The organism is Azohydromonas sediminis, assembly GCF_003574675.1.
Taxonomy (GTDB): domain Bacteria; phylum Pseudomonadota; class Gammaproteobacteria; order Burkholderiales; family Burkholderiaceae_C; genus Calidifontimicrobium; species Calidifontimicrobium sediminis.
In genome coordinates, this window is sequence record NZ_QOAZ01000010.1 from 55,118 (window position 1) to 108,322 (window position 53,205).

Below are 53,205 nucleotides of genomic sequence, written 5' to 3' on the forward strand. Positions count from 1 at the left end.
GTCAGCGTGACGGCGCCGGTGCCGTCGGGCAGGCCGGCGCGGCGCATCGCCTGCCGCGCCGGCGCCTGGCCCTGGCCGGCGATCAGGCAGCAGCCCATCAGCACTTCGTCGACGCTGTCGGGCGGCACGCCGGCACGCTCGACGGCGGCCTTGATCGCGACGGCGCCGAGTTCCCACGCCTGCAGCGACGCGAAGTCGCCGAGCAGACCGCCGATCGGCGTGCGGGCGGCAGAGACGATGACGACGGGATCGTTCATGAGGGGCTCCTTGGCTGTGGGTCGGTGAAAGGCGGATCCGTGGCCGGGGTCATCCCGGCTCGAGGCCGGCGGCGCGGCGCAGGTTCTGGAAGCGCCGGGACGGATCGTAGGGGAAGACGTCGTGCACGTGGCCAGCGGCGATGCGCTCCTTGTGCCCCTGCCAGAACGCGGGGTCCAGCAGGTCGGCGTGGTGCCTCATGAACACGTCGCGCACCGCCGGGTTGCCGAGCAGGAACGGGCCGAAGGTCTCGGGGAACACGTCGTGCGGCCCGACGCTGTACCAGACGTCGCCCGACATCTCGTCCTCCTCGCAGCGCGGCGGCGGCACGCGGCGGAAGTTGCAGTCGGTGACGTATTCGATCTCGTCATAGTCGTAGAACACGACCTTGCCGTGGCGCGTGACGCCGAAGTTCTTCCACAGCATGTCGCCGGGGAAGATGTTGGCCGCCACCAGGTCCTTGATCGCGTTGCCGTACTCGATCACGGCGTGCTCGATCTGCTGCGGGCTCGCGTCTTGCAGGTAGATGTTCAGCGGGATCATGCGCCGCTCGATGTACAGGTGCTTGATCACGAGCACGTCGCCGTCGTCCTCGAGCAGGCTCGGGCAGAAGTGGCGCAGCTCCTGGATCAGCTCGGGCTCGAAGCGCGCGCGCGGGAACGCGACGTTGCTGTACTCGAGGGTGTCGGCCATGCGGCCGACGCGGTCGTGGCTCTTGACGAGCAGGTACTTGGCCTTGATCTGCTCGCGCGTCGTGTCCTTCTGCGGCGGGTAGAAGTCCTTGATGACCTTGAACACGTACGGGAAGCTGGGCAGGTCGAACACCAGCATCACCATGCCCTTGATGCCCGGCGCGATGCGGAAGCGGTCGCTGCTGTGGCGCAGGTGGTGCAGGAAGTCGCGGTAGAACATGTTCTTGCCCTGCTTCTGCAGGCCCAGCGCCGAGTAGATCTCGCTGCGCGGCTTGCGCGGCATCAGGCTGCGCAGGAACTGCACGTAGGCGCTGGGGATCTCCATGTCGACCATGAAGTACGCGCGCGCGAAGCTGAAGACGAGCAGCAGGTCGTCCTCACCGAACAGCACGGTGTCGATCACGAGGCCCTTGCCGTCGGGGGCGTGCAGGATCGGCAGCGCGAACGGCACCTCGTTGAAGCCGTTGACGATCTTGCCGACGACGTAGGCACCCTTGTTGCGGAAGAACAGGCTGGAGAGCACCTGGATCTGGAAGTTCGCGCGCAGCCGCACGTTGCCGAACTCGGCCTGCATCGCCGCAAGCACGTGGTCGACGTCGCGCTCGAGGTTCTCGAACGGCACCGCGAGCTGGAAGTTGTGGATGATGCGCAGCAGCGTCTCGCGCATCGTCGCCAGCGTCGGGTAGTAGGCGCGGTAGGTCGGCGTGGCGGCCGGCTCGTCGTTCTCGATGTACTCGGTGCTGATCGCCGGACGCACGAAGATGAAGTCGTTGCGGAAGTAGCTGCGGTGCAGGATCTTCGTCGTGACCGAGTTGAAGAAGGTCTCGGCGAGCTCGGGCTGGTGGTGGTTCGTCAGCAGACCGATGTAGTGCAGCTTGACCTGCTGCCACACGTCCATCGGCAGGCTGCTGGCGGCGAACTCGCGCTGCAGCCGCTCGGCGGCCTCGTCGACGCGCTTGTCGTAGAACTCGATGCGCTCGCGCTGCGCGCGCTGCTGGCCGTGCCAGTCGGCGCGCTCGAAGCGCTGCTTGGCGGCGGCGCTGGCCTCGCGGAACAGGCGGTAGTGGCGGTTGAAGCCGTCGAGCAGGGCCTGCGCGATCTCGACGGCGCGCGGATCGGACAGGCGGGGGAACATCGGCATCGCGGGCTCGGGGGTGGTCGGGGCGGGGTCGCGGCGGGCAGGGTCGCGGGGCGACGGGTCAGGCGCCGCCGTCGGGCGTGTCGAAACGCTCCTCGGCGGGATCACCGCCGGCGTCGTCGGCCACGCGCGGATAGCGCTTGAACGCGTTGGCGAACACCTGCACGACGGTGGCGGAGTCGTCCATCGTGACGTCGAGGTCCTTCAGCAGGCCGTCGCGCAGGCCGTAGACCCAGCCGTGCACCGCCACCTTCTGGCCGCGCGCCCACGCGTCCTGCAGCACGGTCGACAGCGCGACGTTGCCGACCTGCTCGATGACGTTCATCTCGCACAGGGTGTCCTCCTGCTGCTCGGGCGGCAGGTGGTCGAGGCGCTTGCGGTGGCGCAGCCGCACGTCGTGGACGTGGCGCAGCCAGTTGTCGGCCAGACCCACGCGCACGCCGCGCATCGCCGCGCGCACGCCGGCGCAGCCGTAGTGGCCGACGACGAAGATGTGCTCGACCTTGAGGTGCTCGACCGCGAACTGGATCGTCGACAGCGCGTTGAGGTCGGAGTGCACGACGACGTTGGCGACGTTGCGGTGCACGAAGACCTCCCCCGGGTCGAGCCCGGTGATCTCGTTGGCCGGCACCCGGCTGTCGGCGCAGCCGATCCACATGTAGCGCGGGCTCTGCTGCTGCGCCAGACGGGTGAAGAAGCCGGGGTCGGCGGCCTTCTTGGCGGCGGCCCAGTCGCGGTTGTTGCCCAGAAGACGGTGCGGCATGGTGGCGGCGGGCGTTGATCAGGACGTGCGGGCGTGCTTCACGCGGGCCACAGCGACGACAGCGAAAAGCCCACCGCGTCGAACGGCGGCTGGCGCACCTGCTCGTCGTCCTTCAGCGTCGCCAGCAGCACCCAGCGCCCGCCCTCGTTGGCGTAGGCCTCGAGCGTGCGCAGGTCGGGGTCGACGAGCCACACGTGCGCCACGCCCCAGCGCGCATAGAGCGGCAGCTTCTCGGCGCGGTCGAAGCGCGCGGTGGAAGGCGACAGGATCTCGGCCAGCCAGTCGGGCGGCAGTTCGAACCAGGCGGTGTCGGGCAGCGTCGGCATGCGCTCGCGGCGCCAGCCGGCGAGGTCGGGCACGACGACGTCGGCGCCGACGTGGATCTCGGGCTCGTCGAGGATCCACCAGCCGCCGGGGCCGCCGCGGCCCTTGTCGAACGGGCCGACGAGCTCGCCGCCCAGCCCGGCGTACGCCACCGCGTGCCGCGGCGCCGGCCGCGGCTGCGTGACGAGCCGCCCGCCGACGATCTGGCCGACGACGTGCGGCGGCAGCGCGAGCAGGTCGTCGTAGGTGGCGGGCTTCTCGGCGGCGAGGGCCATGGCGTGCGCGGGGCGGATGAGGCGCTGCCCCGTATTGTGGGCCCGGCGTGCACCGTCTTCGGCACCCACCGCCGCGCCAGTCGACGCCGAACCGGCGCGCCGGGGCCAACGGGGCCCTGCTCGGCGAGCCACGCCACCGCGCGCCCGTCGGCCAGCCGCGCCCCCAGTCGACGGGCCAGCTGCCCGAGCGGAAAGCCCGCCACCGCGCCGCGCGCCGTCGGCCGCAGCCGCCGCAGCCCCGGCACCTCGACGTGCCCGCCGCCGCGCCGCCGCAGGTGCCGCGGCGGCCACTGCAGCCGCTCGACGAAGGCGCCCACCTGCACCCACACCTCGTCGCCCGTGAACTCGCGCTGCAGGTGCGCCACCTGGGCGAGCACGCCACGCGCGTCGCGTGGCAGCCGGTCACGCCGGCGCAGCGTGTAGCGCCGCGCATCGAGCTCGACGAACTGCGCCAGCCACGCGTGCTCCTGCCACAGCCGCGCCAGCAGTCGCCGGCTCGCCGCCCAGCGCAGGTGCCCCAGGTACGACGCCAGCGTGGCCTGCAGCGCGTCGAGCGTGGCCTCGTCGTAGCGGTACGTGTCGAGCGTCTGGCTACGCGCCACCAGCGCGCGCTCGAAACGCGCCAGCCGCTCGCGCAGGTGGCCCACCACGCGCCGGCGCACCAGCAGGTGGAACGGCCGCACGATGTAGCCGAGGAAGTCCACGCCGTCGGCCACCGGCCGCAGGCGCTCGCGCCGGTCGTTCAGTTCGAGCAGCAGCTGCTCGGCCAGGAAGGCGCGGATGCGGCTGCGCCACGCGAGCAGTTCGTCGCGCGAGCGCGCCAGCGGCACGAAGTCGTCGCAGTAGCGCAGGTACCAGCGGCACTTGAGCGTGTGCTTGACGAACTGGTCGAGCGCGTTCAGGTACACGTTGGCGAAGAACTGGCTGTTCAGGTTGCCGATCGGCAGCCCCTTGCCCGGCGGCGCGCGAAAGAGCGTCTTGTGCGGCGGCAGCCGGTCCACCAGCCGCGGGTCACCCTTGACGAGCGGAGCGTGCGTGCAGTCGTGGAACACGAGCTTCGCGGTCAGCCAGCGCGCGTCGTCGTCGCGCAGCTTCGCGTCGAGCATCGCGAACAGGCGCTGCTTGTCGATGCTCATGAAGTAGTTGCGGATGTCCAGGTGCAGCGCGAAGGCCTCGCGCGTGCCGTTGGCGGTGGCCTGCCGCATGAACTGCTGCAGCCGCGCCACCGACTTGTGCACGCCCTTGCCGGGGCGGCAGGCGTACGAATCGTGGATGAACACCGGCTCCCAGGTGCGCTCGAGGTGGCTGACCAGCACGTGGTGGACGACGCGATCGCGGAAGTCGGCCGCGAACACCTCGCGCAGCTTCGGGCGCGTGACGAAGAAACAGACAGAACGGGCGGGCTCGTACGTGCGCGCGACGAGTTCGTCGCGCAGCGCCAGCAGCTCCAGTTCCTGCCGCGCCTCGAAGCGCAGCGCGTTGGCGGTGCTGCGCTTGTGGCGCCGGCACGCCAGGTACTGCCGGGCGAGGTTCTCGAGCGAGAACAGGGACACGGGGTTTCATCCTCCGGGGCGAACGGCAACGGCGTAGTTCTGGTTGCTCTGGTCGTCGTTGTTCTGGTTGCCGTCGTTGGTATCGAAGTTCCACGCGTCGACCGACGGCGACGGCGCGTACGCCGTACCGGACCAGTAGTCGCTGGACTGCACTGAAGTCCACCCACTTCCCCCGCCGCCGGCGCGAAGCCGCCGGCGGGGCCACCGGGCGCGGATCCCGTCGCCGGGTACCGCGCCCTGCATCGCCATGCCTGCCGCGTGCGGCAGGCGGGATGGACGCACGATAAAACTCGGCACGCTGGCCGCGCTCGGCCGGAACACGGCACGGCGCGGCGCGGCCATTCAGGCCCCCGTGGGGTGGCACGCCAGCCTCAGGCTTTCGCCTGCGTCTGCCTGAGCCAGCCTTCGTTCTGTCGGGCCACCGAACCCACCTGCTCCACCGCGTGCAGGTAGGCGGCGAAACTCTTGAAGGCCTTCCTCTCCTTGCCCACGCGCATCGTGAGCAGCAGTGCGTCGATCTCTTCGCGCAGCTGCAGCAGTTCGGCAGCGCGCGCTGCGACCGTGCGCGCGTTGTTGGCGCGCACCACGCGCTGCAGCACCGCGCGACTGCCCTGCCGCAGCTCGGTGCCCAGCGTGTACTTGTGATAACGCGGGAAACCGGCCACGACGCGCTCGATGTGCACCGCGACGTCGAACGCGGCCTTGTAGATCGGCAGGTGCTCGTGCCGCGCCATCGGGGTCGGTCATGCACGTGGTCGGGGGCTGCGCCTTGCAGGCCGCGCCGGGCCATGGGCCCGGCCCCTCGCCAGGCACGGACCCTCCACCGGAGGCTCCGTGTCCAGGCTCGGCCCCCGAACCCCCGAAAGTGTCAAAGCGTCCGACGCGCCGAAGCCTCAAGCTGCGCGACGCCGGCGAAGGGCCGCGCCGAGCCCTGCCAGGGCCGTCAGCGCCAGCACCAGCGACGGCGGGGCGGGGACCGTGCCGACGTCACGCAGCACATCGCCGGGGCGAACGGCAACGGCGTAGTACTGGCCGCTCTGGCCGCCGTAGCCCTGGACGCCGTCGCTGGTAACGAAGAGCCACGCGACGACCGACGGCGACGGCGCGTACGCCGTACCGGACCAGTAGACGCTGGACTGCATGTTGCTGAACGGCCCGGTGTTGGTCAGCCCCCAGCCCGGTTGCGGCCCGCCAGCGCACGTTGTATCGTTGGGGGGGGCAGTAAGCCAGATTGCCCAGCGTGTCGTAGAACATGTGCGCCAGCGGCGAGCCGCGGCGCTCCAGCTCGCCCGAGTAGACGTTGAAGCCGCAGTCGGTGCCGCCGGCGTAGCCCACGTCGCAGCCAGGACTCGCGGTGTCCAGCACGCCGGGCAGCGACCAGCCGGTGAAGCCGCCGACGTTCAGCGCGGCCGCCCAGGCGTTGGCCGCGGCCCAGTTCATCAGCCCGTTGGCGTTCCAGTCGGCGAGCCAGGTGAGATTCAGCACGGTGTCGTAGAAAAACACTGCCGCGGGGTTCGGAGCTCCCGAAACGAGCAGCGGCACCGGATTGCCGCTCGCATCGCGGCCACGCAAGGTTCCATTCGTTCCGTCGGTGCCGTACCACGTGCCTCGCGTCGTGACGATCGCCGCCTGCGCGCCGACCACCGCCACCAGCAGCGCCGCCCCCAGCGCCGCCCGAACCTTGCCCATCGCGTTCATCCGCACCTCCATCGCTTGCGCACCCCAACGCCGGAGCGCACGCCCGGCCGTCTCGCGCGCGGCACGCACGAACCGTGCCCGGCGCGCGGCGAAGGAACTTTTCTCGTTGACCATCAAAGACTTGCGCGGCGCGGCGCGGCGCGGCGTCAAGCTGTCAAGTTTTCCGACAGGCCCGGCCGGCTCCGTGCGGCGGGGCGGGAAGCACGTCAGGGCGGCCTGCGACCCGGCCGGCGCGCCGCGCGTTCAGGCCGGCGCCGGGCACAGCGTCGCGAGCGCGTCGCGCCAGTTCGCCACCACCACGCCCTCGGCGTCGAACACCCCGGGCACGCCAGTGACGAGCATCGGCGCGCCCTGGCGCACGCCAGCGGCGTGGTGCGCCCACGTGTGCAGCGGACGCAGCCACTCGCGCTGGAACGTCGCGCCGGACTTCGCCTCCACCGGCCACAGCACGCCGCTGCGCTCGATCAGCAGGTCGACCTCGTGGCCGACGTTGTCGCGCCAGAAGTGCGGCGCGTACGGCAGCCCGAGGTGGCGCAGGTACTTCAGGTACTCGGCCACCACCATGCTCTCGAACAGCGCGCCGCGCATCGGGCGCACGGCCAGTGCTTCGGCGTCGGTGATGCCGAGCAGCCACGCCGCGAGCCCGGTGTCGTGGAAGTACAGCTTGGGCGTCTTGACGAGGCGCTTGCCGAAGTTGCCGTGGTAAGGCGGCAGGCGGAACGCCACGTAGCTGGCCTCGAGCACGCCGAGCCATTCGCGCGCGGTCGTCTGCGCGACGCCGAGGTCGTTGGCCACCGCGTTGAGATTGAGCAGCTGCCCCGTGCGCGCGGCCATCGCTCGCAAGAAGCGCTGGAACAGCATCAGGTCGGCGACGCGGCTGATCTGCCGCACGTCGCGCTCGACGTAGGTGGCGACGTCGCCCGCGTGCCAGTCGGCGTGGGCCACGTCGCGGTCGTACAGCGCCGGGTAGCCGCCGGTGACGATCCACTCGCCGAGCGTCAGGCGCGCCGCGCGCTCGCCCGCCTCGGCGTAGGACAGCGGCAGCAGCTCGGCGTAGCCGGCGCGGCCCGCCACGCTCTGGCTCACCACAGCCGACAGCAGCAGGTTCTGCGAGCCCGTGAGCACGACGCCGCCCATGCGCGGCGCCGCGTCGACCCGCGTCTGCAGTTACGACAGCAGCGCCGGCACGCGCTGCACCTCGTCGATCAGCAGGCCGCCGCGCCGCCCGGCCAGGAACCCGCGCGGATCGGCCGCGGCGCGCTCGCGCACGTCGCGGTCCTCGAGGCTGAGGTAGGCGTGGTCAGGGAACGCGGCACGCGCCAGCGTCGTCTTGCCCGACTGGCGGGGGCCGGTCAGCACGACGACCGGGAACCCGCGCGCGAGACGCAGCAGGCGATGGTGCAGGTGGCGGTCGAACAAGTCTTACAGTTTCAGCTTCTGAAGCAGAAACTGTAAGGCCAGCGCGCCTTACCCGGCAGGAGCCGCGCGCAGGGCGCGCGGCGCGACGACGCTCGACGGCGGCGTTCGACGCCGCATGCACCGCACGTCTGCACGGCGGCGTCGCAGCCGATCGCCCGCCGCCGCAGCGACCCGAAACGCCCAAGGTCCGGGCGGTTCACCCGAGGCGCAAGATCTGGTTGAGCACCGCGCAGGCCTCGGCCACCAGCGCATCGGGCAGCCGCCCGACCGGATGCGGCCGGGCACCCCGCGCGCGCCAGTCGAACGACTTGGGCTGGTGGCACAGCACGTAGCTCGTCGCGCGGCGCCGGCGCCCGGACGCTTCACCCACGGGCAGCGCGAAGGGGTTGTCGGCGTTGTAGGCTGCCGTCGTCATCGGCAGGCCGAGCACCAGCGACGTGCGCGCGTTGAAAGCCCGGTCCGACAGGACGAGGAAGGGGTGGGGCTCGCGCATCTCGCGTCCGGCCTGCGGGTTGCAGTCGATCCAGATCACGTCCTGCCGGTCGGGCACCCATCCCGCCGGGGCGCGGCGCACCGGGGGCCGGCGGGGCTCAGGGCTGCTCGGCGCCGACACGGCCGGTGGTCGCCATCGCCTCGCCGCCGTGGCGCGCGGGGTCGTAACGCGCCAGCCGGTCCTCGAGGGTCGGCCGCGCTTCGGGCGCCGGCACGATGACGACACGGCCGTCTTCCACCGTCACCCGCACGCGCTGATCGGCGTGCAGATGGGCCGCGCGCGCCACCGCCGCGGGCAGCCGCACACCCAGGCTGTTGCCCCAGCGTTTGATGTCGAGCACGGCCTCACTCATGGCACCCTCCGGCACGAGACGTATCAACGAAGTATAGACGGCACCACCCGCGCGCTACATCGTCTCGGCGAACAGCTCGCGGCCGATCAGCATCCGCCGGATCTCGCTCGTGCCGGCGCCGATGTGGCTCCGGCCGGCGCTTCGCGCCTTCACGTCCGCTGCGCGGACATGAGCCTGCGCCGAATCGGGGCCTCGGTCGTGGTCCATCACATCGTCTCCGCAAAGAGCTCTCGTCCGATCAGCATCCGCCGGATCTCGCTCGTGCCGGCGCCGATTTCGTACAGCTTGGCGTCGCGCCACAGGCGGCCGAGCGGGTACTCGTTGATGTAGCCGTTGCCGCCGAAGATCTGGATGCCTTCGCCCGCCATCCACGTGGCCTTCTCGGCGCACCACAGGATCACGCTCGCGCAGTCCTTGCGCACCTGGCGCACGTGCTCGGCGCCGAGCGCGTCGAGGTTCTTGCCGACCGTGTAGCAGAACGCGCGCGCGGCCTGCAGCACGGTGTACATGTCGGCGACCTTGCCCTGGATCAGCTGGAACTCGCCGATGCTCTGGCCGAACTGCTTGCGCTCGTGGATGTAGGGCACAACGTTGTCCATCACCGCCTGCATGATGCCGATCGGCCCGGCGGCGAGCACGGCGCGCTCGTAGTCGAGCCCGCTCATCAGCACCTTCGCACCGCCGTTGACAGCGCCGAGCACGTTCTCGGCCGGCACCTCGACGTCCTGGAACACGAGCTCGCCGGTGTGGCTGCCGCGCATGCCGAGCTTGTCGAGCTTCTGCGCGACCGAAAAGCCCTTCATGCCCTTCTCGACGATGAACGCGGTGACGCCGCGCGCGCCGAGTTCGGGCTCGGTCTTCGCGTAGACCACCAGGGTGTCGGCGTCGGGGCCGTTCGTGATCCACATCTTGCTGCCGTTGAGCACGTAGTAGCCGCCCTTGTCGACCGCGCGCAGCTTCATCGAGATGACGTCGCTGCCGGCGCCGGGCTCGCTCATCGCGAGCGCGCCGACGTGCTCGCCGCTGATCAGCTTGGGCAGGTACTTGCGCTTCTGCGCCTCGGTGCCGTTGCGCCGGATCTGGTTGACGCACAAGTTGCTGTGCGCGCCGTAGCTCAGGCCCACGCTCGCGCTCGCGCGGCTGATCTCCTCCATCGCGACCATGTGCGCGAGGTAGCCCATGTTCGCGCCGCCGTAGGCCTCGGGCACCGTGATGCCGAGCACGCCGAGCTCGCCCATCTTGCGCCACAGGTCCATCGGGAACTGGTCGCTGCGGTCGATTTCGGCGGCGCGCGGCGCGATCTCGGCCTGCGCGAACGCGCGCACGGCGTCGCGCAGCGCGTCGATGTCGTCGCCGAGCTGGAAGTTCAGGCCGGGCAGGTTCATCGCGGGGTCTCCTGGAGTCGGTGGGGGTGGCGGATCAGCCGTCGAGGCCGCGGCCGAGCACGGTCATCACGGTGGCGGTCATCGTCGCGACCAGCGTCTGCGCGTCGCTGCCGGGCGCGTGCTGCCACGCGCGGCCGTCGACGACACTGATCGTGCGCCCGGCCTTCGTCACCTGGCCCTCGAAGCGGAACCAGGGCCCTCGCGCCGGCGCGAGCAGGTTGGCCTTGAACTCGATCGTCAGCACCGCGGCGTCGGCCGGCATCAGCGAGAACGCCGCGTAGCCGCACGCCGAGTCGAGCGCCGTCGAGACGATGCCGGCGTGCAGGAAGCCGTGCTGCTGCGTCAGCTCGGGGCGGTGGTGCATCGTGATCACGACACGCCCCGGCTCGACGGTGTCGAGCGCGGCGCCGAGCGTGTGCATCACCTGCTGGCGCGCGAACGAGTCGCGCAGCCGCTGCACGTAGCCGGCGTCGGCGGGGATCGGGTGGGCCATCGGGGCGGGCAGCGCGGTGGCGGCGTTGATGCTGGACTTTGACGTTTACGTAAACGTCAATTGTAGGGCGGCGCGTCGTGCACGCTCACGCCGGCGCGCGTTCGCGCCCGCGCGGCCGTGCGCCCAGCTGCGCGAGCAGCCGCTGGCAGCGCGACTCGTGCTGCGCGATCTCGTCGAGCGTGACCTGGATGTCCTCGCGCTGGCGCTCGAGCTGCACGCGGTGCGCGCGCAGCACCTCGAGGAAGGCCTGCAGCTGCGGCGCCGTGTCGGCCGGCGAGTCGTACATCTCGACGAGCTCCTTGATCTCCGCCAGGCTCAGCCCGAGCCGCTTGCCGCGCAGCGTCAGCTTCAGCCGCGTGCGGTCGCGGTGGCTGTAGACGCGATGGCGTCCGCTGCGCGCCGGCTGCAGCAGCCCGACGTCCTCGTAGAAGCGGATCGCGCGCGGCGTGACGTCGAACTCCTGCGCCAGCTCGGTGATCGTGTACGTCCGCGCCGGGGCGTCGGACTTGGCGGTGGCGGTCATGGCTACACTCGGTTGACGTTGACGTCAACGTAAATCTAACAGGGTCGCCGCGGCGGCCGACACGCTGCGATGGCCCACCCCACCTCGACCGAACTGCACCACCCCTTCGGCCACGCGCTGCCGCCGCCCGGCGGCACGCTCGAGGTCGCGCCCGGCGTGCGCTGGGTGCGCATGGGGCTGCCGTTCGCGCTCGACCACGTCAACCTGTGGCTGCTGCGCGACCGCGACGACGACGGCCGCGACGGCTGGACCGTCGTCGACTGCGGCATCGCCAACGACGCGACACGCGCGGCGTGGGAGCAGGTCTTCGCCGCCGGGCTCGACGCACTGCCGGTGCTGCGCGTGATCGCCACCCACATGCACCCCGACCACCTCGGGCTCGCGCACTGGCTGACCGAGCGCTGGCGGTGCCGGCTGTGGATCAGCGCGACCGACTACCACGTCGCGCGCGTCGCGAGCCAGGCCACCACGGGCGGTGGCGGCGGCGACGAGGTGGCGGCCTTCTTCGCCGAACACGGGCTCACCGACGCCGAGTCGGTCGCCAAGGTGCGTGCGCGCGCGGGCTACTACCGCAGCCTCGTGCCGCAGGTGCCGCGCCAGTTCCGCCGGCTGATGGACGGCCAGGTGCTGCGCATCGGCGCGCACGCGTGGCGCTGCATCGCCGGCTACGGCCACGCGCCCGAGCACGTCGCGCTGCACTGCGAGGCGCTGGGTGTGCTGATCTCGGGCGACATGGTGCTGCCGCGCATCAGCACCAACGTCAGCGTCTACGACACCGAGCCCGAGGCCGACCCACTGCCGCTGTACCTCGCGTCGCTCGACCGCCTGCGCGCGCTGCCCCCGTCGACGCTGGTGCTGCCGTCGCACGGGCGGCCGTTTGTCGGGCTGCACGCGCGCATCGCGCAGCTGCACGCGCACCACGACGCGCGGCTGGCCGAGACGCTCGCCGCGTGCCGCGCGCAGCCCACCAGCGCGCAGGCGCTGGTGCCGGTGCTGTTCCGGCGCGAGCTGGACCTGCACCAGACGACGTTCGCGATGGGCGAGGCGATCGCGCACCTGCACGCGCTGTGGCACACCGGCCGGCTCGAGCGCCGGCGCGGCGACGACGGCGTGTGGCGGTTCACCGCCACCTGAGCCTGCCGCCCGAGCCCGCCGGCCACCGGGCGCCGCCGCCGCGGCGGCTCGCGCGTCAGTCGTCCGGCGGCAGCGGGTGCTCGCGCAGTGCGCGCCGCACGCGCTCGACGTCGGGGATCACCGAGCGCACGACGTCCCAGAACGCCGGGCTGTGGTTCATCTCGCGCAGGTGCGCGAGCTCGTGCGCGACGACGTAGTCGATGCTCGCCAGCGGCAGGTGCACGAGCCGCCAGTGCAGGCGGATCGAGCCGTCGGCGCTCGCGCTGCCCCAGCGCGTGGCCGCCGAACTGAGCGCCAGCCGCGTCATGCGCACGCCCAGCCGCGCCTCGAAGTGGCGGCAGCGCTCCTCGAAGATGCGCCGCGCCTGCCGCTGCAGCCAGCCGTGCACCGCGTCGCGGATCTGCTGCGGCGTCGCGTGCTCGGGCAGCCCGACGCGCAGCACCAGCCGCGCGATGCCCGGCAGCGCCTCGGCGCCGGCGTCGAGCACGGTGCCGCTGACGCGCGCGTCGAGCACGACGATCACCGGCTCGCCGAGGAAGGGCACCGTCGCGCCGTCGCGCCACTCGATGCGCAGCGCCTGCTGCCGGCGCTGGCGCTCGGCCTGCTCGTGCAGCTTGCGCAGCACCCACGCGGCCTTGGACTGCAGCGCGGCCTCGATCTCGGCGATGCCGACCCAGCGCGGCGCGCTGACCGCGAGCCCCTCGGGGCCGACGACGAAGCCGATGCTGCGCCGGCGCGCACGCCGCAGCGCGTAGCCGACGCGGTGGCCGCCGAGCAGCACCTCGCGCTGCGCCTGCGGGTGGCGCAGCGCGGGCGGGGGCGGCGGCGGTGCGGCAGCGGGCGGCGCCGACGGTGCGGCGTCCCCGCGGGGCACGGCGGGCACGGGATCCGCGGGCGGCGCCACGTCGAACAGCGACAGCTGGGTCGGTTCGGTGGCGCGCGCCATGGACCCCGATTGTCTAGGAAGCCGCCGGCTTCGCGCCGGTGACGTATGCCTCGGGGTCGAGGCGGCGCATCTCGGCCTCGATCCAGTGCTCGACCTCGCGCATCAGTTCGTCGGGCTCGCGCCCCTGCACCGCGATCGGGCGCCCGATCGACACGTCGATCACCCCCGGGCGCAGCAGGAAGCTCTTGCGCGGCCAGCATTTGGCCGAGGTGACGGCGATCGGCACGATCGGCGTGCCGGTGGCGATCGCCAGCCGCGCCGCGCCGGTCTTGTAGGTGCCCTGGCCGCCGCGCGGCGTGCGCGTGCCCTCGGGGAACATGATGACCCACACGCCTTCGGCCATCAGCCGGCGTCCCTGCTCGGCGACCCTGTGCCAGGCCTCGGTGCGCTTGCTGCGGTCGATGTGGATCATGTCGAGCCGCCCCATCGCCCAGCCGAAGAACGGGATCATCAGCAGCTCGCGCTTGAACACGTACGCCAGCGGGTGCGGCATGATCGTCGGCAGCGCGAAGGTCTCCCACGTCGACTGGTGCTTGGGCGCCAGCAGCACGGCCTCGCGGCCCTGCGCGGCGGTGGGCAGGTGCTCGAGCCCGTGCACGCGGTGGCGCACGCCGCAGATCCAGCGCGCGCCCCAGATCACGACACGCAGCCAGCCAACGCACATCCAGTACAGCGGCGCGCCGCGCACGAAGACCGACGCCGCCAGCACCGCCAGCGCCCACGGGATCACCGTGACGGTCATGAACAGCACGAATACGGCGGAGCGCAGCGCCGCCAGCAGCCCCGACATCAGCGCAGCTCTCCGGGCACCGAGTCGGCGGCGCGCGGGTGCTCGCGCCGCAGCAGGTCGTCGGCGAAGGCCGCGAGATCGGCGTGCACGCGCGCGGTGGGCACCTGCGCGACGATCTGCGCGAGCTCGGCATCGCCGAGCGCGGCGGCGCGGCCGCTGAGCACGAGGTGCGGCTCGCAGCCGGCGGCCTGCGCCGTGAGCAGGTCGCGCAGCGTGTCGCCCACCAACGGCACGTGCCGCAGGTCGACGCCGTAGCGGCGCGCGATGTCGTGCAGCATGCCCGGCAGCGGCTTGCGGCAGTCGCACGACTCCTCGGGCGCGTGCGGGCAGAAGAACACGGCGTCAATGCGCCCGCCCTGCGCGGCGAGCAGCTTCATCATGTGCGCGTGCACGGCGTTGAGCGACGCCATGTCGAACAGCCCGCGGCCGATGCCCGACTGGTTCGTCGCCACGACGACGTGCCAGCCGTGCTGGTTGAGCCTGGCCACCGCCTCGAGCGCGCCGGGGATCGGCTGCCACTCGTGCGGCTCCTTGACGTGGTCCTCGCGGTAGACGTTGAGGATGCCGTCGCGGCCGAGGACGATCAGACGCGGCGCGTGGCTCATCGGGCGACGGTGCTCAGGCGGCCAGACGCGACAGGTCGGCGACGCGGTTCATCGCCGCGTGCAGCGACGCCAGCAGCGCGAGCCGGTTCGCGCGCAGCGCCGCGTCGTCGGCGTTGACCATCACGTGGTCGAAGAAGTCGTCGACCGGCGCACGCAGCGCGGCCAGCCGCTGCAGCGACTCGGTGTAGGCGCCGGCGTCGTAGAGGCGGTCGGCCTCGGGGCGCACGGCGTCGATCGCCGCGGCCAGAGCGCGCTCGGCCGGCTCGCGCAGCAGCGCGGCGTCGACGGCGACCGGCGGCGCGCCTTCGGACTTCTTCAGGATGTTGCCCACGCGCTTGTTCGCCGCGGCGAGCGCGGCCGCCTCGGGCAGCGCGGCGAACGCGCGCACCGCCGCGAGCCGCTGCGGGATCTCGGCCCAGCGCGCCGGGTGTGCGCCGAGCACGGCGTCGACCTCGGGCGCGCTCCAGCCCTGCTCGCGCAGCCAGCCGGCGAGCCGCTCGCGCAAGAAGAAGCCGACCTCGGCCTGCGCCTGGCCGTGGCCGGGCGGAAACGCCGCGAACGCGTGCGCGATCGCCGCGTGCACGTCCAGCGGCAGCGCGCGCTCGATCAGCATGCGGATCACGCCCAGCGCGTGGCGGCGCAGCGCGAAGGGGTCCTTGTCGCCGGTGGGCAGCTGGCCGATGCCGAACAGCCCGGCCAGCGTCTCGAGCTTGTCGGCCAGCGCGACGACGAGGCCGACGTCGTTGCGCGGCAGCGCGTCGCCGGCGAAGCGCGGCTTGTAGTGGTCCTCGATCGCGACGGCGACGGCCTCGCTCTCGCCGTCGTGGCGCGCGTAGTAGCCGCCCATCACGCCCTGCAGCTCGGGGAACTCGCCGACCATGTCGGTCAGCAGGTCGGCCTTGGCCAGCCGTGCGGCGCGGTCGGCGTCGGCCGCCAGCGGCACGCCGCCGAGCTCGCCGGCGAGCGCGCGCGCGATCGCGCGCACGCGCTCGACGCGCTCGCCCTGCGTGCCGAGCTTGCCGTGATAGACGACCTTGGCCAGCTGCGGCACGCGGCTGTCGAGCGTGCGCTTGCGGTCCTGGTCGAAGAAGAACTTCGCGTCGGCCAGCCGCGGGCGCACGACGCGCTCGTTGCCGCCGATCACCGCGGAAGCGTCCGCCGGCCGCACGTTGGCGACGATCAGGAAGCGGTTCGTCAGCCGGCCCTGCCCGTCGAGCAGCGGGAAGTACTTCTGGTTGGCCTTCATCGTCAGGATCAGGCACTCGGGCGGCACCTCGAGGAAGGCCTCGTCGAATCGCCCGACCAGCACGTTGGGCCGCTCGACGAGCGCCGTCACCTCGTCGAGCAGCGCGTCGTCGTCGACGGGCCGCAGCCCCTCGGCGGCGGCCGCGGCGGCGAGCTGGCGTGCAATCTCGGCACGGCGCGCGTCGAAGCCCGCGATCACGGCGCCTTCGCGGGCCAGCTGCTCGGCGTAGCTGTCGGCGTCGACGAGTTCGATCGGGTCCTTGGCCGCCTCGAAGCGGTGGCCACGCGTCGTGCGTCCGGCGCGCAGGCCGAGCGCGCGCACCGGCACGACATCGGCGCCGTGCAGCGCGACGAGGCCGTGCGCCGGGCGCACGAAGTGCACCGTCGTCCAGCCGGGCTCGACGCTGTCGCCGCGCTCGAGCTGGTAGCTCATCACCTTGGGGATCGGCAGCTTCGCGATCGCCTCGTCGAGCGCGTGCTGCAGCCCCTGCGCGAGCGTCACACCCGCAGCGACGCTGTCGAGGAACAGCACCTCGGCCTTGCCGTCGACGCGCCGCGCGAGCGTGGGCACCGCCTGCGCGTCGGCGCCGAGCGCGGCGAGCTTCTTCAGCAGCGCCGGCGTCGGCCGGCCCTCGGCGTCGAACGCGACGGCCACCGGCATCAGTTTGTGCTGCACTGCCTTGTCGGCCGCCTTCGCGGCGACGCCGCGCACGTGCACCGCGAGCCGGCGCGGCGACGCGAACGGCGTCACCGCGGCGTCGGCGCTGGCGAGCCCCTGCGCCTTCAGCGCCGCGGCGAGCGCGGTCGCGAACGCCTCGCCGAGCGCCTTCAGCGCCTTCGGCGGCAGCTCCTCGACGAACAGCTCGACGAGCAGGTTCTTCACGGTCGCCGTCATGCCGCCGCCTTGCGCTGCTGCTCGAGTTGCGCCAGCGTGGCCTGCGCCCACGCCTTCGGCGCCATCGGGAAGCCCAGCCGCGCGCGGCTGTCGACGTAGCTGTGCGCGACGCTGCGCGCCAGGTGCCGGATGCGGCCGATGTACGCCGCGCGCTCGGTGACGCTGATCGCGCCGCGTGCATCGAGCAGGTTGAACGTGTGCGCGGCCTTGAGCACCTGCTCGTACGCCGGCAGCGCGAGCCGGGCGTCCATCAGCTCCTTGGCCTTGCGCTCGTGCGCGGCGAACGCGCCGAGCAGGAACTCGACGTCGCTGTGCTCGAAGTTGTAGGCGCTTTGCTCGACCTCGTTCTGGTGGTAGACGTCGCGGTACGTTAGCCCGTCGGTCCACTGCAGGTCGAACACGTTCTCGACGCCCTGCAGGTACATCCCCAGCCGCTCGAGACCGTAGGTGATCTCGCCGGTGATCGGCTTGCAGTCGATGCCGCCGACCTGCTGGAAATACGTGAACTGCGTAACTTCCATGCCGTTGAGCCAGACCTCCCAGCCCAGGCCCCACGCGCCCAGCGTGGGGTTCTCCCAGTCGTCCTCGACGAAGCGCACGTCGTTGTGCTTGAGGTCGAAGCCCAGCGCCTCGAGCGAGCCGAGGTACAGCTCGAGGATGTTCGCCGGTGCGGGCTTGAGCACGACCTGGTACTGGTAGTAGTGCTGCAGCCGGTTCGGGTTCTCGCCGTAGCGCCCGTCCTTCGGGCGGCGGCTGGGCTGCACGTAGGCCGCCTTCCACGGCTCGGGGCCGAGCGCGCGCAAAAAGGTCGCAGTGTGGCTGGTGCCGGCGCCGACCTCCATGTCGTACGGCTGCAGCAGTGCGCAGCCCTGGTCGGCCCAGTAGGACTGCAGCTGGAGGATGAGTTGCTGGAAGCTGAGCATCGGTGCGGCGCCGTTCGCGACGGCGAAAACCCGCAATTCTAGGAGCCTGCCCCCGGTGCGCGGCGCCGCCGCGCGCCGGCGGCGAACGCGGCCGCGACCGCGGCAGCCAGCCCCGCCAGCGGCCACAGCCCGAAGCGCGACGCCCAGCGCGCGTACGGCGTGAGGCCGTCGCGGCCCTCGACGCGCGCGTCGAGCACGCCGCGCGTGAACGGCTCGAGCCAGTGCGTGACGCGGCCGCGGTGGTCGATCACCGCGGTGGCGCCGGTGTTGGTCGCGCGCAGCATCGGGCGCTGGAACTCGAGCGCGCGCAGCCGCGAGATGTGCAGGTGCTGCGGCACCGCGATCGTGTCGCCGAACCACGCGATGTTGCTGACGTTGGCGAAGACCGTCGGCGCCGCCGCCGGGTCGGCGAAGCGCCGGGCGAGCTCCTCGCCGAACAGGTCCTCGTAGCAGATGTTCGGCGCGATGCGCTGGCCGGCGAACGCGAACGACGGCGCGTCGAGCGGCCCGCGCGCGAAGTCGCCCAGCGGGATGTGCATCAGGTCGATGAACCAGCGAAACCCCGGCGGGACGAACTCGCCGAAGGGCACGAGGTGCACTTTGTCGTAGCGGTACTCGCCGCCACCCGACAGCCCGACGACGGAATTGGTGTAGCCGCGCTCGAAGTCGCCCAGCGGTGCGCCCACCAGCAGCGCCCGCCCGGGGTCCCCGAACGCGGCGCGCAGCGCAGGCCAGTAGCCGGGGTCGAGCTGCTCGAGCTGCGACGGCAGCAGCGGCACCGCCGTCTCGGGCGCGACGACGAGCTCGCCGCGCGCGCCGACCAGCGCGTGCAGCAGCCACGCCAGCGACGCCGGCAGGTGCTCGGCGGCGAACTTCTCGTCCTGCGCGACGTTGGTCTGCACCAGCGTGACGCTGAGCGCGCCGGTGCTGCGGCTGAAGTCGCGCGCGGCGACGAACAACGGCAGTGCCACGAGCGCCACCGCGGCGGCCGCCGCCGGCCACGCAGCACGCCCCCGCCGTGCCGCGGCCGCGAGCGCCGCCAGCCACGCCGCGACGAAGCCGATGCCGTAGACACCGACCCAAGGCGCGAGCACCGCCAGCGGACCGTCGACGTGCGCATACCCCGAGGCGATCCAGGGGAAACCGGTGAACAGCACGCCGCGCGCGAGCTCGGCGGCCAGCCACAGCGCGGCGAACAGCAGCGCATCGGCCGCCGGCCGGCCGTTGCGCCAGCGCGCGTGCAGCCCCATTGCCAGCGCGAGGTACAGCGCCAGCAGCGCGCTCAGCGCCGCCACCGCGAGGGCGGCCAGCGGCGCGCTCAGCCCGCCGTAGCGGTGCATGCTGACGAACAGCCACCACACGCCGCTGCCCAGCCACGCGGCGCCGAACAGCCAGCCCAGCGCCGCCGCGCGCGCCGGCGTCACCGCCTGCACGCGCCACGCGAGCCCGCCGACGCAGGCCAGCTGCAGCCACCACGCCTCGGTGTGGACGAACGGCAGGCTGTGCAGCGCGCCCAGCGCCGACGCGACGAGCGCGTCCCATCCGGGCGCGCGGCGCGCAGTGGGCTCGGCGTTCAACCGCCGGCGGCCGCCGCCGCGGGAGCGCGCGACACCTTGAACCAGCGCACCGCGCCGCCGCGCGTGAGCATCACCGTGAAGCGCAGTCCCGCGATGTCGACCGATTCGCCGCGGCGCGGCACGCGACCGAACTCGTGTGCGACGAGCCCGCCGATCGTGTCGAACTCGTCGGTGGGCAGCGTGACACCGAAGGTCTGCGCGACGTGCTCGACGTCGACGTCGCCGGCGACGCGGTGCGTGCCGTCGGCCAGCGTGTAGATGCCGCCGTCGGCGTCGTGTTCGTCGAACTCGTCCTCGATCTCGCCGACGATCTCCTCGAGCACGTCCTCGATCGTGATCAGCCCGGCGACGTTGCCGAACTCGTCGATCACGATCGCCAGGTGGTTGCGGTTGCTGCGGAAGTCGCGCAGCAGCTCGTTGAGCCGCTTGCTCTCGGGCACGAACACCGCCGGACGCAGCAGCGTGCGCAGGTTCAGCTCGGGCGCGCGCTGCAGCTTGAGCAGGTCCTTCGCGAGCAGGATGCCGATGATGTTGTCGCGCGAGCCCTCGAACACCGGAAAGCGCGAGTGCGCCGTCGAGATGACGACGTCGAGCAGCTGGTCGTACGGCGCGTCGATGTCGAGCATGTCCATGCGCGGCGCGGCGACCATCACGTCGCCGGCGCTCAGGTCGGACATGCGCAGCACGCCCTCGACCATCGCGCGCGATTCCGGTTCGATCAGCTCGCGCTGCTCGGCGTCGGCGAGCGTCTTCATCAGCTCGGCGCGCGAGTCGGGGCCCGGGCTGAGCATCTCGACCAGACGTTCGAACAGGTTGCGCTTGTCGCGCGGCGGCGGGGGATCGGCGGCGGCGCGGCGCGCGGGCCGCGATGGCTGCGGGTCGGACACGTCGGGGTGTCGAAGTGGGGAGGCGTCGAGAATACCCGATCGGCTTGACAGCCCGGGGGCCTTGCACCACAGTCTGCCGCCCCCATCTTTCGGGCTTTTCCCCGACGTCCGCACCCCCATGACCACCGGCCTCATTCCCGCCACCATCCTGACGGGCTTCCTCGGCAGCGGCAAGACGACGCTGCTCAAGCGCGTGCTCGGCGAGGCGCACGGGCACAAGATCGCCGTCATCGAGAACGAGTTCGGCGAGGAGAACATCGACAACGACATCCTCGTCGCCGACACGCAGGAGCAGATCGTCCAGATGAGCAACGGCTGCGTGTGCTGCACGATCCGCGAGGACCTGCGCACGACGCTGTCGGACCTCGCGGCGCGCCGGCGCAAGGGCGAGCTCGACTTCGAGCGCGTCGTCATCGAGACCACCGGGCTGGCCGACCCCGGGCCGGTCGCGCAGACCTTCTTCATGGACGACGAGATCGCCGAGAGCTACCTGCTCGACTCGATCCTGACACTGGTCGACGCCAAGCACGCCGAGCAGCAGCTCGACACGCGACAGGAAGCGCGCCGGCAGGTGGGCTTCGCCGACCAGATCTTCATCAGCAAGACCGACCTCGTCGCGCCCGAGCAGGTCGACGCGCTGGTGCACCGCCTCAAGCACATGAACCCGCGCGCGCCGATGCGCAAGGTGCACTTCGGCGAGGTGCCGATCTCGGAGGTGTTCGACCTGCGCGGCTTCAACCTCAACGCCAAGCTCGACGTCGACCCCGAGTTCCTCACCGGCGACGGCCACGGCCACGCGCATGACCACGATCACGAACACGGCGAGCACTGCGACCACCCGCACCACCATCACCACGACGACGACGTCAAGTCGTTCGTGTTCCGTGCCGATAAGCCCTTCCATGCGGCCAAGCTCGAGGACTTCCTCGGTGCGATCGTGCAGGTCTACGGGCCGAAGATGCTGCGCTACAAGGGCGTGCTGCACATGAAGGGCAGCGACCGCAAGGTCATCTTCCAGGGCGTGCACCAGCTGATGGGCAGCGACCTGGGGCCGAAGTGGGCGCCGGGCGAGAAGAAGGAGAGCAAGATGGTGTTCATCGGCATCGACCTGCCGCGTGACATCCTGCAGCAGGGGCTCGAGCAGTGCCTCGTCTGATGAGCCGCGCGGACGCCGCCGCGGCGTCGCTATACTCCGCGCGCCCGAAAAGGCCCCGCCTGGAGGGGGCCCGCCGTGCGCGGCGGGTCGGTGCGCCGCTGTGAGGAGAGCGAATTGAGCAAGACCCCCGTCAGCAGCCCGTCGTCGAAGGCCACCAGCACCAAGCCGGCCAGCGCCAAAACGACCGCGCGGGGCGCCAAGGCGGCGGCACCGGCCGCCGCGACCGACTCATCCCGCCCGGCGCCGGCCAAGCCGGCGGCGCACAAGCCCGACGACGTGACGATGGATGCCGTGAAGCCCGCCGCCAAGGTGGACCCCAAGCTGGCCAACGCCTGGAAGATCAAGGCCGGCCGCGACCTGACCGAGGAAGAACTGCTGGCGATGCCCGAGTCGGAGTACATGAACGAGAAGCAGCTCGACTTCTTCCGCGCCCGCCTGACGGCGCTGAAGGACGACCTGCTGTCCAACGCGGGCGAGACGACCGAGCACCTGCGCGAGGACACCTCGATCGTGCCCGACCCGGCCGACCGCGCGACGATCGAGGAAGAGCACGCGCTCGAACTGCGCACGCGCGACCGCGAGCGCAAGCTGCTGAAGAAGATCGCGCAGTCGCTCGCGCGCATCGAGTCCGGCGAGTACGGCTACTGCGACGAGACCGGCGAGCCGATCGGGCTGCGGCGCCTGCTCGCGCGGCCGACGGCGACGCTGTCGCTCGAAGCCCAGCAGCGCCGCGAGCTGAAACAGAAAATGTTCGGGGACTGACCCCGGCAGGCGGCCACGGCGATGTCCGATCCGAAGAGCGGCGAAGGCTTCCTGCGCAAGGTCGTTCGCTTCGTCGCCAATCCGACGACGGACTGGGCCCAGCTGAACTCGCGGCAGGACGCGCCGTCGACGCTCGAGCTCGAGCAGTCCGAGCTCAAGGAAATGGTCGAGCGCAAACGGCGTAACGATTTCGTGCGCAAGCGCGAGTTCGACATGCTGCGCCGCGTGCGGCGCGAGGGGCTGACGCCCGAGCAGCTGGCGGCGCTGGGCAGCTCGTCGCAGATCGACGACTCCGACGCCAAGCTGTCCGATGCGGCGGCGCGCCCCGACAGCGGCGTCAAGGCCAAGATCGACGCCATCGAGAAACAGATGGTCGGCCCGACCGCCGCGCCGAGCGCGATTGCCCGCCACTCGACCGGCTTCTTCGAGGCGCCAACCGAACCGGCGGCGTTTCGCGCGGCACCGGGCGCCGGGCTCGCGGCACCGACCGCGGCGCGGGCCGTGCCGCCGGCCCCGGCGCCGGCAGCACCCGTCGTGATGGGCGCCGGTCTGTCGCCGCTATCGGGCTTCGGCGCCCTGACGCCCGCGGCACCGGCGCCCGCGCCGATCGCGGCCGCGCCGGCCACCCCCCCGGCGCCTGCGGCGCCGCCGCCGCCATCGGTCGAGTTCAGCGAGGTGCAGCACGACCCCGAGCTCGACGAGGCGGTCATCGCCTTCGCGAACGCCGACTTCGACCAGTGCGAGCGCTCGATCGAGGCGCTGACCGCCGTCGGCGGTCCGCGCGCGCAGCACGTCGAGACCTGGCTCGCGCGCTTCGACCTGTACCGCGCGACGGGCCAGCAGGACAAGTTCGAGGCGCTGGCGGTGGAGTACGCACAGCGCTTCGGCTGGTCGGCGCCGCAGTGGTTCTCGCTGCCGCGCATGGTGGCCGACGCGGTGGCGGCGCAGAAGCCGGCGAAGCGCCGCGGCGCCGACGCCGGCAGTGCGGGCGCGGCGGGCTGGTCGTGCCCCGAGGTGCTCGACGTCGACGCGGTGGCGCGGCTGCGCTCGCAGACGCTGCAGATGCCGCTGCCTTGGGTGTTCGACTGGTCGCACCTGCGGCGCGTCGAGCCCGACGCCGCGACCCAGCTCACCGAGCTGATGCGGCACTGGGCGACGCAGCCGCTCGAGATGCACTGGCGTGCCGGCGACCAGCTCGTCGCGGTGCTGGCCGAGCAGTCGCCCACCGGCGAGCGCGACGCCGACCCGGCGTTCTGGGTCGCGCGGCTGGAGGCGCTGCGGCTGGCGAACCGCCCGGACCAGTTCGACGAGACGGCGATCGACTACTGCGTCACCTACGAGGTGTCGCCCCCGTCGTGGGAACGCGCCAAGTGCAAGCTGCGCATCACCGGGCGCGGCCCCGACACCGGATCGCCGCCACTGTCGCAGCTCAGCGAGGTGACGACGACGTTCGCCGACTCGTCGGTGCTCGACGACGACGACGGCACGCCGCCGGGCGTCAAGGTCGCGCGCGTCGAGCTGTCGGGCCAGCTGGTCGGCGGCATCGATGCGACGCTCAAGCGCCTGGACGAGCAGCTCGGCGACGCGAGCGTCGTGCAGGTGTCGTGCGCGCGGCTGATCCGCGTCGACTTCCTCGCCGCCGGCGACCTGCTGAACTGGGTGCTCGCCAAGCGCGGCGAGGGGCGGCAGGTCAGCTTCATCGACGCGCACCGTCTGGTGGGGCTGTTCTTCGGCGCGATGGGCATCAACGAGCACGCCCGCGTGCGGGTGCGCCACGTCTGAACGTCCGCGCCGCGCCCGCCACCCGCGGCGGCCGCTCGACCGGCCACAGCAGAATCGACCCGATGGACACGTTTCACGGCACCACCATCGTCAGCGTGCGCCGCGGCGCACGCGTCGCGCTCGGCGGCGACGGCCAGGTCACGCTCGGCAACATCGTCGTCAAGGCCAGCGCGCGCAAGGTGCGCAAGCTGTACCGCGACCACGTGCTCGCGGGCTTCGCCGGCGCCACCGCCGATGCGTTCACGCTGTTCGAGCGCTTCGAGGCCAAGCTCGAGAAGCACCAGGGACACCTGGTGCGCGCGGCGATCGAACTGACGCGCGACTGGCGCACCGACCGCGTGCTGCGCCGCCTCGAGGCGATGCTCGCGGTGGCCGACCGCGAGGCCTCGCTGATCATCACCGGCGCCGGTGACGTGCTCGAGCCCGAGCACGGCATCATCGCGATCGGCTCGGGCGGCGCCTACGCGCAGGCGGCCGCGCGCGCGCTGCTCGGCCACACCGAGCTGCCGCCGGCCGAGATCGTCAAGAAGTCGCTCGAGATCGCCGGCGACCTGTGCATCTACACCAACCAGCACCACACGGTGGAAGTGCTGGAGTGACGCCATGTCGATGACCCCGCAGGAAATCGTCTCCGAGCTCGACCGCCACATCGTCGGCCAGGCGCAGGCCAAGCGCGCGGTGGCGATCGCGCTGCGCAACCGCTGGCGCCGCCAGCAGGTCGACGAGAAGCTGCGCGCCGAGATCACGCCGAAGAACATCCTGATGATCGGCCCGACCGGCGTCGGCAAGACCGAGATCGCGCGCCGGCTCGCCAAGCTGGCCGACGCGCCGTTCGTGAAGGTCGAGGCGACCAAGTTCACCGAGGTCGGCTACGTCGGCAAGGACGTCGACACGATCGTGCGCGACCTCGTCGAGGTGGCGGTCAAGCAGGAGCGCGAGCGCCAGATGAAGGCCAAGCGCGCGCTCGCCGAGGATGCGGCCGAGGACCGCATCCTCGACATCCTGGTGCCGCCGCCGCGCTCGGGCATGGGCTTCGGCGCCGACACGCCGCCGGCCGACAACACGGCGCGGCAGGTCATGCGCAAGCGCCTGCGCGAAGGCGCGCTCGACGACAAGGAGATCGAAGTCGACGTCGCCGAGCCGCGGCCCGCGCTCGAGATCCTCGGCCCGCAGGGCATGGAGGAGATGGCCGAGCAGCTCAAGGGCCTGTTCTCGCAGCTCGGCGCGGCGCGCAGGAAGACGCGCAAGCTCAGGATCCGCGAGGCGCTGAAGCTGCTCGTCGAGGAAGAAGCGGCCAAGCTCGTCAACGAAGACGAGATCCGCAGTGCCGCGCTGGCCCATGCCGAGAGCAACGGCATCGTGTTCATCGACGAGATCGACAAGGTCGCCTCGCGCGCCGAGCACGCCGGTGCCGACGTCTCGCGCCAGGGCGTGCAGCGCGACCTGCTGCCGCTCGTCGAAGGCACGACGGTGAGCACGAAATACGGCATGGTCAAGACCGACCACATCCTGTTCATCGCGTCGGGCGCCTTCCACCTCGCCAAGCCGAGCGACCTGATCCCGGAGCTGCAGGGGCGCTTTCCGATCCGCGTCGAGCTGACGTCGCTGTCGGTCGACGACTTCGAGGCGATCCTGTCGAGCACGCATGCGAGCCTGGTCAAGCAGTACCAGGCGCTGCTGGCCACCGAAGGCGTGACGCTGGAGATCACGCCCGACGGCATCCGGCGGCTCGCGCAGATCGCGTTCGACGTCAACGAACGCACCGAGAACATCGGCGCGCGGCGGCTGGCCACCGTGCTCGAGCGCCTGCTCGACGAGATCAGCTTCGACGCGCCGATGCTCGCCGGCCGCACCGTGACGCTCGACGCCGCGGCGGTCGACGCCAAGCTGGCGGCGCTGGCGAACAACGAGGACCTGTCGCGCTACATCCTGTAGCGGCGCGCAGGCACGGCAGCTACAGCGCGAGGCGGTGCGCCTGCAGCGCGAGCAGCCCGTCGAAGATCAGCGACTCGACCAGCTCGTGCTCGAGGTCGAGGAACGGCGCGACTTTCCAGCCCGCACCACCGGTGATCAGCGTCACCGGGCGCTGCCCGCACCGCGCCGCCAGATGGCGGTGCATGCGCTCGATCGCTCCGGTGATCGCATAGGTGCCGCCGCTGGTCAGCGCATCGGATGTGTTCGACGGGAACGGACGCACTTCGCCGGTGGGCACGCGCAGCCCCGCGGTGCCGCTCTCGAGTGCGCGCAGCATGATGCCGTGGCCCGGCAGGATGATGCCGCCGAGGAAGTGGCCGTGCATGTCGAGCGCGTCGACGGTCACCGCGGTGCCGATCATCACGACGAGCACCGGCCGCGCGGCAGCGTGCGGCGCGCGCGCGCGCAGGTGCGCGCGCGCGCCGATCAGCGCGACCCAGCGGTCGGCGCCCAGCCGCGCGGGGTGGTCGTAGCCGTTGATGACGCCGGCGTCGTGGCTGCTCGGCACGACCCAGCGCGGCGCAACGTCCCACAGCTCGAGCTGCTCCTCGACGCGGCGGCGGATCGCGTCGCCGGCGACGTTGCAGCCGAGCATGCTCGTCGGCGGGGTCAGCTGGCGCCACTCGCCCTCGGCCAGTTCGTCGATCGTCTCGAGAAAGACGGCGCCGTGGGCCAGCACCGCGGCGCCCGGCTGCGGCGAGGCGTACTGCGCCCACTTCAGCCGCGTGTTGCCGATGTCGATGGCAAGAAAACTCAAGGTCGCATCCCGGGTCGAGCGCGCCGCCGGCGTCGGGGCCGGTGACGTGCACGGAGGGTATCAGGCGCGGGCACCGGCGAACACCCGGGCGAGCCGCGGTGGACGCCGGGGCCTCGGCTACACTGGCGTTGACGTTGACGTAAACGTCAACTGCAGTCCGGATCGACGCTGGAGACACCGATGACCGACCTGTCCGCGGAGTTCAAGGCCCTCGCGCAGTACCGCCCGACGCACAAGGTGCGCTTCGTCACCGCCGCGAGCCTGTTCGACGGCCACGATGCCGCGATCAACATCATGCGACGCATCCTGCAGAGCATGGGCGCCGAGGTGATCCATCTCGGCCACAACCGCTCGGTCGACGAGGTCGTCACCGCTGCGCTGCAGGAGGACGTGCAGGGCATCGCGGTCAGCAGCTACCAGGGCGGGCACGTCGAGTACTTCAAGTACATGATCGACCTGCTGCGCGAACGCGGCGGCGCGCACATCCAGGTCTTCGGCGGTGGCGGCGGCGTGATCGTGCCGCCCGAGATCCGCGAGCTGCAGGACTACGGTGTGGCGCGCATCTACAGCCCCGAAGACGGCCAGCGCATGGGCCTGCAGGGGATGATCGGCGAGATGCTGATGCGCTGCGACCACGACCTGTCGGGGTATGCGCCCAAGCGCGTCGACGACATCGTCGGTCACACGGAAGCGGCGTGGCGCGCGCTGGCGCAGCTGATCACGGCGCTGGAAAACGGCCGCGCCGACGCGGCGCTGGTGGAGGCGCTGCGCACCCGCGCCGCGCAGGCGACCGTGCCGGTGCTCGGGATCACCGGCACCGGGGGGGCCGGCAAGTCGAGCCTGACCGACGAGCTGATCCGGCGCTTCCGCCTCGACCTCGACGACCGGCTGCGCATCGCCGTCGTCTCGATCGACCCGAGCCGGCGCAAGAGCGGCGGCGCACTGCTCGGCGACCGCATCCGCATGAACGCGATCGGGCCGTGGCGCGCCGGCGCGCGCGTCTACATGCGCAGCCTCGCGACGCGCGACACCGGCAGCGAGATCAGCGCCGCGCTGCCCGACGTGCTGGCCGCCTGCAAGGTCGCGGGCTTCGACCTCGTCATCGTCGAGACCTCGGGGATCGGCCAGGGCGACGCGGCGATCGTGCCGCATGTCGACGTGCCGCTGTACGTGATGACGCCCGAGTTCGGCGCCGCCAGCCAGCTCGAGAAGATCGACATGCTCGACTTCGCGGAGTTCGTTGCGATCAACAAGTTCGATCGCAAGGGTGCGGCCGACGCGCTGCGTGACGTGGCCAAGCAGGTGCAGCGCAACCGCGAAGCCTTTGATGTGCCGGTGGACCAGATGCCGGTGTTCGGCACGATGGCCAGCCGATTCAACGACGACGGGGTCACGGCGCTCTATCAGGCGCTCAAGGCGCGGCTGGTCGAGCTCGGGCTCGACGCCGGCGGCGTCGGCAGGTTGCCGGTGGTGAACACGCGCTTCAGCACCCACCGCACGCCGATCGTGCCGCCGTCGCGCGTGCGCTATCTGGCCGAGATCGCCGAGACGGTGCGCGCGTACAAGCGGCGTGCGCACGAGCAGGCCCGCCTCGCGCGCGAGATCCAGCAGCTGCGCGCCAGCGCGGCGATGCTGCTCGAGGCGATTCCGCACAAGTCGAAGGCGCGCGAAGCGCTCGAGGAGCAGGCCCAGCTGCGCGAGGCCCGGCTGGATCCGCACGCGCGCAAGCTGCTCGCGATGTGGCCCGACATGCAGCGGGCCTACGCGGGTGACGAGTATGTCGTCAAGATCCGCGACAAGGAGATCCGCACGCGGCTGACGTACACGACGCTGTCGGGCAACAAGGTGCGCAAGGTCGTGCTGCCACGCTACGAGGACCACGGCGAACTGCTGAAGTGGCTGCTGCTCGAGAACGTCCCTGGCAGCTTCCCGTACACCGCGGGCGTGTTCGCGTTCAAGCGCGAGAACGAGGACCCGACGCGCATGTTCGCCGGCGAGGGCGACGCCTTCCGCACCAACCGGCGCTTCAAGCTGCTGTCGGAGGGCATGCCGGCCAAGCGGCTGTCGACGGCGTTCGACAGCGTCACGCTCTACGGGCACGACCCCGACCCGCGGCCCGACATCTATGGCAAGGTCGGCAACTCGGGCGTCAGCATCGCGACGCTCGACGACATGAAGGTGCTGTACTCGGGCTTCGACCTGTGCAGCCCGAACACGTCGGTCAGCATGACGATCAATGGCCCGGCACCGACGATCCTCGCGATGTTCATGAACACCGCGATCGACCAGCAGCTCGACAAGTTCAAGGTGGACAACGGGCGCGAGCCGACTGACGACGAAGCCGCGAAGATCAAGGCGTGGGTGCTGTCGAACGTGCGGGGCACCGTGCAGGCGGACATCCTGAAGGAGGATCAGGGCCAGAACACCTGCATCTTCTCGACGGAGTTCAGCCTGAAGGTGATGGGCGACATCGCCGAGTACTTCGTGCACCACGACGTGCGCAATTTCTACTCGGTGTCGATCTCCGGCTACCACATCGCCGAAGCCGGTGCGAACCCGATCAGCCAGCTCGCGTTCACGCTGGCCAATGGCTTCACGTTCGTCGAGGCCTACCTGGCGCGGGGGATGCACATCGACGACTTTGCGCCGAACCTGAGCTTCTTCTTCAGCAACGGGATGGACCCGGAATACACGGTACTCGGCCGTGTCGCCCGCCGAATCTGGGCCACCGCGATGCGCGATCGATATGGTGCGAACGAGCGCAGCCAGAAGCTCAAGTACCACATCCAGACTTCGGGGCGCTCGCTGCATGCGCAGGAAATCGCGTTCAACGACATCCGCACCACGCTGCAGGCGCTGATCGCGGTCTACGACAACTGCAACTCACTGCACACCAACGCGTACGACGAGGCGATCACCACGCCGACCGAGGAGAGCGTGCGGCGCGCGATGGCGATCCAGCTGATCATCAATCGCGAGTGGGGGTTGGCGAAGAACGAGAACCCGAACCAGGGCGCGTTCATCATCGAGGAACTCACCGAACTCGTCGAGGAGGCTGTGCTCGCCGAGTTCGAACGGCTGGCCGAACGAGGCGGCGTGCTGGGCGCGATGGAGACGGGGTACCAGCGCGGCAAGATCCAGGAGGAGAGTCTTCACTACGAGATGCTCAAGCACACCGGCGAATATCCGATCATTGGCGTGAACACGTTCCGCAATCCGCACGGCGACCCGATGCCACAGTCGCTGGAGCTGGCGCGTTCGACCGACGAGGAAAAAGCGAGCCAACTGCGGCGCCTGCAGGACTTCCACGCCCGCCACGCCCACGTCGCCCCTGCCATGCTGGCACGACTGAAGCAGGTCGTTCTCGATGGAGGCAACGTTTTCGAGGTGCTGATGGATGCCGTGCGCTACTGCAGTCTCGGCCAAATCACCGAGGCACTGTTTGAAGTCGGTGGACAGTACCGGCGCAGCATGTAGCGCGCTCGAGAATCCATCAGCAGCACGCGAAAGGCCAGACACGAAGGTCGACCGCGCGCTGCCAGCGCGCCCGCCAAAGCGCGAAAAAGGAAAAGGGCCTCGCTGCAGAAAGCGAGGCCCTTTTAAATATTAGCCTGACGATGTCCTACTTTCACACGGGAATCCGCACTATCATCGGCGCTGAGGCGTTTCACTGTCCTGTTCGGGATGGGAAGGAGTGGGACCACCTCGCTATGGTCATCAGGCTTAACTTGTCACGTGGAAGCGCGTGCTTCGCACGTCAAATCGATAGAGTCGAATACAGCAGACTGCGTCACCACACGACATAACCTTCGACGACAGCGCGTCAAAGTTATAGGGTCAAGCCTCACGAGCAATTAGTACCGGTTAGCTCAACGCATTACTGCGCTTCCACATCCGGCCTATCAACGTCCTGGTCTCGAACGACTCTTCAGGGGGCTCGAGGCCCCGGCAAGACTCATCTTGAGACGAGTTTCCCGCTTAGATGCTTTCAGCGGTTATCTCTTCCGCACATAGCTACTCGGCAATGCCACTGGCGTGACAACCGATACACCAGAGGTGCGTCCACTCCGGTCCTCTCGTACTAGGAGCAGGCTCTCTCAATCTTGCAGCGCCCACGGAAGATAGGGACCAAACTGTCTCACGACGTTTTAAACCCAGCTCACGTACCTCTTTAAATGGCGAACAGCCATACCCTTGGGACCGACTACAGCCCCAGGATGAGATGAGCCGACATCGAGGTGCCAAACACCGCCGTCGATATGAACTCTTGGGCGGTATCAGCCTGTTATCCCCAGAGTACCTTTTATCCGTTGAGCGATGGCCCTTCCATACAGAACCACCGGATCACTTAGTCCTACTTTCGTACCTGCTCGACTTGTCAGTCTCGCAGTCAAGCACGCTTATGCCTATGCACTAACAGCACGATTTCCGACCGTGCCTAGCGTACCTTCGAACTCCTCCGTTACGCTTTGGGAGGAGACCGCCCCAGTCAAACTGCCCACCATACACTGTCCCCAACCCGGATCACGGGCCTAGGTTAGAACCTCAAACACACCAGGGTGGTATTTCAACGTCGGCTCCACCGGAACTGGCGTCCCGGCTTCAAAGCCTCCCACCTATCCTACACAGATCTGTTCAAAGTCCAATGTAAAGCTACAGTAAAGGTTCATGGGGTCTTTCCGTCTTTCCGCGGGGAGATTGCATCATCACAAACATTTCAACTTCGCTGAGTCTCTGGAGGAGACAGTGTGGCCATCGTTACGCCATTCGTGCAGGTCGGAACTTACCCGACAAGGAATTTCGCTACCTTAGGACCGTTATAGTTACGGCCGCCGTTTACTGGGACTTCGATCAAGAGCTTTCACCCCATCACTTAATCTTCCAGCACCGGGCAGGCGTCACACCCTATACGTCGACTTTCGTCTTTGCAGAGTGCTGTGTTTTTAATAAACAGTCGCAGCCACCGATTCTCTGCGACCTCTTTGGGCTCCGTCTGTTCAACTTCACCTACTCGAGGCACACCTTCTTCCGAAGTTACGGTGTCAATTTGCCGAGTTCCTTCTCCAGAGTTCTCTCAAGCGCCTGAGAATACTCATCACGCGCACCAGTGTCGGTTTGCGGTACGGTCGTGTGCAGCTGAAGCTTAGTGGCTTTTCCTGGGAGCAGGGTATCACTCGCTTCGGAAGCAAGCTTCCTCGTTATCACCCCTCATCTAAGGCCCCCGGATTTGCCTAAGGGCCACGACTACAGGCTTGAACCGGGACGTCCAACACCCGGCCGAGCTAACCTTCTCCGTCCCCACATCGCACTGCACATCGGTACAGGAATATTGACCTGTTTCCCATCAGCTACGCATCTCTGCCTCGCCTTAGGGGCCGACTCACCCTACGCCGATGAACGTTGCGTAGGAAACCTTGCGCTTACGGCGAGGGGGCTTTTCACCCCCTTTAACGCTACTCATGTCAGCATTCGCACTTCTGATACCTCCAGCGGACCTCACGATCCACCTTCACAGGCGTACAGAACGCTCTCCTACCACTTGCACCTGCGTGCAAATCCGCAGCTTCGGTAACTGGCTTAGCCCCGTTACATCTTCCGCGCAGGACGACTCGATCAGTGAGCTATTACGCTTTCTTTAAATGATGGCTGCTTCTAAGCCAACATCCTGACTGTTTTAGCCTTCCCACTTCGTTTCCCACTTAGCCAATTTTGGGGACCTTAGCTGGCGGTCTGGGTTGTTTCCCTCTTGAGTCCGGACGTTAGCACCCGGTGCTCTGTCTCCCAGGCTGTACTCATCGGTATTCGGAGTTTGCAATGGTTTGGTAAGTCGCCATGACCCCCTAGCCATAACAGTGCTCTACCCCCGACGGTAATACCTGAGGCGCTACCTAAATAGCTTTCGGAGAGAACCAGCTATCTCCAGGTTTGTTTAGCCTTTCACCCCTATCCACAGCTCATCCGCTACTTTTGCAACAGTAGTCGGTTCGGACCTCCAGTGCGTGTTACCGCACCTTCATCCTGGCCATGGATAGATCACCTGGTTTCGGGTCTACACCCAGCGACTAGACGCCCTGTTCGGACTCGGTTTCCCTTCGCCTTCCCTACTCGGTTAAGCTCGCCACTGAATGTAAGTCGCTGACCCATTATACAAAAGGTACGCCGTCACCCTTGCGGGCTCCGACTTTTTGTATGCATGCGGTTTCAGGATCTATTTCACTCCCCTCCCGGGGTTCTTTTCGCCTTTCCCTCACGGTACTTGTGCACTATCGGTCGATTACGAGTATTTAGCCTTGGAGGATGGTCCCCCCATCTTCAGACAGGATTTCACGTGTCCCGCCCTACTTTTCGCACACCTAGTTCTACGCGCAACCTTTCCCGTACGGGGCTATCACCCGCTATGGCCGACCTTTCCATGTCGTTCCGATAGATCGCGCGCTAAAGAGTGCAGGCTGGTCCGATTTCGCTCGCCACTACTCTCGGAATCTCGGTTGATGTCTGTTCCTCGAGCTACTGAGATGTTTCAGTTCGCCCGGTTCGCCTCAACATCCTATGGATTCAGATGTTGATGCCCTTGCGGGCGGGTTTCCCCATTCGGAAATCTCCGGATCAAAGCTTATTTGCCAGCTCCCCGAAGCTTATCGCAGGCTATCACGTCCTTCATCGCCTGTAATCGCCAAGGCATCCACCACATGCACTTAGTCACTTGACCCTATAACTCTGACGCTTGCGCGTCGCCAAGGACTATCGAAGTATTTGCGTTATGCCGTATTCGTGACCGTCAGGTCACGATTTGGTGACGCAATCATGATCGATCTGTTCCGGGGTTAAGCCCCCGACACAGACCGACGCTGATTCGACTCTACGATTTGTTAAAGAACGACAGCCGATCAAATCGGACACGCAAACGTCGACCAAAGGACGCTTGAGTGTCAGATTTTAGTGGTGGAGGTGAACGGGATCGAACCGATGACCCCCTGCTTGCAAAGCAGGTGCTCTCCCAGCTGAGCTACACCCCCGAACGAGAGTTGGTGGGTCTGGTTGGATTCGAACCAACGACCCCCGCCTTATCAAGACGGTGCTCTAACCGACTGAGCTACAGACCCTTCTCGTGTCTACCGTGAATCGCGAAGGGCCTTTGGCCGAGATGCGCGCCACACTTGGCGCCGCATCGCAGTTCACGCCTCACTCACTGTCGAAAACAACAGCCGATAAGTGTGGGCGCGAGACTTTGAATGCATCTTCCAGAAAGGAGGTGATCCAGCCGCACCTTCCGATACGGCTACCTTGTTACGACTTCACCCCAGTCACGAACCCTGCCGTGGTAATCGCCCTCCTTGCGGTTAGGCTAACTACTTCTGGCAGAACCCGCTCCCATGGTGTGACGGGCGGTGTGTACAAGACCCGGGAACGTATTCACCGCGGCAAGCTGATCCGCGATTACTAGCGATTCCGACTTCACGCAGTCGAGTTGCAGACTGCGATCCGGACTACGACCGGTTTTCTGGGATTGGCTCCCCCTCGCGGGTTGGCAGCCCTCTGTACCGGCCATTGTATGACGTGTGTAGCCCTACCCATAAGGGCCATGAGGACCTGACGTCATCCCCACCTTCCTCCGGTTTGTCACCGGCAGTCTCATTAGAGTGCCCTTTCGTAGCAACTAATGACAAGGGTTGCGCTCGTTGCGGGACTTAACCCAACATCTCACGACACGAGCTGACGACGGCCATGCAGCACCTGTGTCCCGGTTCTCTTTCGAGCACTCCCACATCTCTACAGGATTCCGGGCATGTCAAGGGTAGGTAAGGTTTTTCGCGTTGCATCGAATTAAACCACATCATCCACCGCTTGTGCGGGTCCCCGTCAATTCCTTTGAGTTTCAACCTTGCGGCCGTACTCCCCAGGCGGTCAACTTCACGCGTTAGCTTCGTTACTGAACAGCAAGCCGTCCAACAACCAGTTGACATCGTTTAGGGCGTGGACTACCAGGGTATCTAATCCTGTTTGCTCCCCACGCTTTCGTGCATGAGCGTCAGTACAGGCCCAGGGGACTGCCTTCGCCATCGGTGTTCCTCCGCATATCTACGCATTTCACTGCTACACGCGGAATTCCATCCCCCTCTGCCGTACTCTAGCCGTGCAGTCACAAATGCAGTTCCCAGGTTAAGCCCGGGGATTTCACATCTGTCTTGCACAACCGCCTGCGCACGCTTTACGCCCAGTAATTCCGATTAACGCTCGCACCCTACGTATTACCGCGGCTGCTGGCACGTAGTTAGCCGGTGCTTATTCTTCAGGTACCGTCATTACGCCGAGGTATTAGCCCAGCGCGTTTCTTCCCTGACAAAAGCGGTTTACAACCCGAAGGCCTTCTTCCCGCACGCGGCATGGCTGGATCAGGGTTGCCCCCATTGTCCAAAATTCCCCACTGCTGCCTCCCGTAGGAGTCTGGGCCGTGTCTCAGTCCCAGTGTGGCTGGTCGTCCTCTCAGACCAGCTACGGATCGTCGCCTTGGTAGGCCTTTACCCCACCAACTAGCTAATCCGACATCGGCCGCTCCAATAGCGCGAGGCCTTGCGGTCCCCCGCTTTCACCCGTAGGTCGTATGCGGTATTAATCCGGCTTTCGCCGGGCTATCCCCCACTACTGGGTACGTTCCGATGCATTACTCACCCGTTCGCCACTCGTCGCCAGGTTGCCCCGCGTTACCGTTCGACTTGCATGTGTAAGGCATGCCGCCAGCGTTCAATCTGAGCCAGGATCAAACTCTTCAGTTCGATCTTGAAGTTGCTCAAAACGGAATTGAAGTGAACTTCACTTCTGCTTCCGTGAGCGTTTGTGGACCTTGCGATCCTTGGCATTCGCCGTCAAACGCCCACGCTTATCGGCTGTATGTTGTTAAAGAGCTTGCCTTTCGGCGCGTCGCTGTTGTCATCAGCGAAGACTGCTATTCTGATTCGATCTGCATACCCGTGTCAAGCGCTGGGTTTTTGCGTTTCGACCGAAGCGGCGCGGGCTGCACTTCAGCGAGGGGCGGACTATAGCAGGCTCGCCGGCCCGGCCCGCTCCAGACCTCTCTGTGTGCGCACGTAAGCCACCCGGATGCTCCCGGCGTCACCGGCTTCGCAGCAAGCGCGCCCAGGCCTGCGCCGGGTCATCGGCCGCAAGCGCCTCGTCGACGAGGGTGGCAAGCCGGCGTGCGTCTGCGCGCAGGATGCGCTGCTTGATGGCGGCGATTTGCGCCGGGTGCATCGAGAAGCTGCGCAGGCCCATCGCCAGCAGCAGTTCGGTGAACGCCGGGTCTCCGGCCATCTCGCCGCACACGCTCACGGGCTTGCCCGCCCTGCGGCTGGCGGCGATCACGTCGGCAACCAGGCGCAGCACGGCGGGGTGCCACGGCTCGTACAGGCTCGCGACGGCCTCGTCGGCACGGTCGATTGCGAGCGTGTACTGGATCAGGTCGTTGGTGCCGATCGACACGAAGTCCACCAGCGGCAGCAGCGACGGCAGCGTCAGCGCAGCGGCTGGCACTTCGATCATCGCGCCGATCTCGATGTCGGTGTACGGCCGCCCTGCGTCCTCGAGCTGGCGCTTCGCGCGTGCGACCACCTCCCGCGTCTGATGCAGTTCGCGCGGGTGCATCACCATCGGCACGAGCATGCGGACCTTGCCGTGCGCGCTCGCGCGCAGGATCGCACGCACCTGCTGGCGAAACATCGCGGGCTCGGCGAGGCTCCAGCGGATCGCCCGCCGCCCGAGCGCCGGATTCAGCGAATGGTCGTGCCGCAGTTCCTGCGCGGACATGCGATCCAGCGGCTTGTCGGCACCGATGTCGACGGTGCGGATCGTCACCGGCAGACCGCCCATCGCCTCGACGGCCGCCCGGTAAGCCTCGTATTGCTCGTCCTCGTCCGGCAGCGCGCCGCCGCGGTTGAGGAACAGAAACTCGCTACGGAACAGGCCCACGCCGACAGCGCCGGCCTCGAGTGCCGCCGGGGCGTCGCTCGGCAGCTCGATGTTGGCCAGCAGTTCGACGGCTTCGCCGTCGAGCGTGACGGCCGGCGTGAAGCGAAGCCGGTGCAGTCTCGCCCGCTCGAGCTCGATCTGGCGCTGGCGGAAGCGGTACTCCTCGAGGACGATCGGCGACGGGTTGACGATCACGGCGCCGGCGTCGCCATCGATCACGAGCCAGTCGTCCTGCCGGATCACGCGGCTGGCCTCGCGCGCGCCGACCACCGCCGGGATGTCCATGCTGCGCGCGACGATCGCGGTGTGCGACGTTCGGCCGCCGACGTCGGTGACGAAGCCGGTGAACACGCTGCGCTTGAAGTGCAGCAGGTCGGCCGGTGCGATATCGCTCGACACCAGCACCAGCGGATCCTCCCCGCCGAAGTCGCGGGTCAGCGCGCCGGGACCCGCCGGCGGCTGTCCGGCCGCGTCGCGCGCCAGCGCGCGCAGCAGCCGCTCGATCACCTGCTCGAGGTCGGCCTTGCGCTCGCGCAGGTACTCGTCCTCCATCTCGTCGAACTGCCGCGCGACGACTTCGAACTGCGCCGACAGCGCCCACTCGGCGTTGTAATGACGCTCGCTGATCCACTGCTTGGTCGGCTGCGTCAGCGCCTCGTCGTGCAGCAACATCAGGTGCACGTCGAGCAGCGCCGACAACTCGGGCGGCGCGTCGTGCGGCAGCTCGTCTTTCAGGTGCGACAGCTCCTCGGCCACGGCGTCGCGCGCACGACGCAGGCGCTCGACCTCGCGGGGGATGTCGGCGGCATCGATGAAATAGTGCGCCACGTCGACCCGACTCGACGCCACGAGCACCGCACGCCCGATCGCGACGCCGCGCGACACCGGCAGCCCGAAGATCTGGATGCTCATGCGGTCACTGTAGCAGCGGCGCCGGCCGCCGCAGCACGCAGACGCAGCCTGGCCGCTCGAGCCCGTCAATGGCGCCATCCAGCGGCGCCGTCACGCGGCTGTCACCGCCACTTCATCGCGCGTTCACGCCAGGCCCCGACGATCGTCGCCGTAGACGGAGGATGTCGATGCGGGACCTGCCCCTGCCCACCCGGCCGCTGGCCGCCCTGCTGCACCGGCCGCCGGCCGACGACGCAACGGCGCGCGACGCCGGCGCCACGCGCGCCGCGGTGCGCATCGACGTGGCCTGGGCTTGCGACGAGGAAGACGTGCGCGCCGCACAGCGATTGCGTCACCGCGTCTTCGTCGACGAGATGGGGGCCCAGCCGCGCGTGCCGCCGGGAACGCCTGCCGGCCACGACGCCGACGTCTTCGACCCGTTTTGCGAGCACCTGCTCGTGCGGGTGCACCGTGGCGCCGACGACGCCCCCGAGGTCGTCGGCACCTATCGCGTTCTGACGCCCGAGGCGGCGCGCCGCGCCGGCGGCTACTACACCGACACCGAGTTCGACCTCACGCGGCTGCGCGCGCTGCGCCCGCGCATGGTCGAGCTCGGCCGCGCCTGCGTCGCGCCCCAGTGGCGCGACGGCGCCGTGATCCTCGCGCTGTGGAACGCGCTGGCCGACTTCCTCGGCCGCAACCGCTTCGACACGGCGATCGGCTGCGCCAGCGTCTCGATGCGCGACGGCGGCCACCTGGCCGCCAGCCTGTGGGCGCGACTGGACCGCAGCCACCGCGCGCCGATCCAGTGGCAAGTGCGTCCGCGTCTGCCGCTGCCGATCGAGTCGCTGCGGCGCGACCTCGACGCGCCGCTGCCCTCGCTGATCAAGGGCTACCTGCGCTGCGGCGCTCGACTGCTCGGCACACCGGCTTGGGATCCCGACTTCGCGACGGCCGACCTGCCGCTGCTGCTGCGCACCGCCGACCTGCCGGCGCGCTTCCGGCGCCCAGCCGCAGTGGCCTGAGGGCCGCCGGCCCGCCGCCGCGTCACTCGCCTTCGCCGAAACGGTCGGCGACGAGCGCAACGATCGCCGCGGCCGCGGCCTCGGCGTCGGGGCCGTCGACCTCGAGCTCGACCTCGCTGCCGGGACCGGCCGCCAGCATCATCACGCCCATGATGCTCTTGGCGTTGACGCGCCGGCCGTTGCGGCTGAGGTGCACGTCGCTGGCGAAGCCGCTGGCCAGCTTGGTCAGCTTGGCCGACGCGCGCGCGTGCAGGCCGAGCCTATTGCTGATGCTGAGCGTGGTTCTGATCATGGGCGGCGGCACGGCGGGGTTGAACCTGCGGGGCGGGCGTCGACAACTGCATCACGCCCTGCTGGCCGGCCGCGACAGCGGCGGCCACGAGTTGATCGAGCGGGTCGCGCACGTGGTCGACGACCTTCCACAGCATCGGCACGTTGACGCCACTGACGACGCGCACGCTCACGCCGTCGGCGCACTGCAGTGCGGCGTTGCACGGCGAGGCGGCGAAGACGTCGGTCAGCACCAGCACCTGCGGCTGGTTCATGCGCACCAGCACGTCGCGCACCCGCTCGCTGATCTCGTCGAGGCCGCGCAGCCCCGGCGGCACGTCGAACGCCTCGATCACGGCGTCGGGATTGAGGCCGGTGTGCCGCGCCACCGACGCCAGGGCCGAGGCCAACGGCGCGTGGGCGACGATCAGGAGGGCAGCCATGGCGACGGCGGATTATGCGAGGTCACGACGGGCGCGCCGCCGTCCCCGCCGGTGCCACGCGCCCGCCGAGCGCCAGAAACCACAGGTACGACGCGACACAGAGCACGGCGAAGACGGCGAACGCGGCCTGGAATGACGCCAGCGGCGCCCAGCCGAGCGCGCGCAGCAGGTCGATCAGCAGCCCGATGCCCCATTGAACGCAGAACACGCCGCCGAAGATGACGAGGTTGTAGGCCGACAGCGCACGACCGGCGCGCGCGGTGTCGAAAGCCTGTCCGATGGCCGGCTGCGCGAGCGACACCACCGTGCACGAGACGCACCACAGCGCCCAGGCCGTGGCGCCGCTGCGCTCGCCGAGCGCGACCACCACGACCAGCAGTGCCAGGCTCACCGGCACGCCGGCGGTGATCAGGCGCTGCGCGTGCCAGCCGGCGCGCAGCAGTCGCGGCATCACGAGGCCCCAGGCGAGGAACGCGACCAGCATCGACAGGTTGATCGCGAACAGCCCGCGCGCCGCGGCCTGCGGCGTGTGGCCGGCGACCTGCGTCAGCCACGGCCCCGCCCACAGCGACTGCACCGCCACCAGACCGCCGTAGTGCACGAAGCCCATCGGCAGCAGACGCACGAACATCGGGTGACGGAAGATGTCGCGATAGCCGCCCCGCGAGCCCGGCCCTTCGTTCTCGGCCGCCGCGCGCTCGTCGCGCGGCACGCCCCACGCGATGACCGCCATCGACACCGCGAGCAGCGCCGCCAGCACCCAGAACAGGCCGCGCCAGCCCAGCAGCGGCAGCAACGCCTGCACCGGCACCGTCGACGCCAGCATCCCGAGTGATCCCGTCATCAGCATCCACGAGTTGGCGCGCAACTGCAGCGCCGGCGTGAAGCGATGACGGAAGGATGTCAGCGGCGCCATCAGGCACGCCGCGACGCCCACACCGATCAGCGTGCGAGCGACCAGCAGCCCGGCGAAGCTGCGCGCCAGCGCGAACGCCGCGCACGCGAGCACGGCCACCGCGAGGAACGCGAGCAGCACGCGCTTGGGGCCGTGACGGTCGAGCGCACTGCCCAGCGGCAGCTGCAGCGCCGCGAAGCCGAGGAAGTACGCGCCCGCAAGGAGCCCGAGGTCGCCTGCGCCCAGGCCGAGCTCGGCGCTGAACGCCGGTGCGAGCGTCGCCATCACCGCGCGCAGCAACGCGGAGAAGAAGTAGGCGAACGCGAACCCGACGAAGATCGTCGCCGCGGTGCGCGTCGCCACCGCGGGCGTGGCCGCCGCAGTGCCGCTCACGGCGTCAGCTTCACGCTCTCGAAGAACACGCGCACCGACTCCGGCTCCGGCGCCGGGCCGATCACGGTGGCCTGAAACACGCGCGTGCCCTTGGCGAACGTCAGCACGTCTTCACGGACCTCGGAGCCGTCGGGCAGCCGCCCGTGCAGCGCCCAGCGCCGCGCGTACGGGTTGGGCGTCATCCCGGGCACCGCGATCGGCTGGCCGCTCACCGGCTCGGCGCCGATGTTGGCAGCCGCCGACGCCGCCAGCGCCTGCAGGGCCGGCGTCACCCGCGCGGGGTCGACGACGTCCCCATGCGTCAGCGCGTAGGTGGTGGACCCGGCGGCGCAGGCCAGCAGCGTCAGCTCGACCGCAGCGCCGGCCAGCGCAACCGAGCGTGACACGGCAGTGGGTTTGCACGGGAACAGCAGCAGCGCACCGCTGCCGGCCGGGCGCACTTCGCGCCAGTCTTCGACCGGGCTGCACGCCGCCACGGCCAGCACGACGGCGAGCGTCCACGGGGTCGTCTTCATCGCGGCGCATTATGGGCGGCGCCCGCACGCGGCCCGCCCGCCCCGCGAACGCGGGGCACGGGCGTGCGGTTTTGGCACGACCGCGGGCGCCCCCCGATCGCCCGGGCGCCGGCGCGGAGATACTGTCGACGGTTCACGAGAGCCCGGCACGGCGCTGCCGGTGGCACCGGCGACCCCACGAAGAAGCCCACGACGGCCAGGAGGTATGGACTCGACCCACGACGCCCCGCGGGCGGGTGATCCCGCGCGCACCGCCATCGACGGCGGCGATGCGCACGACGTCGCCGACGCGCACTGGTCGGCCCTGTTCGCCCAGTTCGGCGCCGAAGTCGCGCAGCCGCTGACCGCCGCGCTCGAACGCCTGCGTGCGCTGACCGACGTCCCGGGCCGCGACCCGGTGGCGCTGCAGGCCCTGGCGCGCGAGATCGAGCGCGCCCGCGCCGCGGCGCTGCTCGCGCAGCAGCTCGCGCGGCTCGCGAACCCGGCGCTGCAGCGGCGCCCGGAGCAGCTCGATCTGGCGCTCGTGCTGCGCGAAGTCGTCGCCGAGCGGCAGCCCGCGGCGCGCAGCCGCGGCACCCCGCTGCTCGAGACGATCCGGCCGGCCGCCGTCGTCGTCGACCCGCCGCTGCTGCACCGCCTGCTGCACGCCGCCCTCGACTGGGCGCTCGCGCACACGCGCTCGGCGCTGCACATCGGGCTCGACCACCGCTCGTGGCCGGCGCGTGCGCGACTGCACGTGCGCTTTCGCCACCGGCCCACCGACGAGGTGCCCGACCCGCAGGCACCGATGCACGTCGACGCACTGGACACGCTCGACTGGCAGCTGCTGCGCCAGATCGCCGTCACCGCCGGCCTCGTGCTCGAGCGCGCCGACACCGCCTGCGGCTGCCGGCTGACGGTCGAGTTCCCGTGCACCGTCTACGCGCCGATCGAGGGCATCAGCACGCTCGAACTCGACACCGGCTTCCCTTCGACGTTCGGCTCGCGGCCGCTGGCCGGCCACCACGTGCTCGTCGTCACCGCGCGGCGCGACCTGCGCCAGGAAATCCGCGACGCGCTGCGCCCGCTCGGGCTGATGATCGACTTCGTCGGCTCGGTCGAAGGCGCACGCGAGTTCTGCCAGGCCGGCCCGCCGCACGTGCTCGTACACGACGCGCAACTGGCCGGCGAGCGGCTGCGCGCGCTGCACGCCGACCTGCGCGCGCTCGCGCACCCGCCCGTGTTCGTCGAGGTCGCCGACGACGGTCCACGGCTGAACACGTCGCCGTTCGACGCCGGCGGCATCGCCCGCGTCGGCCGGGCGACGCTGGCCGACGCGCTGCCCGCGGCGCTGATGTTCGAGCTGTCGCAGGACGCCCCGCCGCCGCTCAGCGACCGAACACCCGCTTGAGCAGCGCGCTGCCGGTGGCCACCGGGTCGCGGCGGATCTTGCGCTCCTCCTCGCCGATCGTGCGGTACAGGCCGTCGAGCGCCTTGTCGGTCACGTAGGCCTCGATGCTCGCCTGCTCGCCCTTGACGAGCCCGGCGCTGGCGGCGCGCTGGGCCAGCGCGTTGTACTTCTCGGCCAGCGCGTGCTTGCGCGTCGCGTCGTCGACGATCGGGCGGAAACGCTGCGTCAGCGGCTCGCGCGTCTTGCGCTCGAAGAACTGCGTGACGGCCGTATCGCCGCCGCGCACGATCGCCACCGCGTCCTCGACCGTCATCGAGCGCACCGCGCCGCGTACGAGGTCGAGCGAACCGGCGACCGCCGTTTCGGCCGCGCGGTTGATCGCCAGTTCGAGCTCGTCGACGCGCCTGCCCTGGCCCATCGCCTTCATCACCTGGGCCGCCGAGTCCAGCGGCGGCGGCAGCCCGATGCGCAGCGCCTTGTTGCCCCAGAAGCCGTCCTTGCGGCCGAGCAGCTGCACCGCCGCGGTGCCGGCGCGCTCGAGTGCGGCACGCACCCCCGCCGCGGCATCGGACTCGCTGAGCGCCCACGCCGGGAACGCCAACCCCGCTGCCGCACTCGAAACGAGCGCTGCCGTAAACTGCCTTCGACCGACCGCACCTGCTGTCATGAAGCTCTCCCGTTCCGTCGTCATCGCGCTTGCCGGCACGATCGCCGTCGTGATCGCCCTGCTCGCGTGGCAGAGTCTGGCACGTCTGGAGCCGGCGCCGGCGGTCACTTACACCTTGTTGGATGGCTCGAAGGTCACCAGCGACGACCTGCGCGGCAAGGTGGTGCTCGTCAACTTCTGGGCGACAAGCTGCGTCACCTGCGTCAAGGAGATGCCGCAGATCGCCGCGACGCACGAGAAATTCCGCGCCCGCGGCTATGAGACGATCGCCGTGGCGATGAGCTACGACCCGCCGGCGTTCGTCTCGCGCTTCGCCGAGACGCGGCAGCTGCCGTTCGCGGTGGCGATCGACAACACCGGCGAGATCGCGCAGCGCTTCGGCGACGTGCGGCTGACGCCGACGACGTTTTTGATCAACCAGCGCGGCGAGATCGTCAAGCGCTACGTCGGCGAGCCCGACTTCGCGGCACTGCACGCGCTGGTCGACAAGCTGCTGACGCGCGGCTGAGCCGGCCTCCCGCGCGGCGGGCTTGCGCGAGGTCAAGCCCGGCAACGGCGATTGCGTCTAGGGTGGCGGGTATCGTTCAACCTGCCTCCTTTCGCCATGACCACCCCGTCGTTTCCCGAGCTGACGCAGAACGTGTCGAAGCAGCTCGTGCCGTTTCGCAAGTCGCAGGCCGCGACGATCCAGGGCTTCAGCGCGATGGCCTCAGCCGCAATGGCCGACGGCACGCTCAGCGAGAAGACCAAGGAGCTGATCGCGCTGGGCATCAGCGTCAGCCAGCGCTGTCCGGCGTGCATCGGCTTCCACACCAAGGCGCTCGTGAAGCTCGGCGCGACGAAGGCCGAGTTCGAGGAAGCCCTCGGCGTGGCGGTCTACATGGGCGGCGGGCCGTCGCTGATGTACGCCGCCGAGGCGCTGCAGGCCTGGGAGCAGTTCAGCGCCTGCTGAACGCGTCGGTCACGCCACCGGCGCGATGCCGGCCGCGTGCGCCTGCCGGTCGGCGTGGTAGCTCGAGCGCACGAGCGGTCCGACCGCGGCGTGCGTGAAACCCATCGCGTAGGCCTCGCGCTCGAACATCGCGAACGTGTCGGGGTGCACGTAGCGGCGCACCGGCAGGTGGTGGCCGCTGGGCGCGAGGTACTGGCCGATCGTCAGCATGTCGATGCCGTGCGCGCGCATGTCGCGCATGACCTGCAGGATCTCGTCGTCGGTCTCGCCCAGCCCCACCATCAGCCCGCTCTTGGTCGGCACGCCGGGCACCTCCTGCTTGAAGCGCTGCAGCAGCGTCAGGCTGAACTGGTAGTCCGAGCCCGGGCGCGCTTCCCTGTACAGCCGGGGCACCGTCTCGAGGTTGTGGTTCATCACGTCGGGCGGCGCGGCCTTCAGGATGCCGAGCGCGCGGTCCATGCGGCCGCGGAAGTCGGGCGTCAGGATCTCGATCTGCGTGCCGGGCGACAGCTCTCGCGTCTTGCGGATGCACTCGACGAAGTGCGCCGCGCCGCCGTCGCGCAGGTCGTCGCGGTCGACGCTGGTGATGACGACGTACCTGAGCTTGAGCGCCGCGATCGTCTTCGCGAGGTTCAGCGGCTCGTCGGCGTCGAGCGGGTCGGGGCGGCCGTGGCCGACGTCGCAGAACGGGCAGCGGCGCGTGCACTTGTCGCCCATGATCATGAACGTCGCGGTGCCGTTGCCGAAGCACTCGCCGATGTTCGGGCAGCTCGCCTCCTCGCACACGGTGTGCAGCCGGTGCTCGCGCAGGATCTGCTTGATCTCGTAGAAGCGCGTGCTCGGGCTGCCGGCCTTGACGCGGATCCACTCCGGCTTCTTCAGCACCTCGGCCGGCACGACCTTGATCGGGATGCGCGCGGTCTTGGCCTGCGCCTTCTGCTTGGCGGACGGGTCGTAGGCGGGGGTGGGCGTCGTCATCGCGGTCGGCGTCGGCGGGGCGCAGGTCAGGGCGTCAGCTGGTCGGCCAGCCGGCGCGCAAGCCGATCGGCCGCCTCGCCCCAGGTGGTGAAAACCCCAAGTCTAGCCAGATCGACCGTCTCGAGCCCGGCATAGCCACAAGGGTGGATGCGGCGAAACGGCTCCAGGTCCATCGCGACGTTGAGCGCGACGCCGTGGTACGCGAAGTGGCGGCTGACCTTGATGCCCAGCGCGGCGATCTTGCCGAGCCCGCGGAACGGGTCGCGCGGATCGCTCGGCCCGGCCAGTGCCGCGTGGCCGAAGGGGTCGTCGAGGCGCACGTAGACGCCCGGCGCGCCGGCGACGCGGTGGCCGGTGACGCCGTAGTCCTCGAGCACCTTCAGCACCGCCGTCTCGAGCCGGAACACGTACTCCTTGACGTAGATGCCCAACCGCTGCAGGTCGACCAGCGGGTACGCGACGACCTGCCCCGGCCCGTGGTACGTGACCTGCCCGCCGCGGTTGGTCTGCACGACGGGGATGTCGCCGGGCGCCAGCACGTGCTCGCTGCGGCCGGCTACGCCCTGCGTGAACACCGGCGGGTGCTCGACGAGCCAGACCTCGTCGCGCGTGGTGGCGTCGCGCGCGGCGGTGAAGGCGCGCATCGCCGCGTCGGTGGCCACGTAGTCGCGCGTCCCGAGCAGGCGCACGACCGGGGGCTCGGGCAGGGGCGAGGCAGCAGCCGTCATGCCGGCATTGTCGGCGGCGCGGCGCATCCTGCGGCACACTCGCAGCCGGGGGTGTGCAGGCGCGTGCCAGCACGACGGCCTTTCCCGCCGACGACGAAGGACCGCGCATTGAAAGCCCCCCGATCCCGCCTGCTGCGTGCCCGGCTCGCAGCGCTCGCCCTGGCCGTGGCTGCCACGGCGGCCTTCGCACAGTCGCCGCCGCCCTCGGGGGCCTTGCGTGCGCAGCTCGAACTCGGCGTGCGCGCGTACGAGGCCGGCCGCGTCGACGAGGCACGCGCGATCTTCGAGCGGCTGTCAGCGGCCGGCGTCCCGGCGGCGCTGGTGCTGCTTGAGCGTGCGGCCGACGGCGGCTTCGTCACCGCGATGGTGCAGCTGGCGCGGCTGCACGAGGACGGGACGGCCACCGGCCGCGCCGACCTGCCCGCCGCACACCGCTGGTACCTGCGCGCCGCGACCGCCGGCAGCGTCGAGGCGCAGATCGAGGTCGCGACGTCGTATTACCTCGGCCGCGGCACCGAGACCGACATGGCGCAAGCCGCACGCTGGTACCGCGAGGCGGCCAACGCCGGCGACGTCGGCGCGATGTATCTGATCGCATCGATGTACGAGGCCGGCCTGGGCGTCGAGTGCGACCTGCGGCTGGCGCTGTACTGGTACGCGCTGGCCGCCGACGCCGGCGACGCCGCGGCGGCAGCGAAGGCGCGCGAACTGCAGGACCGGCTGCGCGCGCCGGGCTGCTGAACCGCGCGCGCCGTCGACGACGACCGGCGCGCGCCGCGCACCACGCCCATCGCGGCGCCCTTCAGGGTCGCGGGCGCACGAGCGGCCAGCCGCGCCGCGCCCACTCGCTCATGCCACCGTCGACGTAGTGCACGTGCGTGTAGCCTTGCTCGTGCAACGCCTGCACCGCCGCGCGCGAGCGATTCTGCGTGTTGCAGATCAGCAGCACCGGCGTCGCCGGGTCGCGCGGCGGGATGTCCTCGAGGCGCGCGGCGAGCTGCCGCATCGGCCACAAGCGCGCACCGGGGGCCACGCCGGTGGCATGCTCGGCCGGCTCGCGGATGTCGATCAGCAGGGCGCGGCCCGCCTCGTGCTCGGCACGCGCGTGTTCGAGCGTGACCCGCAGCGGCGCCGTCGTGCGGCGGCCGCGACTGCGAGTGCGGCCGCCGCCATGACGACGGCACGCCGCGACCCCGTGGCGGCGGGGCGGGCAGTGCGAGGCGGTGCAGCGGGATCGGTCATCGTCGTGGACGGCAGGTGCAGAACGTCGCATGATACCCGTCGCCGTATACTGCCTGCACCATGCATCGGTCTCGCGATCCTGTGCGCCCGGCGGCCTTGCAGCGCCGTCGTCGAACCGCGCGAACCGATGCGCGCGCGGCGCACTCCAACGCGCGCCGACGCTGCCGCAGCCGCGCCGCGATCGCCGGGCTGCGCGATGGCTCTTTGCGGAACGGCTGGCGCCGGCACGGGTCTTGACGGTCGGCAGCGGAGCGGCCGCGATCGCACGGCCCGGGACACAGAGTGGCCCCGAAGAATCCCCACTGACCGAAGAAAGGAGAGTCCGAGATGAGCACCGACACGATGCGCCCGACGCCGACCGACCCCGAGCGCCGCTTCTGGGTTCTGACGGCCTCGGCCGCCGGCGGCGTCGCCGCGGTCGGGGCGTCGGTCCCGTTCGTCGCGTCATTCGCGCCGAGCGAGCGCGCCCGCGCGCTCGGTGCCGCCGTCGAGGTCGACCTGTCGGACATCCCGCCGGGCGGCATGAAGACCGTCGAGTGGCGCGGCAAGCCGGTGTGGATCGTGCGTCGCACACCCGAAATGCTGGCCGCCGTCGAACGCCCGCACCCCGACCTCGCCGACCCCCAGTCGCTGCGCCCCCAGCAACCCGACTACGCACGCAACGCGACGCGCTCGATCCGGCCCGAGATCTTCGTCGCGGTCGGGATCTGCACGCACCTGGGCTGCTCGCCGACCGCGGTGCCGGCCGGCAGCGCGAACCCCAGCGTCGGCGCCGACTGGGCCGGGGGCTTCTTCTGCCCGTGCCACGGCTCGACGTTCGACGGCGCGGGCCGCGTGTTCCGCAACAAGCCCGCGCCGACCAACCTCGAGATCCCGCCGCACCGCTACGTCAGCGACTCGCGGCTGCTGATCGGCGAGGACCAGGCCTGAACGGCGACGCGGCCGGCCCTGCGGCGCGCGGGCAGAATGCGGGGGCCGCTGCCCGCGCCGCCCCCGGATGACGCCTCCCGACCCCGGCACCCCCACGACGCACCTCGCGCTGCCGCCCGACGACGCGCTGCGCGAGGTGCTGCACAACGAAGTGCACGCGCGCCCGTCGGCGCGCATCCGGCTGCCGGCGCTCGTCGTCTACGTCGCCGTGCTCAACGCGGGCATCGGCCGCGACGCCGAGTGCGCGCACCTGCGCCGCCTGCCCGGCCAGGACGCGCTGCCGCTCGACGCGCTGGCGGGCAACTTCCTGCGCCTGCGCCTGGGTGGCTGCACCGTCAAGTGGGAGCGTCACACCGAGTTCACGCGCTACTCGATCGTGCAGCCGCTGCCCGACAGCGCCGCGCTCGGCGCTGCCGACCCCGAGCTGCTGCCGGCCGTCGTCGTCGATCCGCAGTGGCTGCGCGAGATCCCCGGGCGCACCGTCGCGGCGATCAAGCTCGCGATGGTGCACGGCGACCTCGCCGACCCCGCGGCGCTGGTGCCGCTGGCGCAGCGCTGGTTCGGCGGTCGCCCCGTCGTCGCGTCGCTGATGGGCCGCGCCCCGGGCGGCGGCAGCCACTCGTGCGCCGTGACCGACTTCCAGCTGCGCGCGAGCGGCTACGAGCGCATGCTCGTCATCGCGCCGCCCGACACGACCGAGACGCGCGCCGGGCGCATCTCGCAGCGCCTTCTCGAGCTCGAGACCTACCGCATGATGGCACTGCGCGGCCTGCCGGCGGCCAAGTCGCTGGCGCCGATGCTCGGCGACGCCGAGGCGACACTCGCGTCGCTGACCGAGCAGCTCGAGGCCGGCCAGGCCTCCGACCAGGAGCTGCTCGACCGCCTCGTCGCGCTGGCCGGGCGGCTCGAGCGCGCGACCGCCGCGCACGACTACCGCTTCGCCGCCACGCGCGCGTACAGCACGCTGGTGGCCGAGCGCCTCGCCGAGCTGCGCGAAGCGGCGATCCCCGGCACGCAGACGATCGGCGAGTTCCTGCAGCGCCGGCTCAACCCGGCGATCGCCACCGTGGCCGCCACCGCGCAGCGGCTCGCGTCGCTGTCGCAGCGTGTCGAGCGCGCGAGCGCCCTGCTGCGCACGCGCGTCGACATCGCCACCGAGACGCAGAACCAGCAGCTGCTGGCCAAGCTCACGCGCGGGCAGGAACTGCAGCTGCGGCTGCAGACCACCGTCGAAGGGCTGTCGATCGCCGCGATTTCGTATTACGTCGTCAGCCTGATGCTGTACGGTGCGAAGGCCGCGAAGTCGGCCGGATTGCCGCTCGACCCCGAGATGACGGTCGGCGCGCTGATCCCCTTGGTGCTGTGGGGCGTGTGGCGCACGACGCGCCGCATCCACGAACGCCTGCACGCGAAGGACGCATGACGGCGCTGCAGGTCGGCCCGCTCGCGTTTCCCATCGTTCCGCTGCTGTGGCTCGTCGCGCTGCTGGTCGCGCAAGGGCTCGCCGCGCGCATGGCCGGGGCGCACGCGCGCGAAGCCGGCGACGCCGTGTGGCTCGCGGCGCTGGCCGGCTTCGCGGCCGCGCGCGTCGCGTTCGTCGCCGGCGCCGCCGACGCCTACCTCGCGTCGCCGTGGAGCGTGCTCGACATCCGCGACGGCGGCTGGTCGCCGGCGGTCGGCATCGCGGTGTCGCTGGCCGTGCTCGCCTGGCACGGCCTGCGTGCCGCACCGCTGCGGCGTCCGCTCGCGGCGGCATCGGCCGCGGGCGCCGTGTGCTGGGGCGTGTCGTCGACGCTGCTGGGCGTGCACGACCGCCCCGCGCTGCCTGCGCTCGCGCTGCAGGCGCTCGACGGCGCGCCGGCCGAGCTGGACGTGCTCGTGCACGGCCAGCCGGCCGTGATCAACCTGTGGGCGAGCTGGTGCGCACCGTGCCGCGCCGAGCTGCCCACGTTCGCCGCCGCGCAGCAGCGCGAGCGCGGTGTGCGCTTCGTGTTCGTCAACCAGGGCGAGGACGCTGCGGCCGTGCAGCGCTTCCTCGCGGCACAGCCGTTCGCGCTCGACGGCGTGTGGCTCGACCGCGCGTCGCGGCTCGGGCCCGCGATCGGTTCGACCGGGCTGCCGACGACGCTGTTCGTCGACGCGCAGGGCCGCGTCGTCGAGCGTCACTTCGGGATGCTCAGCGCCGCGTCGCTCGCGAGCCGGCTGCGCGTGCTGCAGACCACGACCGCCTCGCGGCCATCCCCGCACTGACACGGCCGGCCGACATTCAGCGGGCGCCCCGCCGCCACCGCTGCGGCGTGTGCGCGGGGGTGGGGCTGCCGCGTTCAGCGGCGCCGCAGCCCGAGCCCCACGACGGTGGCGACGACGACGATCGCGCCGGCGACCTGCACCGGCGCGATCGCCTGGCCGAGGATCGCCCACGCGAGTACCAGCGCGAACACCGGCTCGACGTTCATGATCGCCGAGTTGCCGACGACGCCCAGCCGCGGCAGCACGGTGAACATCACCGTGAACGCGGTGCCGTACAGCAGCGTCAGCGCCACGAGGCCCCACCAGCCGGCCGCCGCCTGCGGCAGGTGCAGGCCGCCCTGCGTCGCAGTGCCGGCCAGCGCCAGCACCGCGACGATGCCCATCGTGCCCGCGGTGCGCACGCGCCCGTCGAGGTCGCCGGCCTCGTGCTGCGTCCACACCAGCGCGAGGCCGAACACGGCGCCGGCGCCGAGCGCGAACGCGACACCGGCACCGATGCGCCCCCACTGTGCGGCCGCGCCGAGCCCCGACGCGGCGCCGAACACGTCGAGCGCGAGCGCGAGCCCGGCCAGCAGCACCGGCATCGCGACGAGCACGCGGCGCTCGGCGCGCTGGCGGTACAGCACGCGCGCCCACAGTGCGGTCCACAGCGGGTAGGTGTTGAACGCGAGCAGCGCGAGCGCCACCGGCAGCCGCGCGACCGCCGCGTACAGCCACAGGCTCTGCACCGCGACGAGCACCCCGATGGCCGGCAGCGCGCGCCGGTGCCGCGGCTGCAGGCGCAGCGGCACGCGTTGCACCGCCAGCAGCACGCCGACCGCGAGCGCCGTGAACGCGCTGCGCCACGTCACCGCGGTCGCGACGTCGACGCCGTGGTCGAACGCGACGCGCGCGGCGACGTGGTTGGCGCCCATCATCAGCGCGATCAGCAGCAGCGTGGCGAAGGCGCTCGGCGGCAGCGCCGTGGGGCGGGCAATCATGCGGCCATTGTCGGCGCCGACGCGCGAGGCCCCTGTCGGCCACTGCTTACACTGCCGGTCGATGCGCCAGCCCGTCGACCTGTCCCACGCCAGCCGCCTCGTCAACCACGGCCCCACCGTGCTCGTGACGAGCGCGCACGGCGGGCGGCGCAACGTGATGGCGGCGGCGTGGTCGATGCCGGTCGAGTTCACGCCGCCGCGCGTGGCCGTCGTGATCGACAAGCACACCGTCACGCACGATCTGGTGCTGGCCAGCGGCACGTTTGCGCTCAGCCTGCCGGGCCGTGCGCTGGCCGACCTGACGTACACGGTGGGCAGCGTCTCGGCGCGCGACGTCGCCGGCGGCGACAAGTTCGCCGCCTACAGCATCGCGACGTTCAGCGGCCCGGTGCTGGGCCTGCCGCTGGTCGAGGGCTGCGTCGCGTGGCTCGAGTGCCGCCGCATCCCCGAGGCGCACACCGAGCAGGCCTACGACACCGTGTTCGCCGAAGTCGTCTCGGCGCAGGCCGACGCGCGCGTGTTCGCGCACGGTCGCTGGTCGATGCACGACGGCAACGCGGCGCTGCACACGCTGCACCACCTCGGCGGCGGCGTGTTCGCGTCACCGGCGGCCACGGTGCGCGGCCGCGTGCTGCCGCCCGTGGCCTGATCGGCGCGCTGCCGGCGGTCGCGCACGCGCCGGCGGCGTGCGGCTTACAGTGCCGGCGTTGCCCGCCGTCACGACGTCACCGATGCCGCCTGCCGCCACCGCCCGCCTGCTCGAGCTGTACCCCGCGATCGCCGAACTGGCCCCGCCGCTGCGCGATCCGGTGCTCGCCCGCCACGCGCAGGCGATGCAGGTGAGCGCCGGCACCGTGCTGTTCGAGGAGGGCACACCGTGCCGCGGCTTTCCACTCGTCGTCGCCGGCGAGGTGCGCGTCGCGCGCGGCACGCCACAGGGCCGCTCGCTCGAGCTGTACCGCGTGACGCCGGGCGAGGTCTGCGTCGCGTCGACGTCGTGCCTGTTCGGTCGCGGCCTGCTCGCCGCGCACGGCGTCGCGGCGCAGCCGAGTGAGCTCGTCGTGCTCGACCCGACCGGCTTCGAGCGCTGGACCGCGCACGAGCCGTTCCGGCGCTTCGTGTTCGGCGTGTTCGCCGACCGGCTGGCCGAGCTGATGGCGCTCGTCGAGGCGGTGGCGTTCCAGCGGCTGGACCAGCGGCTCGCCGCGACGCTGCTCGGGCACGGCAGCGTCGTGCTGGCCACGCACCAGGCGCTGGCCGACGAGATCGGCACCGTGCGCGAGATCGTCACGCGGCTGCTCAAGCGCTTCGAGCGTGCCGGCTGGGTACGGCTGGGACGCGAGCGCATCGAGATCGTCGACGCCGCCGCGCTGCGCGCACTGGCCGCCGCCGGCTCGGTGTGACCGGGGTCACCGACCGCAGGCGGCACGCGATCTAGCATCATTCGCACGCGGTCCCGCGGGGACCGTCCTTTTCGAGGAGATCGCGCATGAAACCCAACGTCGGCGGCATCGACCGCATCCTTCGCTTCGTGGTCGGCATCGTGCTGGTGGCGCTCGCGGCCACCGGCACGATCGGTGCGTGGGGCTACATCGGCATCGTGCCGATCGTCACCGCCGCGCTCGGCTGGTGCCCGGCCTACCTGCCGTTCGGCATCAGCACCTGCAAGACCAAGGGCACCTGAGCCCACCGGCCGCCGGCGCCACCGCGTCGGCGGCCGGCCTCGACGTGCACGCGCCCGACGCGCCGGGCGCGCGCACCCCGGCCGCACCGCGGCAGCCACGGGCCGGGACACCGCCCTCCCCCTAGGGAAACGCTGATCAAGTCCTCCGCATCGTAGTGGCGTGCGTTGAAGGAGTCGACGCAGGTTCGGAGGGCGACGATGAAGCAGATGACC

General features: G+C 70.3%; 51 protein-coding genes, 2 tRNA genes, 3 rRNA genes and 1 pseudogene (1 of these 57 running past the window's edge). 18 read left to right on the forward strand and 39 right to left on the reverse strand.

All coding sequences use genetic code 11. The features are described 5' to 3' along the window. From DRV96_RS07720 to DRV96_RS07785, 16 genes and pseudogenes are all read right to left on the reverse strand, one after another. A protein-coding gene (locus DRV96_RS07720) for an acetyl-CoA C-acyltransferase (RefSeq protein WP_119289577.1) crosses the window boundary here: on the reverse strand, nucleotides 1–257 show its start. It extends 922 nt beyond the left edge of the window; the window shows 257 of its 1,179 coding nt (coding positions 1–257); the start codon lies at nucleotides 255–257; the stop codon falls past the left edge of the window. Nucleotides 258–306: 49 nt separating this feature from the next. Continuing rightward, on the reverse strand, nucleotides 307–2,082 hold the full coding sequence (gene aceK, locus DRV96_RS07725; RefSeq protein ID WP_119289676.1) for a bifunctional isocitrate dehydrogenase kinase/phosphatase: 1,776 nt from the start codon (nucleotides 2,080–2,082) through the stop codon (nucleotides 307–309). 64 nt (nucleotides 2,083–2,146) lie between these two features. Further along, a complete protein-coding gene (gene can / locus DRV96_RS07730) occupies nucleotides 2,147–2,848 on the reverse strand; it encodes a carbonate dehydratase (protein ID WP_119289579.1) in 702 nt (233 codons plus the stop codon). Between the two features lie 38 nt (nucleotides 2,849–2,886). Next, on the reverse strand, nucleotides 2,887–3,447 hold the full coding sequence (locus DRV96_RS07735; RefSeq protein WP_119289581.1) for a Uma2 family endonuclease: 561 nt from the start codon (nucleotides 3,445–3,447) through the stop codon (nucleotides 2,887–2,889). Between the two features lie 695 nt (nucleotides 3,448–4,142). Further along, nucleotides 4,143–5,000: pseudogene (locus DRV96_RS18795) on the reverse strand (RNA-directed DNA polymerase); the annotation flags it as partial. Nucleotides 5,001–5,006: 6 nt separating this feature from the next. Then, nucleotides 5,007–5,342, reverse strand: coding sequence for an Lcl C-terminal domain-containing protein (locus DRV96_RS18800; RefSeq protein ID WP_336470513.1), 336 nt, complete (start codon nucleotides 5,340–5,342; stop codon nucleotides 5,007–5,009). A gap of 29 nt (nucleotides 5,343–5,371) precedes the next feature. Continuing rightward, nucleotides 5,372–5,734, reverse strand: a complete 363-nt coding sequence (locus DRV96_RS07745) for a four helix bundle protein (protein WP_119289586.1) — start codon at nucleotides 5,732–5,734, stop codon at nucleotides 5,372–5,374. Between the two features lie 253 nt (nucleotides 5,735–5,987). After that, a complete protein-coding gene (locus DRV96_RS18005; protein ID WP_162910980.1) occupies nucleotides 5,988–6,848 on the reverse strand; it encodes a hypothetical protein in 861 nt (286 codons plus the stop codon). Between the two features lie 93 nt (nucleotides 6,849–6,941). Continuing rightward, nucleotides 6,942–7,835 carry an ATP-binding protein gene (locus DRV96_RS07755; RefSeq protein WP_119289590.1) on the reverse strand — a complete coding sequence of 298 codons (894 nt, stop codon included), beginning with the start codon at nucleotides 7,833–7,835 and terminating at the stop codon, nucleotides 6,942–6,944. A 30-nt stretch (nucleotides 7,836–7,865) separates the two neighbouring features. Beyond that, nucleotides 7,866–8,117, reverse strand: coding sequence for an AAA family ATPase (locus DRV96_RS07760; RefSeq protein WP_119289592.1), 252 nt, complete (start codon nucleotides 8,115–8,117; stop codon nucleotides 7,866–7,868). Between the two features lie 196 nt (nucleotides 8,118–8,313). Beyond that, complete coding sequence (locus DRV96_RS07765) at nucleotides 8,314–8,691, reverse strand: type II toxin-antitoxin system PemK/MazF family toxin (protein WP_119289594.1); 378 nt, start codon at nucleotides 8,689–8,691, stop codon at nucleotides 8,314–8,316. A gap of 16 nt (nucleotides 8,692–8,707) precedes the next feature. After that, nucleotides 8,708–8,962 carry an AbrB/MazE/SpoVT family DNA-binding domain-containing protein gene (locus DRV96_RS07770; protein WP_119289597.1) on the reverse strand — a complete coding sequence of 85 codons (255 nt, stop codon included), beginning with the start codon at nucleotides 8,960–8,962 and terminating at the stop codon, nucleotides 8,708–8,710. A gap of 54 nt (nucleotides 8,963–9,016) precedes the next feature. After that, nucleotides 9,017–9,169, reverse strand: a complete 153-nt coding sequence (locus DRV96_RS18010) for a hypothetical protein (protein ID WP_162910981.1) — start codon at nucleotides 9,167–9,169, stop codon at nucleotides 9,017–9,019. Then, a complete protein-coding gene (locus DRV96_RS07775) occupies nucleotides 9,169–10,347 on the reverse strand; it encodes an isovaleryl-CoA dehydrogenase (protein WP_119289599.1) in 1,179 nt (392 codons plus the stop codon). The genes DRV96_RS18010 and DRV96_RS07775 overlap by 1 nt, the downstream gene beginning before the upstream one ends. A gap of 34 nt (nucleotides 10,348–10,381) precedes the next feature. After that, nucleotides 10,382–10,840: a PaaI family thioesterase gene (locus tag DRV96_RS07780; RefSeq protein WP_119289601.1), complete on the reverse strand. Its 459-nt coding sequence runs from the start codon at nucleotides 10,838–10,840 to the stop codon at nucleotides 10,382–10,384. Nucleotides 10,841–10,925: 85 nt separating this feature from the next. Beyond that, complete coding sequence (locus tag DRV96_RS07785) at nucleotides 10,926–11,363, reverse strand: MerR family transcriptional regulator (RefSeq protein WP_119289603.1); 438 nt, start codon at nucleotides 11,361–11,363, stop codon at nucleotides 10,926–10,928. 69 nt (nucleotides 11,364–11,432) lie between these two features. Here DRV96_RS07785 and DRV96_RS07790 point away from each other — a divergent pair, with 69 nt between their 5' ends. Then, nucleotides 11,433–12,497 (forward strand): MBL fold metallo-hydrolase, encoded by a 1,065-nt coding sequence (locus DRV96_RS07790; protein ID WP_119289605.1) that lies wholly within the window; start codon nucleotides 11,433–11,435, stop codon nucleotides 12,495–12,497. Between the two features lie 55 nt (nucleotides 12,498–12,552). On the opposite strand, the gene DRV96_RS07795 is transcribed toward DRV96_RS07790, so the two are convergent. Genes DRV96_RS07795 through DRV96_RS07825 form a run of 7 tightly spaced genes read right to left on the reverse strand, consistent with a single transcriptional unit; the run spans nucleotide 12,553 to nucleotide 20,365 of the window. Beyond that, entirely contained in the window at nucleotides 12,553–13,443 is an 891-nt protein-coding gene (locus DRV96_RS07795; protein WP_119289607.1) for a M48 family metallopeptidase, read from the reverse strand. Nucleotides 13,444–13,456: 13 nt separating this feature from the next. Then, on the reverse strand, nucleotides 13,457–14,233 hold the full coding sequence (locus DRV96_RS07800) for a lysophospholipid acyltransferase family protein (protein WP_119289609.1): 777 nt from the start codon (nucleotides 14,231–14,233) through the stop codon (nucleotides 13,457–13,459). Next, entirely contained in the window at nucleotides 14,233–14,838 is a 606-nt protein-coding gene (gene gmhB, locus DRV96_RS07805) for a D-glycero-beta-D-manno-heptose 1,7-bisphosphate 7-phosphatase (RefSeq protein ID WP_119289611.1), read from the reverse strand. Before gmhB ends, DRV96_RS07800 begins: the two co-directional genes overlap by 1 nt. A gap of 13 nt (nucleotides 14,839–14,851) precedes the next feature. Next, a complete protein-coding gene (glyS, locus tag DRV96_RS07810; protein WP_119289613.1) occupies nucleotides 14,852–16,978 on the reverse strand; it encodes a glycine--tRNA ligase subunit beta in 2,127 nt (708 codons plus the stop codon). After that, on the reverse strand, nucleotides 16,975–17,901 hold the full coding sequence (gene glyQ, locus DRV96_RS07815; protein ID WP_119289678.1) for a glycine--tRNA ligase subunit alpha: 927 nt from the start codon (nucleotides 17,899–17,901) through the stop codon (nucleotides 16,975–16,977). Before glyQ ends, glyS begins: the two co-directional genes overlap by 4 nt. A 38-nt stretch (nucleotides 17,902–17,939) precedes the next feature. Then, nucleotides 17,940–19,478 carry an apolipoprotein N-acyltransferase gene (gene lnt, locus DRV96_RS07820; protein WP_119289615.1) on the reverse strand — a complete coding sequence of 513 codons (1,539 nt, stop codon included), beginning with the start codon at nucleotides 19,476–19,478 and terminating at the stop codon, nucleotides 17,940–17,942. Beyond that, nucleotides 19,475–20,365, reverse strand: a complete 891-nt coding sequence (locus DRV96_RS07825) for an HlyC/CorC family transporter (RefSeq protein ID WP_235823323.1) — start codon at nucleotides 20,363–20,365, stop codon at nucleotides 19,475–19,477. The genes lnt and DRV96_RS07825 overlap by 4 nt, the downstream gene beginning before the upstream one ends. Before the next feature lie 118 nt (nucleotides 20,366–20,483). Here DRV96_RS07825 and DRV96_RS07830 point away from each other — a divergent pair, with 118 nt between their 5' ends. The 5 genes from DRV96_RS07830 to hslU all read left to right on the forward strand — a co-directional run bounded on the left by DRV96_RS07830 (nucleotide 20,484) and on the right by hslU (nucleotide 26,000). Then, nucleotides 20,484–21,521, forward strand: a complete 1,038-nt coding sequence (locus DRV96_RS07830) for a CobW family GTP-binding protein (RefSeq protein ID WP_119289617.1) — start codon at nucleotides 20,484–20,486, stop codon at nucleotides 21,519–21,521. Nucleotides 21,522–21,596: 75 nt separating this feature from the next. After that, nucleotides 21,597–22,283, forward strand: coding sequence for an RNA polymerase-binding protein DksA (dksA, locus tag DRV96_RS07840; protein WP_419187040.1), 687 nt, complete (start codon nucleotides 21,597–21,599; stop codon nucleotides 22,281–22,283). Between the two features lie 21 nt (nucleotides 22,284–22,304). Then, nucleotides 22,305–24,065 carry a tetratricopeptide repeat protein gene (locus DRV96_RS07845; RefSeq protein ID WP_119289623.1) on the forward strand — a complete coding sequence of 587 codons (1,761 nt, stop codon included), beginning with the start codon at nucleotides 22,305–22,307 and terminating at the stop codon, nucleotides 24,063–24,065. Between the two features lie 62 nt (nucleotides 24,066–24,127). Beyond that, nucleotides 24,128–24,664 carry an ATP-dependent protease subunit HslV gene (gene hslV / locus DRV96_RS07850; RefSeq protein ID WP_119289685.1) on the forward strand — a complete coding sequence of 179 codons (537 nt, stop codon included), beginning with the start codon at nucleotides 24,128–24,130 and terminating at the stop codon, nucleotides 24,662–24,664. Between the two features lie 4 nt (nucleotides 24,665–24,668). Continuing rightward, nucleotides 24,669–26,000 (forward strand): ATP-dependent protease ATPase subunit HslU, encoded by a 1,332-nt coding sequence (hslU, locus tag DRV96_RS07855; protein ID WP_210756995.1) that lies wholly within the window; start codon nucleotides 24,669–24,671, stop codon nucleotides 25,998–26,000. Nucleotides 26,001–26,019: 19 nt separating this feature from the next. Here hslU and DRV96_RS07860 read toward each other — a convergent pair whose 3' ends face one another. Continuing rightward, entirely contained in the window at nucleotides 26,020–26,796 is a 777-nt protein-coding gene (locus tag DRV96_RS07860; RefSeq protein WP_119289625.1) for a type III pantothenate kinase, read from the reverse strand. Nucleotides 26,797–26,976: 180 nt separating this feature from the next. Here DRV96_RS07860 and icmF point away from each other — a divergent pair, with 180 nt between their 5' ends. Continuing rightward, a complete protein-coding gene (gene icmF, locus DRV96_RS07865; protein WP_119289627.1) occupies nucleotides 26,977–30,273 on the forward strand; it encodes a fused isobutyryl-CoA mutase/GTPase IcmF in 3,297 nt (1,098 codons plus the stop codon). 132 nt (nucleotides 30,274–30,405) lie between these two features. Here icmF and rrf read toward each other — a convergent pair. From rrf to ptsP, 6 genes are all read right to left on the reverse strand, one after another. Continuing rightward, nucleotides 30,406–30,518, reverse strand: a 5S ribosomal RNA gene (rrf, locus tag DRV96_RS07870). Nucleotides 30,519–30,629: 111 nt separating this feature from the next. Beyond that, nucleotides 30,630–33,505: ribosomal RNA gene (locus tag DRV96_RS07875) — 23S ribosomal RNA — on the reverse strand. A 231-nt stretch (nucleotides 33,506–33,736) separates the two neighbouring features. After that, nucleotides 33,737–33,812: transfer RNA gene (locus DRV96_RS07880), tRNA-Ala, on the reverse strand. Nucleotides 33,813–33,822: 10 nt separating this feature from the next. After that, nucleotides 33,823–33,899, reverse strand: a tRNA-Ile gene (locus DRV96_RS07885). A 142-nt stretch (nucleotides 33,900–34,041) separates the two neighbouring features. Continuing rightward, nucleotides 34,042–35,570: ribosomal RNA gene (locus DRV96_RS07890) — 16S ribosomal RNA — on the reverse strand. The 16S, 23S and 5S rRNA genes sit together here with 2 tRNA genes alongside, the layout of an rRNA operon. 337 nt (nucleotides 35,571–35,907) lie before the next feature. After that, the gene (gene ptsP, locus DRV96_RS07895; RefSeq protein WP_119289630.1) at nucleotides 35,908–37,671 is read right to left on the reverse strand and encodes a phosphoenolpyruvate--protein phosphotransferase; all 1,764 of its coding nucleotides are present in this window, start codon (nucleotides 37,669–37,671) and stop codon (nucleotides 35,908–35,910) included. A 167-nt stretch (nucleotides 37,672–37,838) separates the two neighbouring features. Between ptsP and DRV96_RS07900 the strand changes: the two genes are divergently transcribed. Further along, the gene (locus tag DRV96_RS07900; protein ID WP_119289687.1) at nucleotides 37,839–38,675 is read left to right on the forward strand and encodes a GNAT family N-acetyltransferase; all 837 of its coding nucleotides are present in this window, start codon (nucleotides 37,839–37,841) and stop codon (nucleotides 38,673–38,675) included. Nucleotides 38,676–38,697: 22 nt separating this feature from the next. On the opposite strand, the gene DRV96_RS07905 is transcribed toward DRV96_RS07900, so the two are convergent. Genes DRV96_RS07905 through DRV96_RS07920 form a run of 4 tightly spaced genes read right to left on the reverse strand, consistent with a single transcriptional unit; the run spans nucleotide 38,698 to nucleotide 41,191 of the window. Beyond that, nucleotides 38,698–38,967 (reverse strand): HPr family phosphocarrier protein, encoded by a 270-nt coding sequence (locus DRV96_RS07905; RefSeq protein ID WP_119289633.1) that lies wholly within the window; start codon nucleotides 38,965–38,967, stop codon nucleotides 38,698–38,700. Further along, nucleotides 38,936–39,388: a PTS sugar transporter subunit IIA gene (locus DRV96_RS07910; protein ID WP_119289635.1), complete on the reverse strand. Its 453-nt coding sequence runs from the start codon at nucleotides 39,386–39,388 to the stop codon at nucleotides 38,936–38,938. The genes DRV96_RS07905 and DRV96_RS07910 overlap by 32 nt, the downstream gene beginning before the upstream one ends. A 22-nt stretch (nucleotides 39,389–39,410) precedes the next feature. Further along, complete coding sequence (locus DRV96_RS07915) at nucleotides 39,411–40,676, reverse strand: MFS transporter (RefSeq protein ID WP_235823325.1); 1,266 nt, start codon at nucleotides 40,674–40,676, stop codon at nucleotides 39,411–39,413. Next, a complete protein-coding gene (locus DRV96_RS07920; protein ID WP_119289637.1) occupies nucleotides 40,673–41,191 on the reverse strand; it encodes a hypothetical protein in 519 nt (172 codons plus the stop codon). Before DRV96_RS07920 ends, DRV96_RS07915 begins: the two co-directional genes overlap by 4 nt. Nucleotides 41,192–41,396: 205 nt before the next feature. Here DRV96_RS07920 and DRV96_RS07925 point away from each other — a divergent pair, with 205 nt between their 5' ends. After that, a complete protein-coding gene (locus DRV96_RS07925; RefSeq protein ID WP_119289639.1) occupies nucleotides 41,397–42,581 on the forward strand; it encodes a hypothetical protein in 1,185 nt (394 codons plus the stop codon). Here DRV96_RS07925 and DRV96_RS07930 read toward each other — a convergent pair. After that, nucleotides 42,559–43,248, reverse strand: a complete 690-nt coding sequence (locus DRV96_RS07930) for a DUF4197 domain-containing protein (protein ID WP_119289641.1) — start codon at nucleotides 43,246–43,248, stop codon at nucleotides 42,559–42,561. The genes DRV96_RS07925 and DRV96_RS07930 overlap by 23 nt on opposite strands. Here DRV96_RS07930 and DRV96_RS07935 point away from each other — a divergent pair. Together DRV96_RS07935 and DRV96_RS07940 are read left to right on the forward strand one after the other, a co-directional pair. Then, nucleotides 43,247–43,756: a peroxiredoxin family protein gene (locus DRV96_RS07935; protein WP_119289643.1), complete on the forward strand. Its 510-nt coding sequence runs from the start codon at nucleotides 43,247–43,249 to the stop codon at nucleotides 43,754–43,756. The two genes, DRV96_RS07930 and DRV96_RS07935, sit on opposite strands and share 2 nt — an antisense overlap. A gap of 96 nt (nucleotides 43,757–43,852) precedes the next feature. Then, a complete protein-coding gene (locus DRV96_RS07940; RefSeq protein ID WP_119289646.1) occupies nucleotides 43,853–44,200 on the forward strand; it encodes a carboxymuconolactone decarboxylase family protein in 348 nt (115 codons plus the stop codon). Between the two features lie 9 nt (nucleotides 44,201–44,209). On the opposite strand, the gene lipA is transcribed toward DRV96_RS07940, so the two are convergent. Together lipA and lipB are read right to left on the reverse strand one after the other, a co-directional pair. After that, a complete protein-coding gene (gene lipA / locus DRV96_RS07945; RefSeq protein ID WP_119289648.1) occupies nucleotides 44,210–45,178 on the reverse strand; it encodes a lipoyl synthase in 969 nt (322 codons plus the stop codon). A gap of 26 nt (nucleotides 45,179–45,204) precedes the next feature. Beyond that, nucleotides 45,205–45,906 carry a lipoyl(octanoyl) transferase LipB gene (lipB, locus tag DRV96_RS07950; RefSeq protein WP_119289650.1) on the reverse strand — a complete coding sequence of 234 codons (702 nt, stop codon included), beginning with the start codon at nucleotides 45,904–45,906 and terminating at the stop codon, nucleotides 45,205–45,207. Nucleotides 45,907–46,014: 108 nt separating this feature from the next. Here lipB and DRV96_RS07955 point away from each other — a divergent pair, with 108 nt between their 5' ends. Beyond that, entirely contained in the window at nucleotides 46,015–46,647 is a 633-nt protein-coding gene (locus DRV96_RS07955; protein ID WP_162910982.1) for a tetratricopeptide repeat protein, read from the forward strand. A 61-nt stretch (nucleotides 46,648–46,708) separates the two neighbouring features. Here the strand turns inward: DRV96_RS07955 and DRV96_RS18845 are convergent, their stop codons facing one another. Continuing rightward, nucleotides 46,709–47,179 carry a rhodanese-like domain-containing protein gene (locus tag DRV96_RS18845; RefSeq protein WP_119289653.1) on the reverse strand — a complete coding sequence of 157 codons (471 nt, stop codon included), beginning with the start codon at nucleotides 47,177–47,179 and terminating at the stop codon, nucleotides 46,709–46,711. 296 nt (nucleotides 47,180–47,475) lie between these two features. On the opposite strand from DRV96_RS18845, the gene petA reads away from it, so the two are divergent. The 3 genes from petA (at nucleotide 47,476) to DRV96_RS07975 (ending at nucleotide 50,328) form a co-directional block, all read left to right on the forward strand. After that, nucleotides 47,476–48,078, forward strand: coding sequence for a ubiquinol-cytochrome c reductase iron-sulfur subunit (petA, locus tag DRV96_RS07965; protein ID WP_419187041.1), 603 nt, complete (start codon nucleotides 47,476–47,478; stop codon nucleotides 48,076–48,078). A 67-nt stretch (nucleotides 48,079–48,145) separates the two neighbouring features. Continuing rightward, nucleotides 48,146–49,501: a DUF3422 family protein gene (locus tag DRV96_RS07970; protein WP_119289655.1), complete on the forward strand. Its 1,356-nt coding sequence runs from the start codon at nucleotides 48,146–48,148 to the stop codon at nucleotides 49,499–49,501. Next, nucleotides 49,498–50,328, forward strand: coding sequence for a TlpA family protein disulfide reductase (locus tag DRV96_RS07975; RefSeq protein ID WP_119289658.1), 831 nt, complete (start codon nucleotides 49,498–49,500; stop codon nucleotides 50,326–50,328). Before DRV96_RS07970 ends, DRV96_RS07975 begins: the two co-directional genes overlap by 4 nt. A gap of 74 nt (nucleotides 50,329–50,402) precedes the next feature. On the opposite strand, the gene DRV96_RS07980 is transcribed toward DRV96_RS07975, so the two are convergent. Beyond that, nucleotides 50,403–51,308, reverse strand: coding sequence for an EamA family transporter (locus DRV96_RS07980; RefSeq protein ID WP_119289660.1), 906 nt, complete (start codon nucleotides 51,306–51,308; stop codon nucleotides 50,403–50,405). Between the two features lie 61 nt (nucleotides 51,309–51,369). Between DRV96_RS07980 and DRV96_RS07985 the strand changes: the two genes are divergently transcribed. From DRV96_RS07985 to DRV96_RS07995, 3 genes are all read left to right on the forward strand, one after another. Further along, nucleotides 51,370–51,957 (forward strand): flavin reductase family protein, encoded by a 588-nt coding sequence (locus tag DRV96_RS07985; protein WP_119289662.1) that lies wholly within the window; start codon nucleotides 51,370–51,372, stop codon nucleotides 51,955–51,957. An 82-nt stretch (nucleotides 51,958–52,039) separates the two neighbouring features. After that, a complete protein-coding gene (locus tag DRV96_RS07990; protein ID WP_119289664.1) occupies nucleotides 52,040–52,711 on the forward strand; it encodes a Crp/Fnr family transcriptional regulator in 672 nt (223 codons plus the stop codon). Between the two features lie 86 nt (nucleotides 52,712–52,797). Beyond that, the gene (locus DRV96_RS07995; RefSeq protein ID WP_119289666.1) at nucleotides 52,798–52,992 is read left to right on the forward strand and encodes a YgaP family membrane protein; all 195 of its coding nucleotides are present in this window, start codon (nucleotides 52,798–52,800) and stop codon (nucleotides 52,990–52,992) included. Nucleotides 52,993–53,205 lie beyond the last annotated feature (213 nt).

Excerpts from the sequence above, each read along its gene's own strand:
- DRV96_RS07735 (WP_119289581.1), bottom strand. The coding sequence starts at position 3,447 with ATGGCCCTCGCCGCCGAGAAGCCCGCCACCTACGACGACCTGCTCGCG.
- DRV96_RS07920 (WP_119289637.1), bottom strand. The coding sequence starts at position 41,191 with ATGAAGACGACCCCGTGGACGCTCGCCGTCGTGCTGGCCGTGGCGGCG.
- DRV96_RS07910 (WP_119289635.1), bottom strand. The coding sequence starts at position 39,388 with ATGGCTGCCCTCCTGATCGTCGCCCACGCGCCGTTGGCCTCGGCCCTG.
- aceK (WP_119289676.1), bottom strand. The coding sequence starts at position 2,082 with ATGTTCCCCCGCCTGTCCGATCCGCGCGCCGTCGAGATCGCGCAGGCC.
- DRV96_RS07935 (WP_119289643.1), top strand. The coding sequence starts at position 43,247 with ATGAAGCTCTCCCGTTCCGTCGTCATCGCGCTTGCCGGCACGATCGCC.
- DRV96_RS07980 (WP_119289660.1), bottom strand. The coding sequence starts at position 51,308 with ATGATTGCCCGCCCCACGGCGCTGCCGCCGAGCGCCTTCGCCACGCTG.
- DRV96_RS07905 (WP_119289633.1), bottom strand. The coding sequence starts at position 38,967 with ATGATCAGAACCACGCTCAGCATCAGCAATAGGCTCGGCCTGCACGCG.
- DRV96_RS07990 (WP_119289664.1), top strand. The coding sequence starts at position 52,040 with ATGCCGCCTGCCGCCACCGCCCGCCTGCTCGAGCTGTACCCCGCGATC.
- DRV96_RS07800 (WP_119289609.1), bottom strand. The coding sequence starts at position 14,233 with ATGTCGGGGCTGCTGGCGGCGCTGCGCTCCGCCGTATTCGTGCTGTTC.
- DRV96_RS07975 (WP_119289658.1), top strand. The coding sequence starts at position 49,498 with ATGACGGCGCTGCAGGTCGGCCCGCTCGCGTTTCCCATCGTTCCGCTG.
- hslU (WP_210756995.1), top strand. The coding sequence starts at position 24,669 with ATGTCGATGACCCCGCAGGAAATCGTCTCCGAGCTCGACCGCCACATC.
- DRV96_RS07790 (WP_119289605.1), top strand. The coding sequence starts at position 11,433 with ATGGCCCACCCCACCTCGACCGAACTGCACCACCCCTTCGGCCACGCG.
- DRV96_RS07775 (WP_119289599.1), bottom strand. The coding sequence starts at position 10,347 with ATGAACCTGCCCGGCCTGAACTTCCAGCTCGGCGACGACATCGACGCG.
- DRV96_RS07940 (WP_119289646.1), top strand. The coding sequence starts at position 43,853 with ATGACCACCCCGTCGTTTCCCGAGCTGACGCAGAACGTGTCGAAGCAG.
- glyQ (WP_119289678.1), bottom strand. The coding sequence starts at position 17,901 with ATGCTCAGCTTCCAGCAACTCATCCTCCAGCTGCAGTCCTACTGGGCC.
- gmhB (WP_119289611.1), bottom strand. The coding sequence starts at position 14,838 with ATGAGCCACGCGCCGCGTCTGATCGTCCTCGGCCGCGACGGCATCCTC.
- DRV96_RS07780 (WP_119289601.1), bottom strand. The coding sequence starts at position 10,840 with ATGGCCCACCCGATCCCCGCCGACGCCGGCTACGTGCAGCGGCTGCGC.
- DRV96_RS07795 (WP_119289607.1), bottom strand. The coding sequence starts at position 13,443 with ATGGCGCGCGCCACCGAACCGACCCAGCTGTCGCTGTTCGACGTGGCG.
- DRV96_RS07745 (WP_119289586.1), bottom strand. The coding sequence starts at position 5,734 with ATGGCGCGGCACGAGCACCTGCCGATCTACAAGGCCGCGTTCGACGTC.
- icmF (WP_119289627.1), top strand. The coding sequence starts at position 26,977 with ATGACCGACCTGTCCGCGGAGTTCAAGGCCCTCGCGCAGTACCGCCCG.
- DRV96_RS18845 (WP_119289653.1), bottom strand. The coding sequence starts at position 47,179 with ATGCGACGTTCTGCACCTGCCGTCCACGACGATGACCGATCCCGCTGC.
- DRV96_RS07830 (WP_119289617.1), top strand. The coding sequence starts at position 20,484 with ATGACCACCGGCCTCATTCCCGCCACCATCCTGACGGGCTTCCTCGGC.
- DRV96_RS07985 (WP_119289662.1), top strand. The coding sequence starts at position 51,370 with ATGCGCCAGCCCGTCGACCTGTCCCACGCCAGCCGCCTCGTCAACCAC.
- DRV96_RS07970 (WP_119289655.1), top strand. The coding sequence starts at position 48,146 with ATGACGCCTCCCGACCCCGGCACCCCCACGACGCACCTCGCGCTGCCG.
- hslV (WP_119289685.1), top strand. The coding sequence starts at position 24,128 with ATGGACACGTTTCACGGCACCACCATCGTCAGCGTGCGCCGCGGCGCA.
- ptsP (WP_119289630.1), bottom strand. The coding sequence starts at position 37,671 with ATGAGCATCCAGATCTTCGGGCTGCCGGTGTCGCGCGGCGTCGCGATC.
- DRV96_RS07995 (WP_119289666.1), top strand. The coding sequence starts at position 52,798 with ATGAAACCCAACGTCGGCGGCATCGACCGCATCCTTCGCTTCGTGGTC.
- DRV96_RS07930 (WP_119289641.1), bottom strand. The coding sequence starts at position 43,248 with ATGACAGCAGGTGCGGTCGGTCGAAGGCAGTTTACGGCAGCGCTCGTT.
- DRV96_RS07900 (WP_119289687.1), top strand. The coding sequence starts at position 37,839 with ATGCGGGACCTGCCCCTGCCCACCCGGCCGCTGGCCGCCCTGCTGCAC.
- glyS (WP_119289613.1), bottom strand. The coding sequence starts at position 16,978 with ATGACGGCGACCGTGAAGAACCTGCTCGTCGAGCTGTTCGTCGAGGAG.
- DRV96_RS07785 (WP_119289603.1), bottom strand. The coding sequence starts at position 11,363 with ATGACCGCCACCGCCAAGTCCGACGCCCCGGCGCGGACGTACACGATC.
- DRV96_RS18010 (WP_162910981.1), bottom strand. The coding sequence starts at position 9,169 with ATGGACCACGACCGAGGCCCCGATTCGGCGCAGGCTCATGTCCGCGCA.
- DRV96_RS07845 (WP_119289623.1), top strand. The coding sequence starts at position 22,305 with ATGTCCGATCCGAAGAGCGGCGAAGGCTTCCTGCGCAAGGTCGTTCGC.
- DRV96_RS07770 (WP_119289597.1), bottom strand. The coding sequence starts at position 8,962 with ATGAGTGAGGCCGTGCTCGACATCAAACGCTGGGGCAACAGCCTGGGT.
- lipA (WP_119289648.1), bottom strand. The coding sequence starts at position 45,178 with ATGACGACGCCCACCCCCGCCTACGACCCGTCCGCCAAGCAGAAGGCG.
- petA (WP_419187041.1), top strand. The coding sequence starts at position 47,476 with ATGAGCACCGACACGATGCGCCCGACGCCGACCGACCCCGAGCGCCGC.
- DRV96_RS07755 (WP_119289590.1), bottom strand. The coding sequence starts at position 7,835 with ATGGGCGGCGTCGTGCTCACGGGCTCGCAGAACCTGCTGCTGTCGGCT.
- lipB (WP_119289650.1), bottom strand. The coding sequence starts at position 45,906 with ATGACGGCTGCTGCCTCGCCCCTGCCCGAGCCCCCGGTCGTGCGCCTG.
- can (WP_119289579.1), bottom strand. The coding sequence starts at position 2,848 with ATGCCGCACCGTCTTCTGGGCAACAACCGCGACTGGGCCGCCGCCAAG.
- DRV96_RS07925 (WP_119289639.1), top strand. The coding sequence starts at position 41,397 with ATGGACTCGACCCACGACGCCCCGCGGGCGGGTGATCCCGCGCGCACC.
- DRV96_RS18800 (WP_336470513.1), bottom strand. The coding sequence starts at position 5,342 with ATGGCCGCGCCGCGCCGTGCCGTGTTCCGGCCGAGCGCGGCCAGCGTG.